Here is a 57,671-nt window from a genome sequence, read left to right as displayed (position 1 = left end):
CGCGCGGGGCCTAGTGGAGCGCGCCGATACAACCGCCGAGCTGGCCGCCGCCCTGCGCCGCTACGCCCAGCACAAGCCCGCCGACCTCTACCTACGGGCTACTTATTACAACGCGACGCTCGGCACCGCCGATGAAGGCCGCAGCCAGATTCGCACGGCGGCATTACTAAATAAGTGGCTGAACAAATCCGCCGCAACCAGCTGATATTCGATTACTTTTGAATCAATGCCAGCTATTACAACCGCACCTGCCTTGCCCCCGCTCAACGCCGCCCCAGTCACGGCCGGGATGCGGCTGGCCTATGTGTTGCAGCATTTCCGGCTGGCATATCCTGATGCGCCGAACGTGGATATCGGCTACGCGGCCAGCCACCCGGCCATCACCATTATAGCTGGTACGGGCAATTTTTTCCAGCAAAATACGCCCTACCCTGCTGCGCCCAACTACCGTGACTGGGCCGGGCAGCGCATCCCTTTTTTCTTCGATAGTCAGCCCGAAGTCCCGTTGCTGAGCCTGAGCCCGGGCCGGGCCGAGATTGGAGCCGATATCATTTCAGCCGCCTTCTATCTGCTCAGCGGGTGGCAGGAATATTTCTCCGATGCCCGCGACCGGCACGGGCGTTTTCCCTACGCGGCCAGCGTGCAAAAGCAGTACGGTTTCGTGGATTTGCCGGTGGCAAACTACTACTTCGACGTACTGAAAACGGCCGTGGAGCATGTCACTAGCCAGCCGCTGCGGCCCCGCCGCTGGGCCGGTGGCGCGCCGTTCGCCGCCTTCATCACCCACGACATCGACAATCTGCGCAGCAGTTGGAAAGCGCCGGCTAAAGCGGCACTACAACACGGCCAACTTCTGAATTTTGGGCAACTGGCGTGGCAGCACTTCACCCAACCCGATGCCTGGGACAACCTGGAAGCCGTGGCCGCCGCCACGGCAGCGCACGGGGCGAAGTCCAGCTTTTTCATTTTGCCCGAGTCCCGGCCAGGGGCCAATGGCACCCCCAATGCAGACTACGCGGTTTCCCCGGCGCTGCTCCAGCGCCTGGAGGCACTAAAGGCGCAAGGCTGCGAAATCAGTCTGCACGGCAGTATCGGAACGGCTACTGATGCGCCGCACCTGGTGCGGGAGGTGGAGCGCCTGCAGCATGGCGCCGCGGGGCTACGCTTTCACTACCTGCGATGGGAGCCGCGCCAGACCCCGGCCCTTGTAGACGCGGCCAACTGGTTTCCATACGACTCCACCCTGGGTTTTGCCGAACACTTTGGCTTTCGCAATTCCTACTGTCACCCATTTTACCCGTTCAATTTTGCGACGGGCTCTGAACACGGCTTTCTGGAAATTCCGCTCAACGTGATGGATGCCACACTGCACCATCCCAATTACTTACAGCTGCGGGCGGAGGAAATACTGCCCGCACTCCGCCCCATGCTGGCCGAAATTGAGCGGTTTGGCGGCGTGGCCACCTTGCTCTGGCACAACGACCATTTCGACCCGGCCAACCAAGTAACCGGCCCGCACCAATTTGACGAAATCATGGGCTATTTACAGCAGCGCGGCACAGCTTTTCTCACCGGAAGCGAGATTGTGGCCGAACTTTGAGCCCGCCAGCCCCCGCCGAAGCCGGAATTACTCATTTACTCATTTACTCATTTACCGTTTGGGCATCGTTCAGCGCCAGGGCATTCGCAACACCCTGATTTCCTACGTGGGCCTCGCCATTGGCTTTGCCAACACCATTCTGGTGCTGCCGCGCCTGCTTTCGCCGTCCCAGATTGGCCTCACAGCCAGCGTATTGCTACCACTGGCTACCATCGGGGCGCAGGTAGCTTCCTTCGGATTTGCCAATATGGGCATTCGGTATTTCCCGTTTTTCCGGAACCAGGGGCGCAACCACGCGGGCTTCTTTCCGCTGCTGCTGGGGCCACCGCTACTCGGCTTTGTGGTGGTGGCACTGGCCATGCTGGTGGGCAAGCCATTGCTGCTGCAGTGGTACGCCAAGGGCGATGCGGCATTGCTTTCGCCGCACTACCTGGCGGCCATTGCGCTGGCAGGCTGCATCATGCTGGGCTCCTTGCAGGACGCTTACCTGCGCTCGCTCTATCACACGTCTTTTTCCTCGTTTTGCCAGGAAATCCTATTACGGCTGATGCTGGTGGGAGCCGCCATTGCTTACAGCCAAGGTGTTATCAGCTTTCACGGCTTCGTGCTGGCCTACGTGGGGGCGTATGCGGTGGTGGCGGTACTGCTGGCCGTGTATTTGGCGGCCATTGGCGAGCTACACCTGCGGCCCACGCGTGAGGCGCTGCGCATCAAGCCCTTGCGCGAGATGCTGGGCTTCGGGGCATTTGTGCTGCTGAGCAACATCTCGGGCACGGTGCTGCTCAACATCGACAGCCTGATGGTGGGCACCAAAGTCAGTCTGGCAGCCGCCGGTATCTATCTCATTGCCACCAATGTAAGCACGGCCCTGGTCCTGCCCTTTCGGGCGCTCTACAAAACGGCCTTTTCGCTCATCGCCGAATACTGGAAGGAAGGCAATATGGCCAAGATGGCCGACTTTTACCGCCGCAGCACCCGTATTAACACGCTACTGGGCTGCTATTTAGCTTTAGGCATCGGCCTGAATCTTGACTTTATCTATGGCCTCATTCACCGGCCCGAGTACGCGGTGGGCACCACAGCGGTGCTCCTGCTGTTGGGCGGCCGGCTGTTCGATGGCATCACCGGCGTCAATGGCATCATCGTGGCCACGTCGCCGCGCTACCGGTTCGATTTGGTGTTCAACGTCTCGCTGGCCGCCGCCGTGGTCGTGCTCAACTGGATACTCATCCCGCGCCTGGCGCTGGCCGGCGCGGCCCTGGCGTACTGCATCGCGCTGGTCAGCATCAACACCGTGCGGACGTGGTTTGTGTGGCGCAACTATGGCATGCAGCCCTTCGATGGCAAGATTGGGCGCATCCTGGTGGTGGCGGCCGGGGCCGGTTTTGCAGCCTGGGTGCTGCCTGATACCGGCAACGCTTTCCTCACGCTGCTGATGCGCGGCAGCGTGCTCACGGTGCTATATGGCGCGGGGGTGCTGCTGACGGGCACTGCCCCGGAGGCCGCCGGCTTGCTAGCTGGCCTTCGGGCCCGGCTGACTCGCTAACAACCAAAAAGGAAAGGGTGAGCCATACGGCCCACCCTTTCCTTTTTAGCAAAAAAACCGAAACTCCCTAGCAGCAGCTGCCGCTCACGGCCTCGCCGGAGGCCACTGCTAACGGCGACGGACCGCAGTCGAACAGGCCGAAGTGCTGGCTGGTATCGCCCATTACCTTGAAGTGGGAGCCGTAGCGGGTATCAGCCACCATGGCGGCAGTGTTGCCACACACCAGCATGGGACGGCCGGTTTCGAAGGTGTGATGGTCGTCGAGCACGAACTTGTTGGGCTGGCCGGGAATGGTGCCCAGGTAAGTAGCCACCTGGCCGTGGTCTTCGCACTTGTCTTCGATGTCGAGCTTGAAGGCCCGCACGGTGAGCGAGTAGAAGCCGATATTGCCTACTTTTTCCTCGATTTCAGCATTGTTGATGGTGAGGCGGCGGCTGCTGAGCACGCGGTAGTCGTTGATGCCCAAGCGGAGCAACAGGCGGCGGAAATCCTCGGTGTACATGGCGCCGCTCAGGCATTCGCCGTAGAGAATGGGGTCCTGGCGCAGGATTTCGGGCACGCGGCGGTCGGCAAACACGTCGGCGATGAACAGCTCACCGCCGGGCTTCAGCACCCGGAAAATTTCGCGGTAGGTGGCCTCTTTGTCGGTGCTCAGGTTGAGCACGCAGTTGCTCACCACCAAGTCCACGCTGTTGTCGGGGATGTTGGCCGATTTCAGGTCTTCGATGTAGCCGTGGCGGAACTCCACGTTAGGCTTCGAGTAGCCAAAGGTGACGGTATGGGCATCAATGTGACGGCGGGCCACATCGAGCTGCTCCTCGGTCATGTCCACGCCGATAACGTGGCCATGCTCGCCCACCAGCTTGGAAAGCAAATAAGCGTCGCGGCCCGAACCGGAGCCCAGGTCAAGTACCGTGATGCCTTCAATGGCATCGGGAATGCACACGCCGCAGCCATAATATTTCTCCAGTACCTCTGACTCCATTTGGGCCAGAATACGCCGGTGCGCAAGCGGAATATCATCGGTGCAGCAGGCATTGGTGAGCAGGTCCTGACTGGTTTGCAATTGGGTGCCGTAGTAGTCCTGCACCTGAGCGCGGGTTTCGGAAGAGGCCATAATTATGAAATTCGATGATGGAGGCAAAAAATACGTTGCGCCGGGAATAACTGGTTTGCCCAGCTAAAGTTCTTTCGCTGCAAATTACGGCCTACGCCCCCACCAACACCGGCCGCTCCTTCCGCTGGCGCTTGGGAGCCGTGCCATTCTGGTTCATCTCACAGTAGAAGAAGGCGAAGATGAGCGGGAAAATCAGCAGGGGAAGTACCGTGGCCGTCACCAGCCCACTAATCACCACAATGGCCAGCGGCTTCTGCGTTTCGGAGCCGATGCCGGTGCTGAGGGCCGCCGGAAACAGGCCAATCATGGCCATGAGGGCCGTCATCACCACGGGGCGCACGCGCGAGGCCACGCCCAGGCGCAGGATTTCGCTCAGGCTCAGCTTCTTGCGCAGGCTTTCCTTGAACACGATGATGAGCACGATGCCGTTCTGAATACATATCCCCAGCAGCGCAATGAAGCCGATGCCGGCCGAAATCGAGAAGTTGACGCCCGTGAGGTGTAGCGCCGCGATGCCGCCGATGAGGGCAAACGGCACGTTGGCCAGTACCAGCGCGGCATCCTTGCCATTTCCGAAGGTGATAAACAGCAGGATAAAGACGATGACCAGCGACACCGGCACCACTTGCCCCAGGTGTTTGGTGGCCCGCACCTGGTTCTCAAACTCGCCGGCCCACTCAATGCGGTAGCCCTTGTCGAGCTTGATGCTTTGGTCCATCTTCTTCTGAGCCTCGGCGATGGTCGAGCTCATGTCACGGTCCCGAATGGAGAACTTCACCGCGATAAAGCGCTGGCCGTTATCGTGGTACACGAAGGCCGGGCCATTGCTGGTGCCAATGTCGGCAATCTCCTTCAGCGCCACCTTGCTGCCCCGGATGGTGGGCACGCGCAACCCGCCGATTTTCTGCTCGGTGTCAAGGTTCTGCTTGGGGTAGCGCACCGTCACGTCGAACTTGCGCTCGCCCTCGTAAATCTGGGTAGCGGCCTTGCCGCCTACCGCCATTTCTACCACGGTCTGAGCATCAGTGGTTTGCACGCCTTAGGCAGCCATGCGGGTCTGGTCGAGGCGCACGCTCATTTCGGGCTGGCCCAAGTTGCGCAGAATGCCCAGGTCCTTCACGCCGCGCACGGTGCCCAGGTCCTTCATCACCTCATTGGACTTGCCGTCGAGCTCCTTGAGGTCATTGCCAAAAATCTTCACGGCCAGCGCCGCGTTGATGCCCGCCACGGCTTCCGCCACGTTGTCGATAATCGGCTGTGAGTAATTGAAAATAATGCCGGGGTACTCCTTCAGCTTTTTGTCCATCTCCTCAATCAGCTGCTCCTTAGTGATGTCGCGCTTCCACTCGTCCTTGGGTTTGAGGTTCACCTGGGCCTGCACGTAGTAAGTACCCAAAGGGTCGGTGCCGTCGTTGGAGCGGCCCATTTGCGAAAGCACCGACGTCACTTCCGGAAACGAGCGCAGGATGCGGCGGTAGTTGGCCGCCATCTTGTTGGTTTCCGTCAGGGAAGACGACATCGGCAGCTTGGTTTCTACCCACAGCGCGCCCTCGTTCAGTTTGGGCAGAAACTCCGAGCCCAGCAATTTAAACGAATACAGGCCGGCCACTACCACCACCATCGTCACGCCGAAGCTCAGCATCTTGTGGCGGTAAGTGAAGCCAGAAGCATTGGTTACAATGGTGTCGAAGAAGGTTACGATGGGGTTGTGCTTCTCCTTCACGTTCTTGTTCAGCAGCAGCGAGCACAGCACGGGCACCAGCGTCAGCGTCAGATCAGGGCAGAGCCCAGCGTGTAGGCCAGCAGGCTGAACATCTTGCCCTCCACTTTCTCGAAGGCAAAAATGGGCAGCAGGCAGGTCAGAATAATCAGCTTCGAGAAGAACACGGCCTTGCCCAGCTCGCCACCAGTCTTCTTAATCATGCCCATCTTGGCCAGCTTGTTGAACTTCTCCATGCCCACCTGCTGGGCCTTGTGGTCGAGCACCACGAAAATGCCCTCCACCATCACCATCACCACCGCCCCGTCGATGATGATGCCGAAATCAATCGCGCCCATGCTCAACAAGTTGGCGCTCATGCCTTCCAGCCGCAAACACACGAAGGTAAACAGCAGCGCCAGCGGCACCACAATGCCCACCGTGAGCGTGGTGCGCCAGTCGGCCATGAAGATGAGCGTGACGAGTACAATGCCCTCCATCAGGTTGTGAATCACGGTGTGCGTGCAGTGGTCCATCAGCACGTCTAGGTCGTATAACACTTTGATATACAAGTTGTTGAGTAGCACCTTTTCGTTGAGCTCAGCACCTCGGCGGGGGTTTCGCCCTTGCGCATTACCACGATGCCTTCCACGACGTCGCTCTGGTCGTCCAGCCCGGCCTGGCCCACGCGGGGGGCGTTGCTTTCCTTCACCTGGGCCACGTTGCGCACCAGCACCGGCACGTTATTAATGTCCTGATGATGTTGCCGATGTCCTCGGGCTTGGTGAGCAGGCCGATACCGCGCACCACGTAGCTCTGCGAGTTCTTCTCAATCACGTCGCCGCCCAACGTTCATGTTCGACTTCTGCACGGCTTCGAACACCTCCAGCGGCGTCATGTCGTACTTGGCCAGCATGGCGGGGTTCACGCTGATTTCGTACACCTTACGCGTGCCGCCGAAAGCCGCGATATCGGCCACGCCGGGCACCGATTTTAGCTGCCGCTCCACCGTCCAGTCCTGAATGGCGAGTAACTCGTTAGTGCTGCGGCCGGTGCGGCTCTGCACCGTGTAGCGGAAAATCTCGCCCGTCGGGCCGTCGGGCGGCTGCACATGTAAGTCGCAGCCGGCGGGTAGATTCACCCCACTCAGCAGGTTGTTCACCTGCTGAGTGGGGTGAAGAAGTCCTCCACGTTGCCCTCGAAGTTTATCTTGAGCACCGACAGGCCAAACATGCTGATGGAGCGCATGTTGCTCTTCATCTGCACCGAGTTCATGGCCACCTCGATGGGCGTACTCACGAAGCGCTCCACCTCCTCGGCCGAGCGGCCGGGCCAGAGACTCACGATAATCATTTGGATATTCGTCACGTCCGGAAACGCCTCGATGGGCGTGTGGACGTAGCTGTAGGTGCCGCCGGCTACGAGCAGCGCCGTCATGAAAAAGATGAAGAAGCGGTTCTTCAGCGAGAAGGCGACGATGCCGGAAATAAACTTGTTCATAGCAGTGCGGGGTGGGAAGCGGCGGCGTAGTGGACTGCGGTAGCATTCGGTTTGAATTTAAACCGAATGAGAAATGAAATTTTAGTGAAAAGTTGATGAGTAAATAATGAGGGTTGAATGAAGTCATGAAGCGGAAATGAAGATGGAAAGCATAAAAAAAATCCCGCTGCCTTATCAGGCAGCGGGATTTTTTTTATGCAGCTGTTTAGAAAGTCCCCGAACGGTCATGCTGCGCTGCGCGCTGCATGACCGTTTGAGTACCTTTTGTGACTTTCTAAATAACTCCTATGTAGTGTAAACTCTGTAAGGCTACGTCGAGTTGGAGCGCGTTTTATTTGGCATCAATGTACTGCCAACGGCTCAACAGAACCTTTCTCGCCGTGCAGCGGCACATACTTGGTGTGCTCGCTCCGATAAAACCGCTCAAATACCAGCGGGAACACGAAGAGCGTGAGGATAGTCCCCGTAATGAGGCCGCCAATTACCACAATAGCCAGTGGCTTGGACGTCTCCGAGCCGATGCCCGTTGAGATGGCGGCCGGCATCAGGCCGATGGTGGCCATAAGGGCCGTCATCACCACGGGGCGCACCCGCGAAATCACGCCTTCGTTGATGCTGTGGTCAAGCGTGTACTTCTTCACCAAGTTCTGCTTGAAAACGGATATCAGAATCACCCCGTTCTGAATACAAATACCGAACAGGGCGATGAAGCCGATGCCGGCCGAAATCGAGAAGTTGGTGTGCGTGAGCAACAGCGCCGCAATGCCGCCGATGATGGCAAACGGCACGTTGAGCAGCACCAGCCCGGCATCTTTCAGGTTGCCGAAGAGAATGAACAGGATGAAGAAGATGAGGCCCAGGGAAATGGGCACCACCTGCGAGAGCCGCTGCTGGGCGCGGCGCTGGTTCTCGAAATCGCCGGTCCATTTCTGCTCATAGCCTTTGGGCAGCACGACGTGGCGGTTCACCTTTTCCTGGGCTTCCTTAATGGTCGAGCCCATGTCGCGGCCCCGGATGGAGAACTTCACGGCAGCGAAGCGGCGGTTGTCGTCGCGGTAAATCAGGCTGGGGCCGGTGACAGAGCCAATGGTAGCAATTTCGGTGAGCGGGATGGTTTTGCCCGACTGCGTGGGCACCATCAGGGCCGAAATTTCGGTAGGCGTCTGGCGGAACTGGGGCTCGTAGCGCACCCGGATGGGGAATTTGCGCTCGCCTTCGTACAGCTGAGTGGCTTCCTTGCCGCCCACTGCCATTTCCAGCACCGAAGCTGCGTCGGTCTTGCTCACGCCGTAGCTGGCCATGCGGCGCTCGTCGAGGTCGACGTGAAACTCGGGCTGGCCGATGTTGCGCAGCACCCCCAGGTCGTCAATACCTTTCACGGTTTTCAGTATTTCGTACACCTCGCGGGCCTTGGATTCGAGCGTGGCTAAATCGGAGCCGTAAATCTTCACCGCAATCGAGCCTTTCACGCCCGAGGCGGCTTCCTCCACGTTGTCGGTGATGGGCTGCGAGAAGTTGAAATCGACGCCCGCAAACTTGTCGAGCTTGGCCTTCATCCGCGCCACCAAGTCCTCGCGGTATACCTTGGATTTCATCTTCTTCTCGACCTCCGGCGTGTGCTTCAGCTGCACCAGAAATTCGTTGTTGTAGAAGCCCGTGGGGTCGGTACCGTCGTTGGGGCGGCCGGTCTGGCTCACCACATCACTCACCTCGGAGAAACTCAGAAAATCGCGCCGCATCTTGTTACACAGCTCATTGCTCGACTCCAGGCTGATGCTCAACGGCAGTTGAGCCCGCACGTAAATCGAGCCTTCGTTCAGCTCCGGCAGAAATTCTGAGCCGAGGAAGGAGAACGAATACAGACCCACGGCCGTCACCACGAAGGCAATAATGAGCGTGGCGGTTTTACGGGCGTAGGTGAAGCGGAAGAAGCGGTTGGCCCCGTTGTTTACGCCGCGCACGAAGAAGTTGTCCTTCTCCTTCACGTTCTTTTTCAGCAGGATACTCACCAGCACCGGCACCAGCGTGAGGGTGAAAATCAGCGCGCCCAGCAGGGCGAAGCCCAGCGTCCAAGCCAGCGGTGAGAACACCTTACCCTCCACTTTCTCGAAAGAGAAAATCGGCAGCAGCGCCGTGATAATAATGGCCTTGGCGAAGAAAATCGACTTGCCCATCTCGCGGCCCGACTTCTTAATCAGCCCCAGCTTGGAGAGCTTATTGAAGCGCTCCATGCCCAGCTCGTGCGCCTTGTGGTCGAGGGCCACAAACAAGCCCTCCACCATCACCACCGCGCCGTCGATGATGATGCCGAAGTCGATGGCCCCCATACTCAGCAAGTTGGCGCTCATGCCGCGCAGCCGCAGACAGATGAAGGCAAACAGCAGCGCCAACGGAATAATCACCGACACAATCACCGTGGTGCGCCAGTCGGCCATGAACAGGAACACGATAAGCGTCACCAGCACAATGCCTTCCAACAGGTTGTGAATCACCGTTTCCGTGGAGAAGTCAATCAGCTGCTGCCGGTCGTAGAAGGTTTTCATCTTCACATCGGGCGGCAGGATTTTCGAGTTCAGCTCATCCACCTTAGCGTGCAGACGGGCAATGACTTCCGAGGGGTTTTCGCCCTTGCGCATCACCACGATTCCTTCCAGCTTGTCGTCCTCGAAGCCCCGGCCTACCTGACCCAGGCGCGGCAGGGCGCTTTCGCTCACGCGGGCCACATCGCGCACCAGAATGGGCACGCCGTTCACGTTCTTAATTACCGTGTTGGTGATATCCGAGATGTTGTTCAGCAGGCCAATACCGCGCACCACGTAGTTCTGCTGGCCCTGGTTTATCACGTCGCCGCCCACGTTGATGTTGGAGCGCTGCACGGCGTTGTACAGGTCGAGCGGCGTGAGGCCGAAATCCTGCAATTTACCGGGGTTCACCGAAATTTCGTAGGCCTTCACCTCGCCGCCGAAGCTGTTCACGTCGGCCACGCCGGGCACGGCTTTCAGGTTGCGCTCAATCACCCAGTCCTGCAGAGTTTTGAGCTCGCGCACGGTTTTATTCTTACTCTCCAGCGTGTAGCGGTAGATTTCGCCGGTGGGGCCGTAGGGCGGCTGCACGTCGGGCGTGATGCCGTCGGGCAGGTCCACCTCGCGCAGCAGGTTGTTCACCTGCGGGCGGGCAAAGGCGTCGTCCACGCCATCGTCAAAAATCACCTTCACCACCGACAGGCCAAAGAGCGTGGTGCTGCGTACCGAGGCCTTTTTCTGCACCGGGTTCAGGGCGATTTCGATGGGCACGGTTACGAACTTTTCCATCTCCTCGGCCGAGCGGCCGGGCCACTGCGTGATGATGGTGATTTCGGTGTTGGTCACGTCCGGAAACGCCTCAATGGGCGTGTTCCGATAGCTCACTACGCCCATCACCACCACCACCAGCGTCATGAGGAAGATGAAGCCCTTGTTTTTAAGCGAAAAGGCGATAATGCCTTGGATGAACTTATTCATGGTGTCATTTAACAATTAACATTTATCATTTAACAACTCATAATCAACCTCTACCACTAACTTTTCTCATCTACTGGAAGCACAAGACGCAGCCAGCCCAGCCTCATAAAGGCTGATTGAAAAATGTTAAATGATAAATGTTAATTGTTAAATGACCTAGTCATTCAGCTCGTCGTACACCAACAGCTGGTCCTTCGCAATCACCACATCGCCCGCTTTGAGGCCGCTGGTGATGTAGCTGTAGTCGCCCACCGTTTTGCTGATGGTCACGGGACGGGTTTCCACGTGGGTGCGGTCCTTGAACACCATCACGAAGTTGCGGTCCTTATCGAAAACGACAGACTTAGCGGGCACGGCCAGGGCCTTCGCCCCTTCCGTATTTACCACCCGCACCTGGGCATACATTTCGGGCTTGAGCAGGTAGCCGGGGTTGTCGAGGCGCACGCGCACCTTCATCACCTTGCTGTCGGGGTCGAGCACGTTGAATACCTTGTCAATCTTGCCCCGGAAATGCTTATCCGGGTAGCTCAGCGTGGTCACGTCAGCCGAGTAGCCTTCCTTCACCTTCGAGATGTCCGACTCAAACACGTTGGCCATAATCCAGACATCATCCAGGTCGCTCACCGTGAATAGGTTGCCCACGTTATCGTTGTTAAATTGCTCGTGGTCGGTGGCATTCTTCTCGGTAATGAAGCCCGATATCGGGGCCCGCAGCTCGTACATGCCGTTCTTGCCGATGCCATACACGCTGAGCTGCTTCACGTTTTTACCCACTGTGCCCCGAGCTTTGGTTACCTCAGCCCGGGCCAGCACCACATCGCGCTCCGAGTTCAGACCGGCTTTAAACATGTCATCGGCCACAGCCAGGTTTTTGCGGGCGATGTCGAGGTCGGAGCTGGCAGCGGTGGTCTGGTTTTGCACATCGGCAATCTCGCCCGACTTGATGACGGCCAGCACCTGGCCTTTGGTCACCTTATCGCCGAGCTGCACTTTCAGCTGCTCTACCACGCCGCCCACCAGGGGGTAAACTTTCACGGTTTTGTCGCCATCGGTGGCGATTTCGCCGGTCAGCACCAGCTCGTCCTGCACCGGGCGCAGGCGCACCGTGTCGAGCACAATCTGCTGCATCATGGTGTCGGACAGGCGGAAGCCCTCCTTCTTCTCTTCTTTAACTTCGGGTTTGGAGCAGCCAACCAGGGTTACGGCGGTCAGCAATGCCAGAAAGGAGCGGTTCATTATAGTTAGCTATTAGCCGTCAGCTTTTAGCTGTTAGCTTTTGATGAATGACAGGGTTTGTATTGGCGTCGGAAGCTAAAAGCTACTAGCTAACAGCTCAATTAGGCTACTCGGCGCGGAACACCGGCTTGCCCACGGCAAAATTCAACTGCTCGAAAGCCCGCACGCGATTGGCCCGCAAGGTATTCAGCTGCACCAGGTTGTTTTTATAGGACTCGAAAAAGTCCAGATATTCCACCACGCTCAGGATACGCTTGGCGTAGCTCTGCTCGATGCCCACCATCAGGCGCGCAAAGGGAGCGGTGTCACGGTCGGTGTTCTGAAACAGCTCGTCATTGCGGGCTGCCAGCTGGTAGGCCTGGTGCACCTCGCTCTGCACCACCAGCTGCTGCTGGTCTACCAGTAGCTGGCTGCCGGCAATCTGCGCTTTGGCCGCCTGAATGTTGCCTTGGTTACGGTTGAAGATGGGCACCGCGATGCCCAGCGTCAACGCACTGTAGTTGTTGATGTAGGAGCCGGCTTTGTCGTAGGTGTAGCCCACGGCCAGGTCGGGAGTGGCCAGTTTCTGTTGCAGCTTCAGGTTCAGATTTTGCTGTTGCAGGCTGGCGCGGCGGGCGTTCAAATCGGTGCGGCGCACCAGGGCGGTATCAATCAACTCCTGCTCCGGGTGGCTGGCCAGGTTCAGCTCGCGGGTCCGGCGCAGGTCTACCAGGGGTACAAACTGGCTGCCGGTCGCGTCGCGCAGCAATACGTGCAAATCGGTTTGGTCCGAAGCCACGTCATTCAGCAGGCTCTGGCGTTCACTTTGCAGCGTAAACAGGAAGGCCCGCAGACGAATCACCTCTTTCAGCGCAATGTTGCCCTTCTCAAACTGCGTCTGGTATAGGGATACGGTACGCGTGAGCGAGGTTATTTCCGTGGCGTAGGTCCTCAGGGTCTGCTGCTTAAAGTATACGTCGTAGAACGTGCTGCGCAGCTGGTAGCGCAGGTTACGCAGCAAATCCTGCAGGTTGTACTGCTCCACTACTGCGTTTTGCTGAGCTACCTGGCCGGCGGCTTTGCGCCGCCCGGCCAGCGAAAACAGCTGCTGCACCGTCACAATGGCCTCGCTGCCTACCGTGCCTTCGGGCACCGTGGGGCGGCCAATCTTGCGGCGCAGCACGTCCTGCTCCACGTATAGCGACGGGTTATCAATCAGGCGGGCCTGCACGGCCTGGGCCTGGGCCACCGTCACATTGTATTGCTGGGCCAGTACGGCCAGGTTATTCTGAGAAAATTGCTGTTCGGCCTGCGGCAGTGCCAGGCGAATGGTATCGGTTGGTGAAGCGTAAATAGCCGTAGCACTTTGGGCGGCGGCGGGCTGAGGGCCCAGGCACCACGCCCCAAAAAGAACCAAGAAAGGGAAACGGGACATAATTGGCGTTGATTTCCTGACAAAGGTGCCGATGCATATATGAGGATAAAATGAATGTTTCATTTACCCCCTGAACGACCTCAAAACCTCGGTGAACGCCCATTTTTAAGGGGGTCAATTCTCTGCGTACGATAGCGCAGCTACGATTAGCGGCGGCCCGGCCCCTCGCCGGCCACCTGCGCCGCCAGCCAATAGCCCTTCACCAGCGGTAGGGAAGTCGCTGACAGCACCGGGGCCAGCAGCTTCGGGCCGCGGGTTGGCCAGGCCCAGTGCGGCTGTAAGCAGCAACATCCAGGAAATAATCCGCCCCTGTCGGTTTCCAGCCTTGGCCGCGCGGATTTCGCCGTTCAGGCCCAGCGTGTTAGCCACCGCTCGCAAGTCGAAGGGCAACAGGGTATTCAGCTGGCTTTTAATGCCGATTAAATTTGCCGTCAGGGTGGCAGCCGACAATCAGTTGTGCTCGGCGTACTGGCCCAGCAGGCCGGGCAGCACCGCTCCCACCAGCATTAGCAGCGTGCTGGCCGTGGTGCGCTTCACCTAGGCGTAGTGGCTCACCGAAACTGCAATGGTTTGCCAGGAATTGCCGAATAACACCAGCAGCAGCGTTTCACCCTGCATAAGGGCGCTGTTGGCGGCAGTGCCACTGCCCAGGATGCCCAGCATCCCGGGCACGCTGCCCAACCCGTACAGCGTTGTTTGATACGCCCGGTTATTGCATTCAAAAATGCAGCTGGGCATCGCAGGTTTGGGCCTGTCGGGCCATACCACCCATCATCACGGGAAGCACGCCGTCGAGGGCACGCTTCATCCCCTTCTCGCCCTCGCCCAGACGCGTAGCCAGGTGGCTAATCAGTCCCCGGGGGAAGGTCCGGGCAATGGTAGTGAACAGTGAGGACATTGTAAAACAGGAAGATGGGGTAGAATCTTTCTCGCGGTAGAAATGCAAAACAGCTTCAGTATTAGCATTACTTAGGCGACAGAGCCACCCTTTTAACCGACCAACATCAATTACCGCCTGCCGAAAGAAATCAACCTGTTGCTTTCCCTTCCAGTAAACCGCAAATACACCGCCGTGGGGCCATTCATCCCCCTACCAACTTCCGGAAAATGGCCCGGCCACTTGCCGGGCCATTTTCGATTGGTTAGTCATCCTCATAGTCAAGACCGAGGCAGCTGTTTAGCGCCTGAAGCAGCTCGCTGGCGGCGTGCTGCTGGCCGGCGGCGCGGGCCACTTTCAGGCCGGTGCGGTACACTTTCTCGGCCTCATCTTTTTTACCAAACTGTTCCAACAACTTGCCGGCGTGGTAGTAAGTCCCCACGTAGTCGGAATGCTCGGTTAATAATTTGTTGTAAAATTCCCAGGCCCGCTCCGGCTCCTGGGCACGGTATTCGGTTGCCAGGGCATATATAGTGAAGGCATCGGTGGGGTCATCGGCATGGAAAGCCAATAACTGTTGCAAACGCGTGGCGGGAGTATTCATTAGGGCAGGAGTTTTGTTTACCTTTGGGGCAAAATTGCGGCTTTTCTGCCGCATATCCCCTGATAAAGATTGGCTGCCGGAAACCGGCAAGCCAGTGTTGGTTGTTATGCATGCAGCCTTTTAAATTCGATTTCGCCACCCTAATCCCGCTTAGATGAAGTTTCTGGTTTGTATTTCCAACGTGCCCGACACGACCACCAAAATCGCCTTCACCCCTGATAACAAGGAGTTCAACAAGGCCGGGGTGCAGTTCGTAATCAACCCCTGGGATGAGTACGCCCTCACCCGCGCCATCGAGCTGAAGGAAGCCGCCGGTAGTGGCACTGTCACCGTCCTCAACGTGGGCGAAGCCGACACCGAGCCCAACATCCGCAAGGCCCTGGCCATTGGGGCTGATGATGCCATCCGGGTGAACGCCGCGCCGCAGGATGCCTACTTCGTGGCCGAGCAAATTGCCGCCATCGCCAAAGAAGGTGCCTACGACGTGATTTTGATGGGCAAGGAAAGCATCGACTACAACGGCTTCCAGGTGCACGGCATGGTGGGCGAGATGCTCGGCATTCCGACCGTGGCCCCGGCCATGAAGCTGGACATGAGCGGCAACACCGCCACGCTGGAGCGCGAAATTGAAGGCGGCAAGGAAATCGTGACCGTGAACACGCCTTTCGTGGCCTCGTGCCAGCAGCCCATGTGCGAGCCCCGCATCCCCAACATGCGCGGCATCATGACGGCCCGCACCAAGCCCCTGAAAGTAGTGCCCGCCATTGGCGAGCCCGCCCGCACCACCGTAGCCGAGTTTGCCTTGCCGCCCAAAAAGCAGGGCGTAAAGCTCATCGATGCTGAGAATGCCGGCGAGCTCATCAAGCTGCTGCGCAACGAAGCGAAAGTCATTTAAAGGGAGTTAAGAGTTAAAAGTTATGAGTTAAGAGTTGGCTATGAGTCAATTCGAGCTCCGACTGGCAACTCTTAACTCATAACTTTTAACTCTTAACTCAAAGACATGTCAGTATTAGTTGTAGTTGAATGCGCCGACGGCGAAGTAAAAAAGTCGTCGCTCGAAGTAGCCTCTTACGGGGCGCAGGTGGCTGCCCAGCTGGGCACCACGGCCACGGCCATTGCCGTAGGCCACGCCAATGAAACCAACCTGGCCAAGCTGGGCGAGCAGGGCATCACGAAAGTGCTGTTCGACGCCGAGCCCCGCCTCAAGGACTTCGTGAACAACGCCTACACCAAGCTCATTGCCACGGCAGCCGAGCAGGAGCAGGCCAAAATCATCGTGCTGGCCAATTCCAACATTGGCGCGGCGGTGGGCTCGCGCCTGTCGGTGCGGCTGAAGGCCAGCCTGGCCACCAACGTGGTAGAGCTGCCAAAAATCGCCGGCGACCAATTCACGGTGAAGCGCGGCGCATTCTCGGGCAAGGCGTTTTCGGACGTGGTGCTGAGCGGCGACCGCAAAATCATCGCCGTGAAAAAGAACTCGACCGAGGCCAAGCACGATGCCGGCAAAACGGCCGAAGTTGTGAGTTTCGCAGCCCAGCTGTCGGACGCTGACTTTGCTGATGCGCCCACGCAGGTTATCATGCAGGACCAGGCCGGTGGCGTGCTCCTGCCCGAAGCCGCGCTCGTAGTATCGGGCGGCCGGGGCATGAAAGGCCCGGAGAACTGGGGCCTCATTGAGGACCTGGCCAAGGCACTGGGCGCGGGCACGGCCTGCTCCAAGCCCGTGTCGGACGTAGACTGGCGCCCTCACCACGAGCACGTGGGCCAGACCGGCATCACCATCTCGCCGAACCTGTACATTGCCTGCGGCATTTCGGGGGCCATCCAGCACCTGGCCGGCGTGAATAGCTCGAAGGTGATTGTGGTCATCAACAAAGACCCGGAAGCTCCTTTCTTTAAGGCGGCCGATTATGGCATCGTGGGCGACGTTTTTGACATATTGCCCAAGCTAACCGCGGCTGTGAAGGCCCTCAACTAAGGTCTACGTGTAGGCATTGGGGACCCGGTCCGGTGGTTTTCGCAAGAAGGCCGCGGCCCGGGTCCCCAATCTTTTTTTAGCATTTCTGGTTTCTACGGCAGATTTTGGCCGCAGATACCCGGACTTTTCTTTATTTGCACGTACATCCTCTCTACCGGCTTCGGCCCGGCCCTTCCCTCCTTTCCGCTTCCAAGACACCCAGTTCCTTATTCCCTTGAAAAAAATCCAGCTTGAAATCCTGGGGCTTTCGTCCAGCCAGTCGCAATCTGGCTCCTTCGCGCTGATTCTGGGCGAGAAGGGCGGCAACCGCCGCTTGCCCATTATCATTGGCATGTTTGAAGCGCAAAGCATTGCTATTCAGATAGAAAAGATTAGCCCCAATCGCCCTCTTACCCACGACCTGTTCAAATCCTTTGCCGAGCATGTGCACGTGGTGATTCTGGAGGTGGTGATTTCCGACCTCAAAGAAGGCGTTTTCTATTCGCGCATTGTGTGCTCCGACGGGGCCACGACGTTCGATATCGACGCCCGGCCTTCCGATGCCATTGCCATTGGCCTGCGCTTCGGCGTGCCTATTTATACCGTGGAAAGCGTGCTGAGCGAAGCCGGCATCATCCTTTCTGACCTCGACGAAGCCGAAAGCGAAGCCGAAGAAGATGAGGATGACGAGGACGACGACACCGATACGAACTCGCCCCGCGCCAGTCGCGCCCAGCCCGAGCCCCGCGACCCCAGTGGCCAGGTTTCGATGGAAGAGTTATCAAAAATGCTGTCTGAAGCCCTCAACCGCGAGGACTACGAAAAGGCCGCCAAAATCCGCGACGAGCTGAACAAGCGCAACGGCTAATACTGCCGATTGAACCGATTTTAGTGAGTTGAACGGGTTCGTTGCAGGTCCGTTCCTTATCAGTGCAAGCGCCACCCCATTTTGGGGTGGTGTTTTTGCTTACTTCGCAGTTATGAGCCCTACTTCCGATGACCTGCTGCGCTACCCCATTGGCCGGCCGCAGCTGCCTGCCGGCCCCCTCGCCCCTACCGAGCGTACGGCCCTGATTCAGCAGCTGGCCGAGCTTCCGGGCCGGCTCACGGCCATGGCGCGCCGGGTGGGCGGCGAAGGCCTGCAACGCCCCTACCGCCCCGGTGGCTGGACCGGCCGCCAGGTAATTCACCACGTGGCCGACTCGCACATGAACTGCTACTTCCGCTACCGCCTGGCCCTGACGGAGGACAACCCCACCATCCGGCCCTACGACGAAGCGGCCTGGGCCAGGCTGCCCGATGTGGCCGCCACGCCCATTACCGTGTCGCTCACGCTGCTGGAGGCCCTGCATTCGCGCTGGGTTACGCTCTTGCAGCACCTCACGGAAGTGCAATGGCAGCGCACCTTCTACCACCCCGGCAACCAGCGCGAATCGACCCTCGACCAGGCCCTGGCCCTGTATGCCTGGCACGGCCAGCACCATCTGGCGCACTTGGAATCACTGATTGCCGCTGATTAACCGTGATTTCGCTGATTATTTTTCAGCTACGGTTTGGTTTGCGCTGAAGATTCCGCTGATTACTATGCAAAAAGGCCGCTCATTGAGCGGCCTTTTTGCATAGTAATCAGCGGAATCACGGTTAATCAGCGGCAATCAGTGATTTCAGATACCGCCGCCGGACTCACTTTCTTCGGCGAAAGCGGCCATGCCGCCTTCGGTTTCGTCGTCGACGCGCTTGGCGGCGCGTACGAGGCTACTGCTGAAGATAAATTCGCGCAGCTCGGGGACTTTGGCGTTCAGAATTTCTTCCTTGGTACCGTCCCAAAGTTTTTTGCCCTGGTGCAGGAAAATGATGTGCTCACCAATCTCAATCACCGAGTTCATATCGTGGGTTACGATGACGGTGGTGATGTCATATTCGTGGGTGATTTCGTAGATGAGATTGTCGATTTTGGTGCTGGTGGCGGGGTCGAGGCCGGAGTTAGGCTCGTCGCAAAACAGGTAGGTACACTGCGGTGCAATGGCGCGGGCAATGCCCACGCGCTTCTTCATGCCGCCCGAAATTTCGGCGGGCATCTTGTTGCCGGCATTTTCCAGGCCCACGCGCTTTAGACAAAACTCGACCCGCTCGCGCCGCTCTTCGGGCGTCATTTCGGGCGTCAGCATCTGCAGCGGAAACTCTACGTTCTGGGCCACCGTCATCGAGTCGAAAAGCGCCGAACCCTGGAACAGCATCCCGATTTTGCGCCGTATTTCCTGGCGGATATCGATTTTACTGTTGGTGTACACCGTGCCATCGAAGGTGATGGAGCCGATATCGGGCTTCATCAGCCCCACAATGCACTGCAGCAGCACGCTTTTGCCCGTGCCCGAGCCGCCCAGCAGCATGTTGCACTTGCCGGTTTCAAACACGCACGAAATGCCTTTCAGCACGGGCGTGCCGTCGAAGGATTTTTCGATGTTGGATACTTCAATCATTTTGAGGGACTTGGGGTCTTGGGGACTTAGAATTTCAGGCAGGTCACAGGACTCCAAGGCATTTGATACGTTGGCATCATCGGCTGGATTAAATTCCAGCCAATTACTTTAAAACCAAGTCCTTAAGACCCTATTTTAGAGCAGCAACGCTGCCAGGGCGAAATCGGCAATGAGGATGGCGATAATGGAATTGGTAACGGCACCGGTGCTGGCCGCGCCTACTTCGAGGGCACCGCCGGTGGTGTAGTAGCCCTTGAAGGCCGAAATGCCCGATACCAAGAAGGCAAACACCACCGCCTTGATAAGGGCGAAGACGATGTTGTAGGGAATAAAATCGGTCCGAATGCCTTCGATATAATCCTGGGCCGTCATCACGCCGGTGAGGGTACCGGCCAGGTAGCCGCCCAAAATGGACAGCAGCATGGCCAGAATAACCAGCAGCGGGAACATAAGCAGCGCCGCCAGAATACGCGGCAGCACAAGGTAGGAAGTAGAATTGATGCCCATTACCTCCAGCGCCGACACCTGTTCGGTGATGCGCATGGTGCCCAGGCCGCCGGCAATGCTGCTGCCCACTTTGCCCGCCAGCACGATGCTGGTGATGGTGGGGGCCAGCTCCAGAATAGTCATTTCGCGCACCATATAGCCGATGGTGGACTGCGGAATGAGCGGATTGGTAAGGTTGTAGGCAATCTGGACGCAGGTAACGGCCCCGATAAAGGCCGACACGATGGACACAATCACAATGGAGTCGACCCCGATGAGGATGGCTTCGTCGATGGTGCGATTCCAGAGGACGCTGAACCGCTCCGTGCGCGTGACCATGCCTCGCAGGAAAAGGACAAACGAGCCGAAAGTTTTAAGCATGAGAATTTGTTGAGGAATAAAAACCGAAGTTTGGGTGCGGCTGTTGCCGCAGACGAAACTTCAGAGGCTTCGCCACCTTACGTAAAATCAGATGAACAAAGCCCAAACGAGCGAAAAATTAATTGTCGTCACCGGCGGCAGCAAAGGTATTGGTCGCGCCGTCGTGGCGCGCTTTCTAAAAGCGGGCTTTCCGGTGGCTACCTGCGCCCGCTCGGCCACCGACCTGGCCGCGCTTACAACCGAGCTGCATGCCGATGTTCCCGGGGCCGTGCTCCACACCCTGCCCGCCGACCTCAGCCAGCAGGCCGACTGCGCCCGCTTCGCGGAATTTGTGCTGGCGCTGGGCCTGCCCGTTGACGTGCTGGTGAACAACGCCGGCGCCTTTATTCCCGGCCGCCTCCAGGACGAGCCCGCCGATGGCTCGCAGCTGCGCCAGATGCTGGCCGTGAATTTATTGAGCGCCTACGACGTGACGCTGCCGCTGCTACCGGGCCTTATTGCGCGGGGCCAGGGGCACATTTTCACCATCTGCTCCACGGCCAGCATCACGGCTTACCCCAATGGCGGCTCCTACGGCATTGCCAAGCACGCGCTGCTGGGCTTCACCAAAAACCTGCGCGAGGAGCTAAAAACCAGCGGTGTGCGCGTCACGGCCGTGCTGCCCGGCCCCACGCTCACGGCCAGCTGGGCCGGCGTAGAGCTGCCCGCCGAGCGGTTTGTGCAGGCCGATGATGTAGCCGAGGCGCTGTTTTCGGCCTACTCCCTGTCGCTCCACGCCGTGGTGGAAGAGCTGCTGATTCGGCCACAGCTGGGCGATTTGGGCTAAGAGGCCATCCTATATTGGTGGGCTGCCGGCGAAAATCCGGCAGCCCGCCCATCCGATAGGCGCTGCGCCACGGGCCTACTCGGCTTTCTTGCTGCCTTTGCCGGTTATTTTAATATCCGTGAACGTGGGGGCTCCGCCGTAGAAAAGGGTGCCATTGCCGGCCACGGTGCCGCCCAGGGCGTCGCTGACTCGCACATGAGCATCGGCGTCGCTGTCGCGGGTCATATTGAAATAGCACCGTTTCAGGCTTAGGCTTTGGGCAAATAGTCGGCCCAAGCCCCCCAGGGTAAAGTTCATCTCATCGGCAGCGCCCTGCACCTTGATATCGCCCAGCTCATACAAATCGAGGAACAGCATTTTGGCTTTCACGTTGAGGTCGTAATCTCCGGCGCCCACTAAGTGAAAAAAAATGGTGTCCTGCGCGAACTGGCCCACGGTGCTGGCATTGCCCTGGCCACGCAAAAACACGTTAAGAATGCGCGGCAGGTGCAGCGTTACTTCGCGGGGCGTATCGTAGCTGCGCGCCCAGTTGCAGGTGCTGGTATTATTGATTTCCAGCGCGTTGCCTTTGCGGGTGAGCACGATGTCGCTGATGAGGTTTTCGCCGGCGCGCACCTCGGCGTAGGTCTGGGTATCCTGCACGATGCGCAGGTCCACGTTGTCGAAGGCCGTGACGGTGACCAGGCCGGCATCTACCTCGCGGCGCTGGGTGACGATGGTGCCCGTACTTTTCAGGCAATCGGTGCCGTGGCCCGGGCCACAGGTGCTCAAACCAGCCATTAGCGCGACGCCGAATCCGAGGCGGCCCAGCCGGCGCAGTATCCCAAACCCTCCCAGGCCGCTAACTTGCGGCCGCAAACTCGTTTTGCGCATAATCCCCTTACTTTTCCCAAAGATAAATGGACCTCAGCGGTAAAGTTGCCATCGTGACCGGCGCAAGCAAAGGAATCGGCCTCGCCACCGTGCAAGCCCTGTTGGCCCGCGGCGCGGCCGTGGCCGGCTGGGCCCGCTCGGCTCCCGACCATTTCACGCACGACCGATTCCAGTTTTTCGAGTGTGATGTGCAGGACGAGCACTCCATCACCGAAGCCTTCACCAACACCCAGCGCGAGCTGGGGCCGGAAATTCATGTTCTGGTAAATAATGCCGGCCTGGGCATCATGGGCGACGTGGACGGTTTCCGGACCGAAGACTGGAAAACGATGTTCGATACTAACGTGCTGGGCACTTTCCTGTGCACCCGCGCCGTGCTGCCCCAGATGAAGCAGCAGCAACAGGGCCACGTTGTGAATGTGGCCTCGCTGGCCGGTACGGCGGGCTCGGCCGGCATGTCGGGCTACTGCGCCACGAAGTTTGCGGTTCGGGGCTTTTCCGATTCGCTGTTCAAGGAAGTGCGGCCGGATGGTATCCGCGTGACCTGCGTAATGCCCGGCTCGGTAGAAACTAACTTCAACGGCAAAGAGCCCGGCCTCACGCCCGACCCGCACAAGATGCAACCGGAGGATATTGCCGCCGCCATTGTGCACGCGGTTGAAGCGCCGGACACGACGATGATTTCGGAGATTCAGCTGCGGCCGGCTAACGTGAAGTAAGTTGAACGTCATGCAGAGCGCAGCGAAGCATCTTTACCTCAATACTAATTAATTACTTGTGCGGTAAAGATGCTTCGCTGCGCTCTGCATGACGTTCTCTCCCCCAACCAAGCACTATCACATGGTAGAAATCGAGCACCTGACCAAAACCTACGGCACCCAAAACGCCGTGGACAACATCAGCTTCACGGCGGGCAAGGGTGAAATTGTGGGCTTCCTCGGGCCGAATGGCGCGGGCAAAAGCACCACCATGAAAATTGCCACCGGCTACCTCCCGCCCACCGCCGGCACGGTGCGGGTGGCTGGCTACGATGTGCTGGTTGACAGCCTGGAAGTGCGCCGGCACGTGGGCTACCTGCCCGAGCACAACCCGCTCTACCTCGACATGTACGTGCACGAATACCTCGAATTCATTGGCTCGGTGCACGGCCTGCGCGGCTCCGGCCTGCGCACCCGCGTGGCCGAGCTAGTTCGCCGCGTGGGCCTGAGCCGCGAACAGAACAAGCAAATCGGCGCGCTCAGCAAGGGCTACCGGCAGCGGGTGGGCCTCGCCCAGGCCCTCATTCACAACCCCGACGTGCTCATTCTCGACGAGCCCACCACCGGCCTCGACCCTAACCAGATTCTGGAAATCCGCCAGCTCATCCGCGAAGTGGGCGAGGATAAAACCGTCATTTTCAGCACTCACATTCTGCCCGAAGTCACGGCCCTGTGCTCCCGCGTGCTCATCATCAGTCGGGGCAAGCTGGTGGCCGACAGCCCGGTAGCTGAGCTAGCCGCCCGTGCCGCTGGCGAAACCGTGGTGCGTGCCGAGTTCGAAGGCCTGGTTGATACTACTAAGCTGGCCCAGCTCCCCGGCGTGCGCCACGTAGAGGCCGCGCCCGATGGCGCCGTCCTGCTCCGCACCGCACCGGGCGTGGACGTACGCGCCGCCGTGTCACGCCTGGCCGGGCAGGAAGGCTGGATTCTGCTGGGGCTGCGGCAGGAGCAGCAGAGCCTGGAGGAGGTGTTTGGAGAATTGACGAAGTAAGAACGAGAAACAGAACGGCTACCAGGAAAGTCATGCTGAGCTTCTCGAAGCATCTCTACCTCAATACTAATTAATTACTCTCGCTGTAGAGATGCTTCGGCTGCGCTCAGCATGACGTTCAGAATACCAGAATGCTCACCATCCTCCAAAAAGAATTCAACGCCTTCCTGAACTCCCCCGTGGCCTACGTGGTGCTGGGGGTTTTCCTGATTGCGACAGGCCTGTTCGTCTGGGTTTTCCCCGATAGCAGCGTCCTCGACTACGGCTACGCCGACCTGCAAACGCTCTTCAATCTGGCCCCGTGGATATTCCTGTTCCTGATTCCGGCCATCACCATGCGCACGTTTGCGGAAGAGAAAAAGGCCGGTACCATTGAGCTGCTGCTGACCCGCCCGCTCACGGACGGGCAGATAATCGGAGGCAAGTATTTGGCCTGCCTGCTGCTGGCGCTGCTGGCGCTGGTGCCCACGCTGCTCTACTACTACTCGGTGTACAAGCTGGGCAGCCCTGAGGGCAATATTGATTCGGCGGCCACGGTCGGTTCCTATTTAGGCTTGGCGTTGCTGGCGGCGGTATTCGCAGCCATTGGCATTCTGGCCTCGGCGCTCACGCGTGACCAGATTATTGCTTTTTTAGTGGCCGTGGTGGGCTGTTTTCTGATTTATTCGGGGTTCGATTCTTTGGCCTCGGTGCTGCAGGGCAGCGCGGCCTATTACGTGAGTCAGCTGGGAATTGCGGCGCACTACCGCGACCTCAGCAAAGGGCTGATTGACTCGCGGGATTTGGTCTATTTTTTCAGCGTAGTTGCGGTGGCTTTACAGGCGACACGACTGGCTTTACGGAGTCGTAACTGGTAATGGAAAATACGTTGACTACTTCCCCGACTCCAGTTCCTACACCGTCCTCCCGCAAGCAGCGCGATTTGCTCACTTTTGCCACCATCATTGGCGGGCTCTTGCTTTTTAATTTCGTGGCCCAGCGCTTCTTTTTTCGGCTCGATTTGACGGAAGAAAAACGCTACACTATGTCGCCGGCCACCAAAACGCTGCTGCGCGACCTCAAGCAGCCGGTCACCGTCACGGTGTACCTCACCGGCGATTTCCCGCCCGCTTTCCGCCGCCTGGAGCAGGGCGTGCGCGAAACCCTGACCGAATTCCAGGTCTACGGCGGGGCCAACCTGAACTACATTTTCATCGACCCCAGCGCCGGTAGCACCGAAGCCGCCCGCAACGCCTTCTACCAAACCCTTTTCAAAAAGGGCCTGAAACCCACCAACCTCGGGGCCACCGAAAACGGCAAGCGGGTCGAGAAAATCATTTTTCCCTACGCCGTGGTGAGTGTGGGCGGGCACGATAAAAGCGTGCTGCTGCTGCGCGGCAACCAGGCCGCCCCAGCCGAGGTGCGCCTCAACCAAAGCATTGAAGGGCTGGAATACGAGCTGGCCAGCACCATCCGCACGCTGGTACCGGCGCTGCGCAAGCGCATCGGCGTGGTGGAAGGCCACGGCGAGCTCACCAACGTGCAGGCCGGCGACATCCTCGGCACCTGGCAGCAGCAGTACGACGTGTTCCGCGTCACGCTGAGCAAGGTGAAGGACCTGAGCGCGCTCGATGCCATCGTGGTGGCCCAGCCCAAAACGCCTTATTCCGAGGACGATAAATTCAAGCTCGACCAGTTCATCACCCAGGGCGGCCGGGCCATGTTCTTCGTCGATGCCCTGCGTGTGGACCTCGACAGCGTGGCCCGCAACGGTGTCGCATTAGCTACCCCCTACGAACTCAATCTCGACGACCTGTTTTTTAAATACGGCCTGCGCCTCAACCAGAACCTGCTCCTCGACCTGAACAGCGGCCAGATTCCACTCGTGACCGGCATGGACGGCAATAAGCCCAAAATCGAGCCCATGCCCTGGCAGCTCTACCCGCTCATCAACAAGTTCAGCCCCCACCCCATCACCCGCAACCTCGACGCGGTGTACCTGAAATTCGTGGGTAACCTCGACACGGTGCAGGCCCGTGGCATCCGCAAAACCGCCCTGATGAGCACCTCGCGCTACACCCGCGTGCTGCCCGCCCCGGTGCCCATCAACTTCAACGACGCCCGCCTCGAACCCAATCCCAAGCTCTACCAAAAGGGTTTCCAGCCGGTGGCCTACCTGCTCGAAGGCCAGTTCACCTCGCTCTTCGCCAACCGCGCCCGGCCCGGCACCCTCCAGTTCCAGCCCGAAAAACCGGCCAACGCCCGGTCCAGCAAAGTCCTGGTTATCTCCGATGGCGACATCATCCGCTCCGACATCGACCCCAAAACCGGCAACCCCTACCGCCTGGGCTTCGACCGCCTCGCCAACACCGAATTCGCCAACCGCGAGCTGGTCCTGAACGCTACCGATTACCTGCTCGACGACACCGGCCTCATCGCCGTACGCGGCAAGCAAATCACCCTCCGCCCCCTCGACAAAGTGAAGCTGGCCGAGCAACGCCGCCGCTGGCAGCTGCTGAACCTAGGCGCGCCGCTGGTGCTATTGGGGTTGTTTGGGGCCGTACGGGCGTGGCGACGCAAGCGGCGCTATGCGGGGTTTACAAATTTATGACATTAGTTGAGCACCCAAATCCCAACTCAGTTACCGAAAAGTACGGAAGCGTTATTTGGAGAGATTCTGGGCCAAGCATTTATAGCCCTGTTTTTTGTTGCCGTCGGATTCGGGTATTTGTACTTGCGCTTCCGTAACCGGGTAAGAGTGAAAGATGTGCTGGCAAAGAAGCATGAAAACAGCTATGCAAATGCTGGTATGGCTGTTGCGCTCAACAGTGTAGCAATCATTGGAAATGCCCTAGTGTTTTTTTGATGATTGTGCCACTGCTCCATTGGCTGAACGGCTACTGGACGGGGCACTGAACCACCCACAATCACATCATGCGCTAGGTGAATAGCACGCCGTGCGGGTTGGCGCAGGTCTGGCGGCTTATCAAATCGTTGATTCGCCAGTCCGAGGCCCGACGCGGGACCGAGGACTGCGCAGTCCTCATCGTCGATAATTCGGTATTGAGAAAGGTGCATACGAATTTCAACAAGCTGATTTGTTAGCACTTGCACCACTGACAGCAGTACTATGTCAAGGAACTGCGCTTCGTCAGCCTACTCTACCAGGCGGGGGCGTAAGCCACGCCCATCGCCGTCGAGTTGGTGCGCCGTGGTAGAGAATATGACCCTGATACGGCCGCGTCTATTTGCGCCGATTAAGAGGCGGTCTACGAAACCAGGCAAGTCTTTACAAACCAAGACAGCAGCCGGGGTATCCTATATCTGGTCAGCAGCGAAACCGACTTAGCCCACACTTAACTCACCACGATTAACCAAAAATGGTGGAAAGCAAAGGAATACCACAAGTCACTCAAACAGAACGCCTCGATGGGCAAATCGCCCATTGAAATTCTGACAACGCAGGCTACTCATTCCTTTGCCGCTGTGCTGGCCCCCACACGAAACTCGAAGTATTCAAACTCAAATGTGTGGTATCAGGCATTTTCGTCTCAAAGCTCAACTGACCGCTGTCGGCTTAGAAACCATATACCATCAATTCCGCCAACTCACTGCGTGACATAAGCTACTAGTACGCCAAAAAAAGATAACTCTTTGTTCAACATGGACGTTACCATGGAGATTAAGTCCACTTTAATCCCGGAATCATGAAAGCTATTGTCTATTACGGCCCCTTGGATGTGAGAGTATCCGACAAGCCCGACCCTAAAATTGAGCAACCCACCGACGTATTAGTCCAGGTTACCACCACCAATATTTGCGGCTCCGACCTGCACATGTACGAAGGCCGTACCAACATGGAAACCGGCCGAATTTTTGGCCACGAGAACCTGGGACGGGTCATTGAGGTCGGTAAGTCGGTAGTACATGTTAAAGTGGGTGATATGGTGTGTATGCCTTTTAATATTGGCTGTGGCCATTGCAAAAATTGCGAGCGCAAACTCACCGCTTTTTGCCTGACGATGAACCCCGGTTTTGCCGGTGCGGCCTATGGCTTTGCCGGCATGGGGCCGTATGAGGGCGGGCAGGCAGAATACCTGCGCGTTCCGTACGGTGATTTTAATTGCCAGATATTGCCGGAGGATGCCAGCGAGAAGGAAAACGATTACGCCATGCTTTCCGACATCTTCCCGACGGGCTACCACGCCACGGAACTGGCGGGGGTGAAACCGGGCGATTCGGTGGTTATTTACGGCGCTGGGCCGGTCGGACTCATGGCCACGCTGTCTGCCCGCATAAAAGGAGCCGACAAAATTATGGTCGTGGACAGCCACCCCGACCGATTAAAACTGGCCAAGGAATTTGGCGGCATACCCATTGATTTTACGAAGGGCTCCGCTGTTGACCAAGTACTGGACTTAACAGACGGGCAGGGTGCTGACCGGGGCTGCGAATGCGTGGGCTACCAATGTTGCAACAAACACGGCAAAGAACAATCGAACGTAACGATGAACGAGCTGGTCCAGGCAGTGAAAGCGACCGGCTCGATTGGCGTAGTGGGGGTTTTTGTGACGGAAGACCCGAAGTCCAAAGAGGAACTGCAGAAAAAAGGCCACATGGACTTCGACTTCGGCAGCTTCTGGATGAAGGGGCAAAGCATCGCAACGGGCCAAGCCAATGTAAAATCATACAACCGGGAGCTTTGCGCGCTGATTTCTTCCGGTAAAGCCAAGCCTGCCGCCATCGTTTCCCACGAGCTCTCCCTGGATGAGGCCCCCGATGCGTACAAGCACTTTAATACCCGCGATGACGGATGGACCAAAGTGGTACTGAAACCCGGCAAAACGAGCCGCAAAAAGGATTAAGCACAAGGCAGGAAACAAAAGCCAAGCCTTAATTAAAATAACGGCCAGTGGAAGGATAGCTCCTTCCACTGGCCGTTATTTTAATTAAGGCTTGGCCTAACACGAACCAGTAACGTGTTGACCTTAACACCGCAACCGCACCAGTTCTTGCCCGATGGGCCACGTTTCGACCCCTACCGCCTGGGCTTCGACCGCCTCGCCAACACCGAATCCGCCAACCGCGAGCTGGTCCTCAACGCCACCGACTACCTGCTCGACGACACTGGCCTCATCGCCGTGCACGGCAAGCAAATCACCCTCCGCCCCCTCGACAAAGTAAAGCTCGCCGAGCAGCGCCGCCGCTGGCAGCTGCTGAACCTCGGCGCGCCGCTGCTGCTGCTGGGGGTTTTCGGGGCCGTGCGGGCCTGGCGGCGCTATGCGGCGCTATGCGGCGCTATGCGGGGTTTACAGGGTAGAAACTTAAAGACTACCCGATTCCGGCCAGTTCGACCAATGGGTATTTGGCTCCAGTGTGGGTTCGTAATAACTGGTATCTCCTGTCGCCAGCACCTTTGCAATTTGCTGCCAAGTTTCGTAGCTGCTGGGGCGGGCAATTTCCCACTCCTCGCGTTCAAACTGTCCCATTCTTTCCTCCTGGGCTCGAATAGTGGCAGTAAAATCTGCCAGGGTTATTCCGGGCAAACTGCCTATCTGTTGGTTCAAGTCGTAGGTTGAAATAATGTCTTCCGCTGACATTATCTTTTGCGGCCTTACGTTGAAATCCTTGTGGTGCCATTCATCAAGCACCAAAATCTTCTTAAGATGCTGAGGAATTGACTTATATAATTCTGCATCATTAGCCCGAAATACTCTCTCATTTCGAGTAATCAATAGTCGGCCAACTTCGTCTATTGTGATTCGGTCAGGTTCGAATTCCACCAGTTGAATTCCAGCGCGTTCGTATTCTAACTTATCATGGCTTAAGTTCAATTGAATCCCTCGAACCAATAAGTTTTGCGCTGTTAGACTTAGAAGCTCATCCGGGGCAGCTTCCTGGAAAGATTCTTCGTCAATTGGGTACACAGCATAGTTATTGACATTCCGATTGTTATACTGCTCCAAGTTGACCAGGCAGTTGCCGTGATAATAGATATTGAGTTCAATCCTTCCCCCCCGAGGATTATAGCCTAGTATTTCGGCTGCTATTGCCCAATCTTCATCTCTGCGATACAGGTTCAGTCGCGTATCAATGAGGCAGGTATACGGATGATTTAATGGCAGAAAATTGCAGTAGTGGCCATCATTCGAATGGTCGAGAGCATCAAGTATGTGTTGTTCAGGAATCATATCTAAAATCGGATGATGTCAACTATTCGGCCTTCTGCTTGAAATGCAGATTAATAATCTGTTTGACCTCATCTACAGTAATTGCTTCTGCTCGTCCACTCACCATAATTTCATCCTCCAATTTCTTCATTTCTTGGAGACAAGTAAACAGCACTTCCTTGTCGAACTCGGCGGGCAATTCAGTAGACTTGTTGCGAAGTGAGTGAAGTGCGGAATTTTCGACAAACTGTACTTAAATTTAGAACATGAACTTTTCCGTAAAAAACCTCACTACTTCGCGTAAATGGCGTGCTGCCACGGGACTCACGGCGGAGCGTTTTGCGCAGCTTTTGGCGCATTTTAAGCAGGCGTATTTTCGGTTAAATGGAACAGATATGATTGAACGTGGGGCTTTTGCGCCGTATGAAGTAGCCCTTAAAACAGAAGAAGAATTACTGCTTTTCACCCTATTCAGCTTCAAAGCAAACTTGACGTATGATTTGTTGGGATTGGTCAGTGGGATGGACGGTTCCAACGCGAAACGCAACCAGGAATTAGGCATTACGGTGCTCCAAGAAGCGCTGGAGCAAACCGGGCATGCGCCAAAGCGGGAATTTGCGACAGTGGCCGAATTTGAAGCCTATTTTCAGGAACACGAGACGTTATTGGTCGATGGAACAGAGCAACGCAAGCAACGACCAGGAAATAAAGAGATGCAAAAAGACTACTATAGCGGTAAAAAAAAATACACGCCGTAAAAGAGATAGTTATTTCAACGACCATTCGCTGGATTGGTTTTATCAGCCGTTGTTACGGCGGAAGACACCACGACTACAGTGTGCTAAAAAGCATTTTACCAGTTGATAAAGAGTGGTTTAAAAAGTTCAAGGTGCGGTTGGACCTGGGGTTTTTGGGCTTCGCGAAAGACTACGTTTGCCGGAAAGTTTTTATTCCTATCAAAAAGCCGAAAGGGAAAGAACTCACCGATGAACAACGAGAAATAAATACAAAACAAGCAAGTGAACGAATTACCGTAGAGCATAGCATTGGCGGATTGAAACGTTATCGAATTTTGGAAGACCGATTACGTTTGCATAATTTGAACCTGTACAATGACGTGCTGGGAGTGTGTGCGGGCTTGTGGAATTTCAGCTTAAATCTGTGATTAATAGCTCGCAACAAGTCTAGTAAAGGCAGACAAAAGTGTAGTCTTCAGCTACTCTACCCTACTAAATTTTAGGGCATAAAAACGGGGCAGCCCGACCTTTGGGGTTCCAACCACCAAAAACCCGTTCTGCCCCGTGAAGCAACACTTCGCCGCTAAAATTACGACGCTTTTGCAACAGGCCCCGTTTGTGGGCCACTTGTCCCGCCAAAAGTTTGTGGGCCAGTTTATTCTTGGCCTGATAAAGAGCCGCAACGTGCAATTCGGCGAGGTGGCCCAGCACCTCAATGACGCGGCCAAGCCCGCCTCGAACGAAACGCGCATTCAGGACTTTTTCCGCGAAGTAGACCTCAATTACGTACTGGTGGCCAGTCTTTTACTGAGTTTGTTGCCTGCGCAGGGCAAGCTGCGCTTATGCCTCGACCGCACGGAGTGGGACTTCGGCCAGTGCCAGGTCAACGTGCTGCTCGTCACCGTCGGCACGGGCGAGGTCCACGTGCCACTTTATTGGCAGCTGCTCGACAACCGCAGCGGCAACTCCAACGCCGCCGACCGCATCGCCGTGCTCGAAAAGTGCGTGGCTTTGCTGGGGAAAGACCGCATCGGCCTGGTCGTGGGCGACCGGGAATTTGTCGGCCATGCGTGGTTCAAGTGGCTCAAAGACAACGGACTGAATTTTGTCATGCGCGTGCCCAAGCACCACTGCCTGACCCACCCCGACGGCCGCCGGCAGGCCGTGGCCGACCTGGGCCTGGTGCCGGGGCAGGTGCGCCGCTTCGCCCACGTACAGGTCGACGGGGTCTGGGGACAGGCCTGGGTCAAGGCCGTGGCGGCGGGCGAGTTCGTCTACCTGTTTGCCACGGCCGGCCTGAACCACCTCGCGCAACGCTACGCCAAGCGGTGGACGATTGAGCAGTGCTTCCAAAACCTGAAAGGCCGGGGTTTCAACCTGGAAGCCACCCACTTGCGCTGCTTGCAAAAGCTGCGCAAACTCGTGGCCCTCGTCAGCCTGGCCTACGCCTTCTGCCTGGGCGTGGGCGCAGCCGCCCACGGCGGCCGCCACCCCATTGCCCGCAAGAAGCACGGCTACCGGGCCGCCAGCCTGGCTCGTCACGGCCTCAACCTCCTCCGCCAACTCACCCGTCCGCTAACCCGGCCCGATGACCCGTTGGCCCGCCTGGTTGAAACGCTGCTAAACTGCACTACGAGACAACTTGCTCGAAATCAACTACTAAAAATAGTAGGGTAGAGTAGTCTTCAGCATGACTCATTGGGCTTTGTTTCGGCCAATGTAAGAAGTTGCTTCGAAAGAAGCTTAAGCTGCTCACCACGCCCCTTCCAAAGCCCAACCCTGCCCCGTATCTTTGCCCTCCCTTATTCCTAGCCCTCCCCTCGCACCATGAAATTCATCGTATCATCCTCCGCGCTGCTCAAGCAGCTGCAAAGCATCAACGGCGTGGTCACGAACAACCCCGTGGTGCCCATTCTGGAGAACTTTCTCTTTGAGATTGAGGCCGGTAAGCTCACCATCACCGCCTCCGACCTGGAGACGAGCATGATTACCGAGCTGCCCGTGGAGGCCCGCGACACCGGCCGCATTGCCGCGCCCGCCCGCATCCTGCTCGACACCCTCAAGAACCTGCCCGACCAGCCCGTCACCTTCACGCTGGACGAGGAAACCTACACCATCGAAATCAGCTCGGCCAATGGCCGCTACAAGTTAGCCGGCGAGAATGCCGCCGATTTCCCCCGCGTGCCGGTGGTGAAAGGCTCTTCGCCAATTGAGATGCCGTCGTCGTCGCTGGCCCGGGCCATCAACAAAACTATCTTCGCGGTGAGCACCGACGAGCTGCGCCCGGCCATGACCGGTATTCTAGTGCAGCTGGCCGACTCGCAGGTGACCTTCGTGGCCACCGACGGGCACCGCCTGCTGCGCTACCGCCGCCAGGACGTGGGCGCCGGCCAGACCGCCAACCTCATCATCCCGCGCAAAGCCTTCAACCTGCTGAAAGGCACGCTGCCCTCCGAGGCCACGCCGGTGAAAATGGAGTTCAATCAGAGCAACGCCTTCTTCTCCTTCAACCAGATGCGCCTCGTGTGCCGCCTGATTGACGAGCGGTACCCGGACTACGAAAACGTGATTCCGGTGAGCAACCCCAACAAACTCATCATCAACCGCGCCGAGTTGCTAAGTTCGGTGAGTCGCATCAGCATCTATTCCAATAAGACTACCCACCAAGTGCGCCTGCGACTGGCTGGCTCCGAGCTGGTAGTTTCGGCCGAAGACCTCGATTTCAGCAACGAAGCCAAGGAAACACTGGCTTGCCAGTACGACGGCGAGGACATGGAAATTGGCTTCAACGCCCGTTTCTTAAAGGAAATGCTCTCGAACATCGACTCCGAGGAAATCACCCTGGAGCTGAGCACGCCCAACCGCGCCGGCCTCCTCATGCCCACCACCCCCGACGACAACGAAAGCATCCTGATGCTGGTGATGCCGGTGATGCTTAATAACTACGTCTAAATCGCTGATTTTCGCTGATTAGCTGTGATTTCGCTAATTGAGGTTGGCGCGGTTCAGCCCATTGCTCTTTTTGCATAAGGCCCGATTCACAAAAGATAAATCAGCGAAATCACGGTTAATCAATTTAAAAATCAGTGATGAAAAAATCAGAAATCCGCTTTAGCATCGCCCTCGACGACAACAAGGTTCCCGAGGCGATTAGCTGGACGGCTACCGATGCGGGGCCGGATATCCACTTCGCCAAAGCCATCAACATTGCGCTGTGGGACCGGGAGCAGGCCGGCACCATGAAAATCGACCTCTGGACCAAGGACATGCCCGTGGACGAGATGAAGCGCTTCGTGGTCGATAACATCGGCTCAATGGCCGAAAACATTGTGACGGCTACCGATGACAAGGAAATGGCCAACAAAATGCGTGCACTCTGCAAGGAGCTGTCCGAATACCTCGACAAGCAGGAACAAACCCAGGAGCGCCTGTAGCACATGCTTTAGCTTGTGCACTCGTTGGATTGAACCATCAAAAAGCCCCGCCGGAAATATCCGACTTGTCCTTACCCAAATCTTTTCCCGACTTCTCCGAGGTAACGCCAAGGCCCCTTTTTGCTGGCTGAATCCGCTTGAAAAGCGGCAAACCTGATAGGCAACCGCGCAAAAACGCCCTTCCAGCCACATGGCCGGAAGGGCGTTTGAGTTTTGGGTAAGGACAAGCCGGAAATATCCGACGGGGCTTTTTACATTCAGGGCGCAAGCGAAAGTATGCGCTACAAGTTACCGGGCGTTGCGGCCCAGGTTACCGGCGGGGCGGTTGGTGGGCTTGGTGCTGGTTGGGGCGATAGAAGCGTCATTGGCGCGGGCCGGCAACGGGTTCTGCACCGAATTGGTGAGGAGGATGGTGGACGACTGACTGGCGAAATCGCGGTCAGTCTTATTATACACGCCACGGGTACCGAAGTAGCTGCTGTACTGGTCGTTGCTGAGGAAAGCCTGGAACTCCTTGTCCCGCTCTTTACACACGCCATTGCACTGCTCGTCAATCAGCTTCTGATTGCCGGCGTTTCGGCGCTCGATGACCGCCATTTTGGAGACTTTGTCGGCATTCACGGCCCGGAGCTTGGTGGCCTGATAGTTATTCAGGTGCAGGTCGCGCACCATCTGCTCACTCAGGCGGTCGGCACGGGCCTGCACGGAGTTGAGGCGGGGGCTGGGCTGGGTTTTGTCCTGCACGGCAACGGTGCTGTTCGGTCCCTGCTGGGCGGTAGCAGAACCGACCAGGAGCGCCAGAAAGAGAGAGGCAAAAGCAGTTTTCATTGTCATCGTCGTAGGGGTTTCAGTTGCACACTTACGCAAGGACCGGGCCAGCCATGGACGGCGCGGTCACCGAATTCAACGCAAAAAGGCGCAGCACGGTTCGGATTTACCGTCCCTACATTACCTTAATGCTATGTCTTACCACTTATTTTTCCACATCATCGACTCCACCGGCTTGTCGGTTTTATTGTTGTATTTGGCGCTCTGCTTATGGTTGTAGAGGGTATCGACGTTGCCCTGCACGGTGAAGTAAATCAGCTGGCCGATGGGCATGTTCCGGTACACCCGCACGGGCATCGACACGCTGATTTCCAGCGTCCAATGATTGCAGAAGCCCACGTCGCCCTTGCCGGCGGTGGCGTGGATATCAATACCGAGGCGGCCCACGCTGCTCTTGCCTTCGAGGAAGGGCACGGTGGCGTGGGTTTCGGTGTATTCCTGCGTCACGCCCAGGTAGAGGCGGCCGGGCTGGAGCACGTAGCCTTCAGCTTCGGGGATTTCAAAGGTGTCGATTTCGTTGTGCTTGCGGGCGTCGAGCACCTCATCGCGGTAGGTGGCGAGGTACTTGCCCAGGTGCACATCGTAGGAGTTGGTGCCCAGGCAGCTGCGGTCGTAGGGCTGGATGACGATGGTGCCTTTTTCGATTTCCGCGAGAATTTGCTGGTCGGTAAGAATCATTGAATGGGGTATTTTTAGGAATGCATAACGTCATAAGGCCGTCATGTAGCGCATAGCGAAGCATCTTTACCGCGCAACGCAATTCAATCGAATGGTTTACTACAGAGGTAAAGATGCTTCGCTGCGCGCTGCATGACGGCCAGTTTATTTAATTAGTCGTCGTCGTGCCGGTAAGGTTCGGCGGGCTGGCCCTCGGCTTCCTCGTCGTCATCGTCTTCGTACCGGTCTTCGCGCAGGCCGGGGCGGCGGGTGGGCCGCAGGCGACTGGCCAGACTGCGGGGTTCGGGTTCGGGCTCCGGGTCGGCCGAGAGGTTATTGATGCGCCGGCTCAGGGTGGGCAGCACATTGGCAATGAGGTGGAAGAGCATGCCGGCACTGGCCAGGCTCAGCAACAGGGTGAAGTAGTCGAGCCAGTCGTGGTGCGGAGCCGGGCCGGCCGGCACCACGGAGGCGCTGGTGAGCGGGGCCTCGTCGGACACGGTGGCGGGGGCGGTTTCCGGCCCCGCGCCGTCGGCGTCGTTGGTGGTGAGAGGGGCCGTTACGGGCGCTTCGGGCTGGGCGTAGCTGTCGGCGGTGGGCACGGTGGGGCCGGCAGCCGCGCCGGAGTCGTTAAACTGGGCACTGGCCTGCTGAATGAGGCGCTGCTCGGCCCGGATGAGCGACACCCGCTCATCGCGCGGCAGGTTGTGGATGAAGAACTCGAAGTTCTTGTCCAGCAATACCGATTTCAGCTGCTTATCGAACTCCGCCAGCGTGAGCGGGCCGTTGCCGAAACGGTTTTTATACCGCTCAGCAATGCCGTTATAGTTCAAAAACAGCTGCTTAAGCCCCGAATTACTGCCAAAGCCATCGAAGGCGCGACGGGCGGCAGCGTTGCGCAGCGTGAGCGGAAACTTGCCCCGGGTGAACGACTTATCATACACCGTTTCCATGGTGCGGAAATTCAGCTCGTCGATGGTTTTATCGAAGAGGCGCTTGTTGGCCTGGGCAGGCGTTTCGGCATGGGCAAATGCCACAAAAAACAAAAACAGGCTTAGCAGACGGAATTTTAGCATCGGGCAAAGGTCGCAGATTTAACGTGCGTTACAAGCTATGCGCCTCTATCAACGACTCGCGGCAGGCAGCCAGGTATTTCTCCACCAGCTCGTCGGTGATGGCCGTAGACACGAACAAGGCCTCGAACTGCGAGGGCGCGAGGTAGATGCCCCGGTTCAGCATGGCGTGGAAATAGCGGCCGAAAGCGGCGGTATCGCACTTTTTGGCATCGTCGAGGTTGTTGACCGGTTCCGAAGTGAAAAACAGGCTGAACATGGAGCCCACGCGGTTCACGGTGTAGTTCAGGCCGAGGTCGGCGGCAATTTGGCGGGTGCCGTCGGCGAGGCGGGTACTGCTGGATTCGAGCGCCGTGTAGAGCTCGGGGTGCTCGTGCAGGTAGCGCAACTGGGCCATGCCGGCGGCGGTGGCCATGGGGTTGCCCGAAAGCGTGCCGGCCTGGTACACTTTGCCGGCCGGAGCCACGCAGTTCATAATGTCTTCGCGGCCGCCGTAAGCGCCCACGGGCAGGCCGCCGCCGATGATTTTACCCAGCGTCACCATGTCGGCCGTGATGCCGTAGAGCTGCTGCGCACCGCCCGGCGCAAGGCGGAAACCGGTCATCACCTCATCAAAAATGAGCACGATGTCGTGATGGTTGCACAACGCACGCAGGCCGGCCAGGAAGCCTTGGGCGGGAATTACCAGGCCCATATTGCCCACCACGGGCTCCAGGATGAGGGCTGCCACCTGGTTGGGGTTGGCAGCAATGAGGGCCGCCACGGCGGGCAGGTCGTTGTAGGGCGCGGTGAGGGTATCCTGGGCCACGCCCCGGGTCACGCCGGCCGAGTCGGGCTCGCCGGCGGTGAGGGCGCCGCTGCCGGCGGCAATCAGAAAAGCATCGCCGTGGCCGTGGTAGCAGCCTTCAAACTTGATGATTTTGTCGCGGCCGGTATAACCCCGGGCGGCGCGGATGGCCGACATGCAGGCCTCAGTGCCGGAGTTTACCAAACGCACCTTCTCAACGCCGGGCACCATTTCCCGAATCAATTCGGCCATTTCCACTTCGCGGTGCGTGGGTGCGCCGAAGCTGAGCGAGTTGGGCAGGGCGGCGCGCACGGCATCGAGCACCACATCGGGCGCGTGGCCAAGAATCATGGGCCCCCAGGAGTTGATGAAATCGACGTAGCGGTTACCGTCCACGTCGGTGAGCCAGGCCCCGTGGGCACTCTGCATGAACACGGGCGAGCCGCCCACCGAGCGGAAAGCGCGCACCGGCGAGTTTACGCCGCCGGGAATAAGGGTTTTGGCCCGTTCGAAAAGGGTAGCGGAAGTGGTGAGATTGAGCATGTAATGTAATTTGGTTGAGTCGGTTCAGAACGTCATGCTGAGCGCAGTCGAAGCATCTCGCTCGCATCGTTGTCACGATTTATTTACTGCTGCACGCGAGATGCTTCGACTGCGCTCAGCATAACTTTTTATCAATTACAAATTGGTTTAGCGCATCACCTGGTACTCCAGGCCGATGAGCTTGACGATGGGCACCACCTGGTTGTCGTGGGCACCGCCGGAGTAGCTTTCGCCCTCGAAAATGGCACCCGTAGCGGGCGGAGCAGTTGATAGACTGGTTTGAAAGTCGGACCCATACTGAGACAGGACGTTGCCAAAATACATTAACAACTCAAAGCCCTGGTTGGCGAAAACCGACGGTGGCAGGTGCTGGCGCTGCAAGTACAGCTGCCGGAACCGGCGGTAGCCCAGCCCCTGCTCATCGTAGTATTTGGGCTGAATGAAGTAGGTGGTGGGGCCATTGAGCTGGCTCACGTCGAGGCGCGGATTATCGAGCCAGGAACCGGGGGCCAGCAGGCCAGGGCGCGTGGCGGCGGGCTGTTGCTGCACAAGCCGCAGGGCGTAGGGCCCGATGCGGCGGTTGTCGGACACGACCACAACGTGGCTGGCGGCGGCCAGCTCCGGCCCGGCAAAGGCGGCCGCAAGGCTCTCGTCCACATCGGGATTGAAGCGGCGCAGGGCGCTGATTTTGCCGCCCTGCTCCTCAAACGTAGCCTTGTAGGCGGTGGCAAAGTCGGCGTCGTCCTTGCTGTCTTCGTACAGCACCAGCCCGGGCTTGCCGGCCCCGAAAGCGTTGAGGGCGAACTGGGCCGCCACCCGTCCCTGCGTGGCCGAGCTGGGCGAAAACAGGTAGTGCCAGGGATTATCGAGCACCAAATCACCGTCCTGCGACAGCGGGTTTACACAGATAATCTGGTGCTCCTGGGCGTAGCGGCTCAGCAGCTTGGCACCCGACTTGTACACCGGGCCGATGAGCATGTCCATACCGGCCAGCTCGGGCAGGGCCAGGGTTTGCTTCAGGGTGAGGGTGTCGGCCCCGGTGTCGTAGGCGAAGAGCTGGATGGGGCGGCCGGCCCGCTGGAGGCTGTCCTGGGCCAGGCGCAGGCCGGCGTAGAGGTCGATTACAAACTGGTTTTTGCGCACGGTCTGCCAGCTGGGGTCGCTCAGCTCGAAGGGCAGCAGCACGGCCACGTTATAGCTGGTTTTCTTCACCGAAACCGGCCGGGGGCGCGGCGTGTAGCGGGTGCGGTCGAGGCTGAATTTGGCAATCAGCTCGTCGAGCTGCGGGCGGTCGGCATCGGTGTAGGCCCCGCCGGCGATGAGGTGGTCGGCGTAGGCGCGGGCCAGGGTGGCATCGTCGGGGTAGCGGCGCAGGTTGCGCTGCCAGGTGTTGCGCTCCTTGATGCGGGGCAGGTAGGTGGCCTTCATGGCCTCGCGCTCGGGGCCCAGCTTATCGGCCGGGAGCTGGGCCAGGGCTTTAAGGGCAGTGTCGAAATCCTCCTGCTCAAACGAAACCTGGCCTTGCAAAAACAGCGCATCGGGCAGGTTGGGGTAGGTTGGGTACTCGGTGCGGAGCAGGTTGAGGAGCTGCTCGGCCTCGGGCCACTGCTTGAGGCGGGCGTTGGCCACGGCGGCCAGGTAGGCCGCATCGGCGGCGCGGGCGAAGCGGGCGGTGGGCTGGGCCAGCGGTTCCAGCTGCGTGAGGGCGGCAGCGTAGTTGCCCTGGTCGAGCTGGATTTTGCCGCTGCGGTAGCGCACGTTGGCTTCGGCCGGGGGCACGGCGGTGGGCTTGGGTTTGGCGGCCTGCGGCTTAGCGGGCTGCGGCTTGACAGGCTGCGGCTTAGCGGGCGGCGGGCTGGCGGCGGGTTGGGGCCGGGCCGGCGTTTGGGCCAGCGCGGGGCTGGTGAGCAGCAGGCCGGCTGCCAGCCACCGGAGCGGCCGCCGCAGCAAAGGAATGAACGTCATTGAACCAGAAAACACGCTTGCCCCTGTGGTAAGCCGTGCAAAATTAGCCATAAATGCCGGGGGCGGGCACGCAGCCCGCCGGGCCATGCGTTGTCGTTCGGGCCGGAACTAGCGTAGCATTGGGGCTATGCTGCACGGCGCTTCGGCCGTAACTTTAACCTTATGCAAGCAACCACCCTCTCCAGCCAGCCCTTCACCCGCGCCCGGCTCACGCTGGTATTTGTGCTGGCCGCTTCCGTGACCCTGAGCATTCTGCTGGTGGCCGGCCGCGTGCTGATGACGGGCCGGCTCACCTTCCTGTTCCTCATCTGGAATCTATTTCTGGCCGTCATTCCCTTCGCAATCAGCACCATGCTTAGCACGGCCAAGGGGCCGCTAAAAGCCCGCATTCTGCTCCCGGTGGGCGCGGCGTGGCTGCTGTTTTTTCCCAACGCGCCCTATATTCTCACCGATTTATTCCACCTCGACACCCGCCCCGGCGTGCCGCTCTGGTACGACCTCGCCCTCATTCTAAGCTGCGCCTGGAACGGCCTGATGCTGGCCTACGCCTCCCTCTCCGACATGCAGCGGCTGGTGCAGCAGCGGCTGGGCTTTGGGGTGGGCTGGGCGTTTGCCACGGTGGCGCTGCTGCTCAGCAGCTTCGGCATCTACCTGGGCCGCTACCTGCGCTTCAATTCCTGGGATATTCTCACCAACCCGCTCACGCTGTTTTTCGATATTGTGAACCGGATTTTGCACCCGTTCTCCTTTCCCGGAACGTGGGGCGTGACGCTGGTTTTTGGGGTGTTTTTGCTAATGGGCTACGGCACGGTGCGGTTGCTGGGGAGGACGCAGGAGCAGGAGCAGTAAGCTGAGCGGTGTAGGGGCGGGGCCTGTCGTCGCCTGTCATTGGGGGGGGGGCACAGCAACGCTTCCGTTCAACGACCGGGCGGGGGCAAGCCCCGCCCCTACTGCAACCAGTCGCGAAATACCTTTTGAATTTATTCTTTCGAGCCCAGGATGCGCAAGGTTTTATCGTCCTGATTCCCGCCATAAAACTTATCCAGCACCTGCTGAAAAACCGAACTACTGCTCACCGACGCAAACAGCGTCATCGAAGACTTGAGTTTCAGGTCATCGGGACTGCCGAAAATGTCGTGGGCATCACTGGAAGCCAGCCTGAGCAGTGCCTGGCAGATTTCCCGCAGCCGGGTACCCAAAACGGGGTGCGCCAGATAATCTTTTGCCTCCTGCGCATCGGCTAACGCATAGAATCTGGCCGTGTCGCTGAGGCCCAGGCCCTGGATTTGGGGGAAGATGAACCACATCCAATGGCTGCGCTTGCGGCCGTTTTTGATTTCGGATAATGCGGTTTGGTAGGACGAGTACTGGGCGTCGATAAACCGTTGCAAATTAGGTTGGCTGGCCATCGTATTCAGCAGTTTGGATGGATAAGAAAGCTGGGGATTTGTACCGGATTTTTCTGGGAAGCTAAATATGACTCCTGCTACCAAGTACGGCAGCGCTGAACAGGCCGTTCGGGCGTTACTTTTTAGTTTGGCCCCCTTGCAGTCCCCCGCCGCGCCGTAGCTTCGTCCCAAGGGCGCGGCGCTACTTCCGCCCCACGGAACCCCGCATGAAAACACGTTTTCTTTTCGGCCTGTTGGCCCTGCTACCCGGCCTGGCCCTGGCCCAACGCCACAAGCCCAAGCCTACTCCCGCCAAAGCAGCCGGCCCCTACTTTCAGCAGGAGGTTAACTATTCCATCGATGTGGTGCTCGATGACAAGACCAACTTCCTCACCGGGCGCGAGGACCTGGCTTACACCAACCATTCGCCGCAGGCCCTCACCTTTATCTGGTTTCACCTGTGGCCCAATGCTTATAAGGACAATTCGACGGCTTTCGCGAAGCAGCAATTGCGCAGCGGCAAGCGCCGGTTTCAGTTTGCCAAAGCCGAAGACCGGGGCTTCATCGATGGGCTTGATTTCAAGGTAAACGGCCAGTCGGCGAAGCTGGAATTCGACCCCAAAAACGCGGACATTGCCAAGCTGGTGCTGCCGCAACCGCTGGCAGCAGGGGCCACAGCCAGCATCAGCACGCCGTTTCGGGTGAAGATTCCGGCGTCGTTTTCGCGGTTTGGGCACGTGGGGCAGAGCTACCAAATTACGCAGTGGTACCCCAAGCCGGCGGTGCTGGACCGGCGCGGCTGGCACCCCATCCCCTACCTCGACCAGGGCGAGTTCTATTCCGAATTCGGTTCGTTCGACGTCACCATTACCCTGCCCACCAACTACACCGTGGGGGCCACCGGCGAGCTACAAAACCCCGACGAGCGCGCCCGCATGGATGCCCTGGCCGCCACTGCCGCCAGCAAAAAAACCGCCGAGGCTTTCGGCACCGACCTGAAATTTCCGGCTTCCGACGCCACTACCAAAACCCTGCGCTACAAGCAGGACCGGGTGCACGATTTCGCCTGGTTTGCCGATAAGCGCTTCAACGTGCTGAAAAGCGGCGTGACGCTGCCCTCGGGCCGCACCGTCACGTCGTGGGTGCTTTTCACTAATAAAGAGGCTCCGAAGTGGATAAAGGGCCTCCAGGACGTGAACGATGCCCTCACCTACTACTCGCGCTGGGTGGGCGAGTACCCCTACTCGGCCGCCACCGCCGTGGATGGCGCCCTGAGCGCGGGCTCCGGCATGGAATACCCGATGGTGACCGTGACCCAGCCCGAGGCCATCGTGCACGAGGTGGGCCACAACTGGTTCTACGGCATCCTGGGCTCGAACGAGCGGGATTTCCCGTGGATGGACGAAGGCGTGAACACCTACGTGGAGCAGCGTGTGAGTGCGCTCGACACCGTGCCGGCCAAAGGGTTTCACGGATTCGATAAGCTGCCGCAGGGCCTGAAGCGCACCTTTGGCCTGGAGAACCTGCCGGCCTCCGCCTTCGACCAGGTGCCCTACCAGGCCATGGCCAGCCGGGGACTCGACCAGCCGGTGCAGGGCCCCACTTCGGCCGATTACACGATGCTGAACTACGGCATCATCGTGTATCAGAAAACGGGCTCGCTGCTGAAATACCTGGCCGGCTACCTGGGCCAGGCCAGGTTCGACGCGGCCATGCACCTCCACTACGAGCGGTGGCAGTTCAAACACCCCTACCCCGAGGATATGCAGGCCGTGTTTGAGGAAAGCACGGGCCAGAAGCTGGGCTGGTTTTTCCAGGGTATGATGACCAATACGCAGCATTACGACGCCGATTTGCAGACCCTGGCCAGCTTCAACGATGTGGTGAAGGTGCTGGTGCGCACCGATTCGCCCACGCCCTGGGCCGTGCCGGTATCGTCGGTCGATGCCAGCGGCCGGGTGCTCGAAACCCTCTGGACGCCGCCCTTCGGCAACACCGACCCCACCGCCGACGAGGAAGCTACCAGCCAGCTCAATTTCAAACGCCCCAACGTGGCCGCCCTCGTGGTCGATGCCAACTACGTCACGCCCGAGCTCAACCGCCGCAACGACCGCCTCACCGTGGCCGACCATCCTTCCGGCTTCACACCCATCCGCCTGCGCCCGCTGGCCAGCGTGGAGCGCTGGGACAAGGCCACCATCAGCTGGCTGCCGGTACTGGGGGCTAATACTTCCGATAAATTCATGCTCGGCGCGGCGTTCTACAACAGCCCGCTGGTAACCAAGCGCCTGCAATACCTGGCCATGCCCATGTACAGCTTCAGCCGAAACGAGCTGAACGGCATCGGCCGCATCCAGCTGAATGTGCTGCCCCAGCACTTCTCGCGGCAGGCCACCATTGCCTTCGGCGTGCAGCGCTTCGAGCGCTACGTTAAGTATGAGCCCAGCGTGAGCCTCGTTTGGCCCCACGCGCCGGGCGTTGGCCCGCAACAGCGCCTCACGCTGGCCAACACCATCGTGGCCGATGAAGACCGCAACCGCACCGGCGTGTTCCAGGCCATAGACTACCACGTAGCCCAGGCCAACGCCCTGCAAGGCTGGAGCGCCGCCGTAGACCTCAACCGTATGATTGCCAGCAACGCCGACGATGCCAACAACCGCCAGGCCGTGCTGCTGCGCGCCAGCGCCAGCTACTTCCGCTTTTACTCGCCCAAAAAGAAGGTGCAGATGCGCCTGTTCGGCGGTCGCTTTTTGCAGCAGCCCAACAACCCCGAGTTCGTGCTCGGCCTGAGCGGCAGCCCCGACTACCGCCGCCAAACCGCCTTCCTCGACCGCCAGCAGATTTCGCACAGCGTCACGGCCCAGCTCCACCAGACCGATGACCGCGACGGTGCCTTCAAAGGATTCCTCCCGGTGGCCGATACCAAATGGCTCAGCACCCTCAATATTCAGGCAGATTTGCCGGTGACCAACCTGGCCGTTTTTGCCGATTTCGGGGCCAGCCATGACCGGTTCTTCACCAGCGAATCGACCTCCCGCCCCGCCCAGCGCCTCTATTACGATGCCGGCCTGGTAGTACCCGTGCTGCGCGATATCCTCAGCTTCTACCTGCCCGTGGCCGGCTCACAATACGCTAACGGCCTGCCCGCCAGCCGCCAGGATTTTACCGACCGCATCCGCTTCGTACTGAACCTGAACACGCTGAATCCCTTCCGGCAGCTTGATGAGCAGCTGGCGCGGTAGCAACCCTTGCCCAAACTGATTTCCCTTTCTACTACATGCTGCTTTCTTCTACCTTTCGGCTAGCCAGGCACTTGCACTGGTGCCTGATACTGCTATGCGCCGCGCTCCAGGCTACTCCTGCCCGGGCTCAAAATGTGCCCGTCAAGCAGTGGGATGTTACCCTCGGCGGAACCGGCGACGACCACCTTTTCATCCTGCGGCCCACGCCTGATGGCGGCTATATTATGGGGGGCATCACCACGTCGGGGCTCTCTGGCGATAAAACCGAGCCCAGCCGGGGCCTACGGGATTACTGGGTGGTAAAAATCGACGCTCAGGGCACAAAGCAATGGGACAAAACGTTCGGCGGCAGCTCCTATGATGAGCTGTATGACATCGTGCCCACCCGCGACGGCGGCTATCTGCTGGGCGGCTCCTCCTCCTCGGGGATTTCGGGCGATAAGTCTGAGCCCAGCAAAGGCTATGACGACTATTGGGTGATAAAAATTGATGCGCTGGGCACCAAGCAGTGGGACCGTACCATTGGGGGTGTTACCACCGATTATTTATACAACGTACTCCAAACTGCCGATGGCGGCTACCTGCTGGGCGGCAACTCCTACTCGGGCGTGGGAGCCGATAAAACCGGGCCCAGCCGTGGAGGGGTCGATTTTTGGGTAGTAAAGCTCAATGCGCAGGGGCAAAAAGTATGGGACAAAACCTACGGCGGCAGCGGCAGTGATTACAACGGCTTTAAAAATATGTCGCTGACCCAGGATGGCGGCTTCCTGATTGGTGGCTTCAGCGACTCGGGGGTTTCGGGCGAAAAGACGCAGCCGTGCTGGGGCGGGTCGGATGGCGATTATTGGGTACTCAAGCTCGACTCGCTGGGCACCCAACAGTGGGACCGCACGGTGGGCGGCACCTTATCCGAACGCCTTGCCACCGTTAGCCAGACCGCCGATGGCGGGTATTTGCTGGCGGGGTCGTCGGCGTCGGGCATCTCCGGCAATAAGACCGAACCTAATCGCGGGCCGCTAAACCCCACGGGCTACACCGGTTTCGACTATTGGGTGGTGAAGCTCGATGCCACCGGAGTCCAGCAATGGGACCGCACCTTTGGCACCTCCAGTGGCGAATACCTGGCCGATGCCAAGCAAACCATCGACGGCGGGTACATTCTGGCTGGTGGCGCTATCTCGGGTACGGGCGGCGACAAAACGGCCCCCGGCCATGGCCTGGAGGATGGCTGGCTGGTGAAGCTTAACGCAAATGGGCTGAAGCAATGGGACGCCGACTTTGGCGCGAGCGGCCCGGAAGTAATTTCGGATGTGCACGAAACCGCCGACGGTGGCTACATTCTGGGCAGTTCGTCCAGCGCCCCGATATCGGGTGATAAATCCCAGCCCAACCGTGGCCAATCCGATTATTGGGTAGTCAAAGTAGGTTCGCCGATGGTGTATATCGACGGAGATAGCCGCTTGTGCAACCGCGGGCAGCTGGTACTCACCGCCAGCTCACCTACGGCGGGTGCTACTTATACCTGGAGTACCGGGGCTACATCGCCATCTATTAGCGTGGCGCAGGCCGGAACCTACGCCGTCACGGCCACCTTCCCGAGCGGCCAGACCAACACCGCCCGGCACACGGTACAGGTGTTCATACCGCCTGTTCCGCTTATTGTGGGCGATACTGTTTTATGCACCGGCCAAACGCTTGCCTTGACGGCCGCTACCGCCGGGCAGCCCACCTACCGCTGGAACACGGGCGCTACTACCGCTACCATTTCCGTCACTCAACCCGGCACCTACACGCTCACGGCCCGCTACGGGTCGGGCTGCGAGGCGACCAGTCAGCGCACGGTCATTCAGCCCGCTATTCGTATTGATGGGAACACGCTGCTTTGCCCTGACCAGAGCAGCCGCACCACGCTCGTGGCCGTGGCCACCGGCGCGCCGGCCACCTACCGCTGGAACAATGGTACGACCTCGGCTACTCTCTCCATCAGCCAGCCCGGCACCTACACGGTTGTGGCCACGTTTGCCGGCGGCTGCACCCTCACAACTACCCAGACCGTGAGCGCGCCCACTGTCACCATTGCGGGCGACTCACTCTTATGTGCAGGCCGCATAGCGGCACTGCGGGCCAGCGGCACCAGCGCTACGGCCTACCGCTGGAGCACCGGAGCTACATCCGCCAACATGGTAGCAAGCCAGCCTGGCACCTATACACTGGTGGCTACTTTTGCCACGGGCTGCACAGCCACCGCTTCGTTCCGCGTTCGGACAGTGCCGGCCCTACCTGCTTTCACCCTGGGGCGCGACACGACTGTGTGCGATGGTACTACGCTGGTCCTTATGGCACCAACGCTGGCGGGTGGCCCGGCAAGCTACCGCTGGTCCGACGGTTCTACCGGAGCTACCCTGCGGATGAGTTCGGCTGGCACCTATACGCTGCTGGTCAATACCCCATGCGAAAGCCGCTCCGCGAGCCGACGGATTGACTACCGCAGCTGCGTCGTTATTCCCAACGTGGTTACCGCCAACGGCGATGGCCGTAACGACTATTTTGCACCGCAGGGCATGCTGGGGGCCTGGGCGCTTACGGTATTTGACCGATGGGGCCGTCAAGTTTATCAGACAGCTACTTACGCCAATGACTGGGGAGCAACGGCTGCGGCGGGCGTTTACTATTATCTGCTGCGCCAACAAGGCACGGGTAGTCAGTACAAAGGAACAGTTGAGGTTATTCGTTAAGGCGCTCAGGGCGCAGGTCACGATAGTCTCATTCTCTCATAACGTTTAAACGGCTATTTCGCATTCATGGCTTCTTCCGAACCAATCATGTCCTGGCCGCGCCTGCTCTCGCAGCGCCGCTTCCCCGACCAGCAGCTGCCTCCAACCAGCGCGGCCCCTGTGCGCGGGGCCTTCGTGGCCGATTATGACCGGGTGGTGTTCAGCTCGGCCTTCCGGCGCCTGCAGCGTAAAACCCAGGTGATGCCCCTGCCCGAAACTGATTTCGTGCACACCCGCCTCACCCACTCGCTCGAAACTGCCGTAGTGGGCCGCTCGCTGGGCCGCCTCGCCGCCCGCCACCTCATGGAAGCCGATGCGGCCCTGGCCGAGCAGCTCCCCAACTTCGACCAGGACTGCGGCGACATTGTGGCCGCCGCCTGCCTGGCCCACGACATCGGCAACCCGCCCTTCGGCCACTCCGGCGAGGATGCCATCAGCAGCTACTTCCTCAGCGCTGCCGCCGCGCCGTTTCTGGAGCAGCTGAGCGCCGCCGAAGTGGCCGATTTGCAGCATTTCGAGGGCAACGCGGCCGGTTTCCGCATCCTCACGCACACCTACGCGGCGCACAGCACCGGCACCGCCGGCCTGGGCCTCACCTATGCCACGCTGGGGGCGTTCACGAAGTATCCCAAGCCGAGTCTGGTGGCGGATGCCGCCCGTACCGGCGGCGCTTCCGAGAAGAAATACGGCCACTTCCAGTCCGAGAGCGCCCGTTTTCAACACGTCGCGGCCGCGCTTGGTTTGCTTGCGAAAGATGCTGCCAATGGCTTCTACCACCGCCACCCGCTGGCCTTCCTGGTTGAAGCAGCCGACGACCTCTGCTACCGCATCATCGACTTCGAAGACGGCCTCAAGCTTGGCCTTATCGCGCCCGAAACCGGCCTGCCGCTGCTCAAGCGCATGCTCAACGACCCGGCGGGCCGCGTGGGCAGCGTGCAGTGGCACGACTGGCGCGAGGAGCTGGGCTACATCCGCGCCCGCCTCATCGGCAAGCTGGTGGCCGAGCTGGCGACGCTATTCGCCCACCACGCCCCCGCCATCCTGCGCGGCCAGTACGACCAGTCGCTCATCAAAGAGCTGAGCTGCTGGGCCGATTTGCAGGAAGTGCAGCGCCTGAGCATCAACCAGCTCTACCGCAGCCGCCCAGTCCTCGAAATTGAAGCGGCCGGCTTCGAAGTCCTCGGCGGCCTGCTCGACGCCTTCCTCACCGCCATTTTCGACGCCAGTCAGGGCCACCGCAGCCGTAAGCTACTCCTGCTGCTGCCGGAGCAGTTCCGCGCCGAAGGGCATCAGGCCGGTGTTTCAGCCTACGAGAAAATCCTGCTGCTGACGGATTTTGTGGCCGGTATGACTGACCAGAACGCGCTGAGCCTATACAAGACAATTAAGGGAATTGAGCTGCCGAAGGGTTTTTGACGGCCTCGTTCAACGGCAACCTCACCCCCTGACCCCCTCTCCAAAAAAGAGGGGGTCAGGGGGTGAGGTTGCCGTTGAACGAAGCTATTTCACTTTCATGCAGCGCCACCAGATTCTCCAGCAGCGTCTCCAGTAGCTTACGCCCCTTCCACACCGATTTCATTTTGGCGCGAATCTGCGCTGCCGTCTGCACGAACTCCTGTTCCTCGGCGTGCTCGTGGCCTTCAAACGCCATCAGTTTCTCCACCATCGGCACCGTCATTTCGGGGTGAAACTGTAGGCCAATGACGCCATCGCCCCACACAAAGCCCTGCGTAGCCGTCGCCGCCGACATGCCTACCCGAATAGCCCCCGGCGGCACCGTAAACGTATCGACATGCCAGTGCAGCACGGCCGCTTTCTCGGGCCAGCCGCGCAGCAACGGGTGCTCCAAGGATTTCGCCGAAAACCGCACCGCCCAGAAACCGACTTCCGGTGCATGGTTGGGCCGCACCTCCCCGCCCAGCGCCTCGGCTACTAGCTGCGCGCCCAGGCAAATGGCAAGTGTAATCTTGCCCGCCCGCAGCGCTTCGCGGATAAAGGCCTTTTCCGCCCGCATCCAAGGCAGGTTTTCCTCGTCGTGCACGCTCATGGCTCCGCCCAGAATCAGCAGGCCATCGAAGTCAGCCAAAGCCGGAAATTCCGGATTTGGCTCGAATAGCTTGGTGTAGGTGAGCGTATGGCCGTGCGCCTCCAGCCAGTCGGCCGCGTGGCCGGGGCCTTCATCGGGCAGGTGTTGCAGGCAGTGGAAGCGCATGGTTACGGTAAATTAGAAATGTAAAAAAGAACGTCATGCTGAGCGTAGCCGAAGCATCTCGCGTGTGGTAGTAAACCCTTTCGATTGGATTACCATGGCACGCGAGATGCTTCGGCTACGCTCAGCATGACGTTTTATTATTCATCGAGCAATTATGCTCTACTCCCACTCGATAGTAGCCGGTGGCTTGCTCGAAATATCATAAACCACGCGGTTAATCCCCCGCACCTGATTGATAATCTTGTTGCTCACCTCCGCCAGGAAATCATAGGGCAAATGTGCCCAGTCGGCGGTCATGCCGTCCACACTGGTTACGGCGCGCAGGGCTACCACCCGCTCGTAGGTGCGCTCGTCGCCCATCACGCCCACGCTTTGCACGGGCAGCAGCATCGCGCCCGCCTGCCACACGTGCTCGTAGAGGCCGTGCTGTTTCAGGAGGTTGATGAACACGCCGTCGGCGCGTTGGAGCAGGTCCACTTTCTCGGGCGTAACGTCGCCGAGAATGCGGATACCCAGGCCGGGGCCGGGGAAGGGGTGGCGGTTGAGAATATCGGCGGGCAGTTCCAGGGCAGCGCCTACTTCGCGCACCTCATCCTTGAAGAGCATGCGCAGCGGCTCCACAATTTTGAGGTTCATCTTCTCCGGCAGGCCGCCCACGTTGTGGTGGCTCTTGATGGTAACAGACGAGCCGTGCACCGACACCGACTCAATTACATCGGGATAAATAGTACCCTGGGCCAGCCAGCGGGCCCCTTCCACCTTCTGCGCCTCGCGGTCGAATACCTCAATGAAGGTGCGGCCAATGGCCTTGCGCTTGCCCTCCGGGTCGCTAATACCAGCCAGGGCGGCGTAGAATTCGGGAGCGGCATTCACGCCGGTCACGTTCAGGCCGAGGCCTTCGTAAGCTTTGAGCACCGTGGCAAACTCGTCCTGCCGCAGCAGGCCATTATCCACAAAAATGCCGTGCAGGCGCGGGCCGATGGCGCGGTGCAGCAGCAGGGCCGCCACGCTACTGTCCACGCCGCCGGAGAGGCCGAGAATCACCTGGTCGTCGGGGCCAATGGTGTTGCGCAGGGCCTCCACAGCCGAGTCCACGAAGTGGTCGGGCGTCCAGCTCTGGGCGCACTGGCAGATGTTCACCACGAAGTTGTGCAGCAACTGCTTGCCCTCGGTAGAGTGCGTCACCTCGGGGTGAAACTGGATGCCATAGGTTTCCTGGCCTTCAATTTTGAAGGCGGCCACCGCCACTTCCGGCGTGCTGGCAATGATGTCGTAGCCCATCGGCAGGCGCTGAATGGTGTCGCCGTGCGACATCCAGACCTGCGACTCAAGATGCATCTCAGCCAGCAGCGGCGAAGCCAGGTTCAGCGAGGATAGCCGGGCACGACCGTATTCGCGGATGGTGGCCGGCGTAACCTCGCCCCCCCCCTGCTGGGCCAGCAGCTGCGCGCCGTAGCACACGCCCAGCACCGGCACCCGGCCCAGCAGGTGGGTCAGGTCGGGGTTGGGAGCATCCGCGTCGCGCACCGAGCAGGGCGAGCCGGAAAGAATAACGCCCCGAATATCGTCGCTGAGAACGAGTTTCGAGGCGTGGGTATAAGGGTGAATTTCGCAGAAAACGTGTAATTCGCGAATGCGCCGGGCTATCAATTGCGTGTACTGCGAGCCGAAATCAAGGATGATAAGTCGTTCCATGGTGCAAAGCTAACCACGGATTAGCACGGATTTAAGCGGATTCCACGGATTTCAGGGACGGCATGGGCAGAAGGGACTTGTCCGTGAAAATTTGCTGGCTGCTCAGTGCAATCATAATCAACCACCTATCCTCCAATTAACAATGGCCTACCCACAAAATGCGTGAAATCCGCTTAAATCCGTGCTAATCCGTGGTCTGTGCATTACCTTTGCATCGGCAAGTCAGAACGACCAGCTCCCGCTGAACTCCCCCAGGACCGGAAGGTAGCAAGGGTAAGTGGTTGTAGCGGTGCGATTTTGGCTTGCTTTTTTTTGCCCTTTCCGGTCGGCCCCGATGCTGCTTCATTCCGCTTTTAGCGTGTAAATGAGTAGCTTTGGGGCCGATTCTTTTTTATTAGCTGTTAGCTGATAGCCGTTAGCTGTCAGTTACTTTTCTGGTGGCCTTTTCGGCTAACAGCTAATAGCTAACTGCTAATAGCTAACAAATGAAATTCTTCATCGACACCGCCAATCTGGCCGAAATCCGCGAAGCCGTGGAGCTGGGCGTCCTCGACGGCGTGACCACCAATCCTTCGCTAATGGCCAAGGAAGGCATCCGCGGCATCGACAACGTGATGGCCCACTACCGCCAGATTTGCGAGCTGGTAGACGGCGACGTGTCGGCCGAAGTCATTTCCACCGACTTCGACGGCATGGTGCGCGAGGGCGAGGAGCTGGCCGAGCTCCACCCCAATATTGTGGTGAAAGTGCCGATGATTAAGGACGGTGTGAAAGCCATCAAATACTTCGCCGACAAAGGCATCAAAACCAACTGCACCCTTATTTTCACCGCCGGCCAGGCCCTGCTGGCCGCTAAAGCGGGCGCCACCTACGTCTCCCCTTTCGTGGGCCGCCTGGATGATATCGGCCACGACGGCTTGCAACTGGTAGAGCAGATTGTGCAGATTTTCAGCAACTATGGCTACCCTACGGAAGTGCTGGCCGCCTCGGTGCGCCACGTACCGCACCTCATTCAGTGTGCCGAAATTGGGGCTGATGTGGTGACCTGCCCGCTCAACGTTATTATGGCGCTGCTAAACCACCCCCTTACCGACAAGGGCCTGGCCACGTTCCTGGCCGACCACAAACGCGTTAATTCGTAATTGAGTTATGAGTTAAATGTCAGGAGTTATGAGTTCGTTGTCAGCTTGCTAATGCGCTCATAATCCCAACTCATAACTCCTAACTTTTAACTCATAACTCGAAGAATGTACATCATCAAAGTAAAAGGCAAGGCTAAAATTCCCGACTATATCCAGCTGCGGGATGAGGCCTTTGTGCTCATTGCCTATTTCCGGGCCGACCGGCCGCTGAAAGACCTGCACCGTTACGGCCTCGAAGGCAAGGAAACAGAGCTGGCGGCGGTGATTTCAGGACTGGAATTCGGCAAATTGCGGCCATTGAATTTGTAACGGTATGACCGAAAACGTTATTGAGCTGCACGATGCCACGATAATGCAGGAGCAGCAGGCCGTGTTGCAGGGCGTGAGCTTTGCGCTGGAGAAAGGCGCATTTGCCTACCTCGTGGGCCGCACCGGCGCGGGCAAATCGTCGCTGCTGAAAACCCTGTATGCCGACCTGCCGCTGCAAAGCGGCATGGGCACCGTGGCGGGGTTTTCGCTGCCCAGGCTGCCGGCCAGCAAGGTGCCTTATCTGCGCCGCAAGCTGGGCATCGTATTTCAGGATTTCCAGCTGCTGAGCGACCGCACGGTGGCCGAAAACCTGATGTTCGTGCTCAACGCGACGGGCTGGAAAGGCAAGTCGCAGAAGCAACAGCGCATTTCCGACGTGCTGGTGCGCGTGGGCCTGAGCAGCGCGGCCAACCGCATGCCGCACCGCCTTTCGGGTGGCGAGCAGCAGCGCGTGGTTATTGCCCGCGCCATGCTCAACGAGCCGGTTTTACTGCTGGCCGATGAGCCCACCGGCAACCTCGACCCAGACGTTTCGGCCAGCATCATGCAGCTGTTTGGCGAAATAAATAACGCGGGCACATCTATTTTGATGGCGACGCACAATTTTCAGTTAATTGAGCAATATCCGCACCGCGTACTGACGTGTAAGGACGGCGAATTACTGGATTCAGCCCGCCGTTTTAGCTGATAAACTTCATATATCAGGCCGCAATATTTCCGAAATGGCAGTAGCCGGTTTATCCGTTTTAATTCCGGTTTATAATTGCGCCGTTGGGGAGTTAATTCATTCGTTGCTCGCGCAGGTTTCCGACTGGCCCGGCGCGGTGGAAATCCGGCTGCTGGACGATTTCTCCACTGATGCCTACCGCCAGTCGAACCGGCCGTTGAACGATTTGCCCGGCGTACACTACCGCGAATTGCCGCGCAACGTGGGCCGCGCCAAAATCCGAAATCAGCTGGCAACCGCCGCGCAACACGAGTGGCTGCTGCTGCTGGACAACGACAGCCTGCTACCCGACCCGAAATTTCTAGCCCGCTACGCCGCCGCCCGGCACCAGGCGGCGGTGCTCATTGGCGGCACCTGCTATGAGGCTGCTCCGCCCGCCGAGGCCGCCTTGTACTTGCGCTGGCTTTATGGCCAGGCCCGCGAAGCTCGGCCGGCCGCCGTGCGCCAAGCGGCCCCTTACGGGCAGTTAACCATCAATAATATGCTGATTCGAGCGGATATTTTCCATCGGTTTCCGCTCGATGAGCGCCTGACCGGCTATGGCCACGAGGACACCAAATTCGGCGAAGTGCTGGCCGCAACGCAAGTGCCCGTGCTGCATCTCGATAATCCGGTGATTCATGCCGGGCTGGAGCCAGCGGCCATTTTCCTGCAAAAAAGCGAGCAGGCAGTGTGCAACCTGGCGCGGGTGTACCGCGAAGACGGCCTGGGAACTGATTCGCGGCTGCTGCAAACGGCGCTGCGGCTGCGCCGGCTGGGGCTGGCGCCGGCGGCGCGCGTGGCACTGCGGGCAGTGGCACCCGCCTTGCGGCGGCAGCTCCTCTCCGCCACGCCCGGCCTGCGGCATTTCGATTTACTGAAGCTGCACTGGCTATTGCAGCAGCTGGCGTAACGCCAAGCAGTGGCCGGCAGTGGCACAAAAAACCGGCTTTCGGCACGAGGCCAAAAACCGGTTTTGCTATTCGTTACGGATAACGGATTACTTCTTATCGTCTTTGCCGTCAAATACGTCTTTCACGGCGCCGCCTACTTTTTTACCGGCTTTGGCAGCACCCTGGCCGATGTCTTTGCCTACTTCGGCTGCCCCGTGGCCCACGTCCTTACCGGCTTGCTTCACATCAGAAGCGGTATTGCTGATGGCCTGGCCGGCGCGGCTACGCTCATCGGCAGTTTCGTCGCTCACTTCGTCGGCTTTGCCGGCTACGACATCAGCCCCCTGGTTAGCGCGAATTTTCGTTTTATCCCAGGATTTGAAGGCAGAATATTTCAGCTTTTCCTTTTGAATCTCGGCCAGGTCATTCACAGAAATGTTGCCTTTCACCTTGTCGTAGGCCTCATCCATTGCCCGCCATTCGGCGTTGATGTTGCGCCAGTCGTTGATGTCGTATTTCTCCTGGTTGCTCTTCACGTTCTGCACGAATTTTTCATAAGTCGTGCGAGCGTTGGCGGCCGTTAGCTGGGCGGCGGGGCTGGTGGGCTTGTAGTACTGGCCCATGTCGCCCACCTTCATACGATTGTCCCAGGCGCTGGTGCGCTGGTCCAGGGCCGTGGTGTAGCGGGTGTTGAGCTTATCAATTTCCTGCCGGCGGTTGTCGTCGTATTTGTCGACATTTTTGTCGGTAGCAGCTTTTTTGGTGTCGTAATCGGCCTTCATCTCGGTAGTTTCCCGGTCGTAGTCGGCCTGCATTTCGTCGCCCACAGCATCTGCTTTGGCCTCCGTATTATCTACGAAGGTGGCCATGTCGTTGTAGGCCTGGTCGCTTTCGGCCGAAACTTCTTGCTTATCGGCTTGCGAACAGCCGGTATTGGCTACCGCCACGCCACCCATCAGCAAGACAAAGCCCAGGGTACGGAGGAAAGATTGGTTGTTGTTCATAGCAAATTGCGTTGGTAAAGAATCAGCGCGACGGCATTCAACTGGCTGGCGCCTGGGGTAGCTTAACGCAAGCATCCGGCCACAGGTTATCCCTGAATAGTATTGTCCAGCAATTCATTACCGATTTTCAGCATATGCTAAATGCCGCAAAACCCTGGCAAAGACGGCACAAAACCGATTTTACCCTCATCTGAAATTCATTTTATAATTGTCCTTTATTTGCCCTCGCCCGGTGGTCGTCGGCTCATCGGTTTTCATCGGCTTGCCTGTAAATTATGCTGCCCGGAAGTCGTCGCCGGTTTGCTGAACCCGGCCGCCCCGAACCGGCTTCTATCTTTGGGGCCGCTCCTGCTCCTTATTATCCGTGTCCATACTCCCGGCCCCGCCCTCCCCCATTCAATTGCTCGATTTGGCTGCTGAGCACGCGGCGCTGCAACCAGCACTCAGCGAGGCAGTTGCGGAGATAATGACTTCGGCGGCCTTCATTCAGGGGCCGGCCGTGGGGCAGTTCGCAGCCGAGCTGGGCGAATACCTGGGCGGCGCGCACATCACCCCCTGCGCCAACGGCACCGACGCCCTCACCCTGGCCCTCATGAGCCTGCGCCTGCCGGCCGGAGCCGAAATCATCATCCCCGCCTTCACCTACGTGGCCACGCTGGAAGCCGCCGCCCTGCTGGGCCTGAAGCCAGTGCTGGTTGATGCACTCCCCGACACGTTCAACATCGACCCGGCCGCCGTGGATGCAGCCCTTACGCCGCGTACCGGCGCCATCGTAGCCGTGCATTTGTTTGGGCAATGTGCCGATTTGGAAGCACTACGGGCAATTTCTACCCGCCACGGCATTCCGCTAATTGAGGATAACGCCCAGGCGCTGGGCGCCTCATTCACCTTTGCAAATGGCGAAACAGCCTACGCCGGCACCGTAGGCGAAGTGGGCACCACGTCGTTTTTTCCCTCCAAAAACCTCGGCTGCCTCGGCGATGGCGGCGCGCTGATAACGCACGACGCGGCCCGTGCAGCCCTGCTCCACCAGCTGGCCAACCACGGCCAGAGCCGCAAATACCACCACCAGCACATCGGCCTCAACTCCCGCCTCGATACCCTGCAAGCCGCCCTGCTGCGGGTGAAGCTGCGGCAACTGCCCGCCAACACGGCAGCCCGCCAAACCGTGGCCGCCCGCTACGATGCCGCGCTGGCCACTGTGCCCGGCATAAACATTCCGGCCCGCGATGCGCGCAGCAGCCACGTTTTTCATCAGTACACCATTCAGGTAGCGGAAACCGGCCGGCGCGATGAGCTGCAAAACCACCTGCACCGCTGCGGCGTGCCCACCATGATTTACTACCCGCTGCCGGTGCACGCGCAGCCGGCCTATGCCTACCTGGGCTACCAAGCGGGACAGTTTCCGGTGGCCGAACGGCTGTGCGGGGCAGTGTTGTCGCTGCCCATTCATCCGCTGCTGACGGCGGAACAGGTGGATTATGTGGTGCAATATGTCGGCGAGTTCTTCAAGTAATAATTATTTCGCACAGCGGCTTGAAAGAGGGAAAGAAGGTCCACCGAGTGTTTTCCCTCTTGCTTTGCTGACCTCCTTTCCCTCTTTCAAACCGCTGTGCGAGCATTTTCTACCATGCAAATTTCTACGTCGCCTTCCGTTCGTTTCGCCATCTGCGGCGTGGGCCACATTGGTCGCCGCCATGCCGCGCTGGTTTCGCGCCACGAGGGTGCCGTGCTGGCGGCCCTGATTGACACACGCGCCGACCTCCAACCCGGCCTCGCAGCTGAGTTTCCGGGCGTACCGTTCTTCGCTTCGCTCGAAGCATACCTGCAAACCGGGCCGGCGGCCGACGTCCTCACGGTAGCCACGCCCAACGGCCTGCACGCCCCGCAGGCGGTTGCCAGCCTGCGCCACGGCCTGCACGTCGTCATCGAAAAGCCCATTGCGCTGCATAAGGCCGATGCCGAAACCATCGTGCACACGGCGCTGCAAACCGGGCGACTGGTATTTGGGGTGATGCAGAACCGCTACTCGCCCCCGGCCGCCTGGCTGAAACAGGTGTACGACGAGGGCCGGCTGGGCCAGGTGTTTCTGGTGCAGCTGAACTGCTTCTGGAACCGCGATGCCCGTTACTATAAGGCCGACGGCTGGAAGGGCACCCAGGCGCTCGACGGCGGCACATTATTCACCCAGTTCAGTCATTTTATCGATTTGCTGTATTGGGTGTTTGGCGACATCACCAATATTTCGGCCCGATTCCGGGATTTCACCCACGCCGGCCTTACCGAAT

At 58.8% G+C, this 57,671-nt stretch carries 49 protein-coding genes, 1 other RNA gene and 2 pseudogenes (2 of these 52 running past the window's edge); 31 read left to right on the top strand and 21 right to left on the bottom strand.

The window, feature by feature from the left end; all coding sequences use genetic code 11:
* The 3 genes in view from KQ661_RS11655 to KQ661_RS11645 are tightly spaced (at most 58 nt apart) and all read left to right on the top strand, a layout consistent with a single transcriptional unit that may run on beyond the window.
* Positions 1-205 carry the end of a glycosyltransferase family protein gene (locus KQ661_RS11655; protein WP_317196099.1) on the top strand. 1,091 nt of this gene lie to the left of the window's left edge, so 205 of the gene's 1,296 nt are visible here — the last part of the coding sequence; its start codon lies off the left edge, out of view; it ends in the stop codon at positions 203-205.
* Between the two features lie 21 nt (positions 206-226).
* Positions 227-1,600: a DUF7033 domain-containing protein gene (locus KQ661_RS11650; RefSeq protein ID WP_216727116.1), complete on the top strand. Its 1,374-nt coding sequence runs from the start codon at positions 227-229 to the stop codon at positions 1,598-1,600.
* Between the two features lie 58 nt (positions 1,601-1,658).
* A complete protein-coding gene (locus KQ661_RS11645; RefSeq protein ID WP_216727115.1) occupies positions 1,659-3,146 on the top strand; it encodes a lipopolysaccharide biosynthesis protein in 1,488 nt (495 codons plus the stop codon).
* A 67-nt stretch (positions 3,147-3,213) separates the two neighbouring features.
* Here KQ661_RS11645 and KQ661_RS11640 read toward each other — a convergent pair whose 3' ends face one another.
* From KQ661_RS11640 to KQ661_RS11605, 8 genes and pseudogenes are all read right to left on the bottom strand, one after another.
* Entirely contained in the window at positions 3,214-4,263 is a 1,050-nt protein-coding gene (locus KQ661_RS11640) for a methyltransferase domain-containing protein (protein WP_216688515.1), read from the bottom strand.
* Between the two features lie 91 nt (positions 4,264-4,354).
* A pseudogene (locus KQ661_RS11635) lies at positions 4,355-7,462 on the bottom strand (efflux RND transporter permease subunit).
* Positions 7,463-7,803: 341 nt separating this feature from the next.
* A complete protein-coding gene (locus KQ661_RS11630) occupies positions 7,804-10,962 on the bottom strand; it encodes an efflux RND transporter permease subunit (protein ID WP_216727114.1) in 3,159 nt (1,052 codons plus the stop codon).
* Positions 10,963-11,118: 156 nt separating this feature from the next.
* Positions 11,119-12,198, bottom strand: coding sequence for an efflux RND transporter periplasmic adaptor subunit (locus KQ661_RS11625; RefSeq protein WP_216688513.1), 1,080 nt, complete (start codon positions 12,196-12,198; stop codon positions 11,119-11,121).
* 106 nt (positions 12,199-12,304) lie between these two features.
* Entirely contained in the window at positions 12,305-13,612 is a 1,308-nt protein-coding gene (locus KQ661_RS11620) for a TolC family protein (RefSeq protein WP_216688512.1), read from the bottom strand.
* 537 nt (positions 13,613-14,149) lie between these two features.
* Positions 14,150-14,350: a hypothetical protein gene (locus KQ661_RS11615; RefSeq protein WP_216688511.1), complete on the bottom strand. Its 201-nt coding sequence runs from the start codon at positions 14,348-14,350 to the stop codon at positions 14,150-14,152.
* A complete protein-coding gene (locus tag KQ661_RS11610) occupies positions 14,331-14,510 on the bottom strand; it encodes a DUF937 domain-containing protein (protein WP_216727113.1) in 180 nt (59 codons plus the stop codon). The genes KQ661_RS11615 and KQ661_RS11610 overlap by 20 nt, the downstream gene beginning before the upstream one ends.
* A gap of 244 nt (positions 14,511-14,754) precedes the next feature.
* Complete coding sequence (locus tag KQ661_RS11605) at positions 14,755-15,093, bottom strand: tetratricopeptide repeat protein (RefSeq protein ID WP_216688510.1); 339 nt, start codon at positions 15,091-15,093, stop codon at positions 14,755-14,757.
* 154 nt (positions 15,094-15,247) lie between these two features.
* On the opposite strand from KQ661_RS11605, the gene KQ661_RS11600 reads away from it, so the two are divergent.
* The 4 genes from KQ661_RS11600 (at position 15,248) to KQ661_RS11585 (ending at position 18,570) form a co-directional block, all read left to right on the top strand.
* Positions 15,248-15,988: an electron transfer flavoprotein subunit beta/FixA family protein gene (locus tag KQ661_RS11600; RefSeq protein ID WP_168674188.1), complete on the top strand. Its 741-nt coding sequence runs from the start codon at positions 15,248-15,250 to the stop codon at positions 15,986-15,988.
* Between the two features lie 105 nt (positions 15,989-16,093).
* Positions 16,094-17,071 carry an electron transfer flavoprotein subunit alpha/FixB family protein gene (locus KQ661_RS11595; protein WP_216727112.1) on the top strand — a complete coding sequence of 326 codons (978 nt, stop codon included), beginning with the start codon at positions 16,094-16,096 and terminating at the stop codon, positions 17,069-17,071.
* 214 nt (positions 17,072-17,285) lie between these two features.
* Entirely contained in the window at positions 17,286-17,918 is a 633-nt protein-coding gene (locus KQ661_RS11590; RefSeq protein WP_216688508.1) for a bifunctional nuclease family protein, read from the top strand.
* 112 nt (positions 17,919-18,030) lie between these two features.
* Positions 18,031-18,570 (top strand): YfiT family bacillithiol transferase, encoded by a 540-nt coding sequence (locus KQ661_RS11585; RefSeq protein WP_216725947.1) that lies wholly within the window; start codon positions 18,031-18,033, stop codon positions 18,568-18,570.
* Between the two features lie 144 nt (positions 18,571-18,714).
* Here KQ661_RS11585 and KQ661_RS11580 read toward each other — a convergent pair whose 3' ends face one another.
* Complete coding sequence (locus tag KQ661_RS11580) at positions 18,715-19,530, bottom strand: ABC transporter ATP-binding protein (RefSeq protein WP_216688507.1); 816 nt, start codon at positions 19,528-19,530, stop codon at positions 18,715-18,717.
* A gap of 135 nt (positions 19,531-19,665) precedes the next feature.
* Complete coding sequence (locus KQ661_RS11575; RefSeq protein ID WP_168674183.1) at positions 19,666-20,397, bottom strand: MlaE family ABC transporter permease; 732 nt, start codon at positions 20,395-20,397, stop codon at positions 19,666-19,668.
* Between the two features lie 91 nt (positions 20,398-20,488).
* On the opposite strand from KQ661_RS11575, the gene KQ661_RS11570 reads away from it, so the two are divergent.
* Entirely contained in the window at positions 20,489-21,223 is a 735-nt protein-coding gene (locus KQ661_RS11570; RefSeq protein ID WP_216727111.1) for an SDR family oxidoreductase, read from the top strand.
* A gap of 75 nt (positions 21,224-21,298) precedes the next feature.
* Here KQ661_RS11570 and KQ661_RS11565 read toward each other — a convergent pair whose 3' ends face one another.
* Positions 21,299-21,994 (bottom strand): GIN domain-containing protein, encoded by a 696-nt coding sequence (locus KQ661_RS11565; RefSeq protein ID WP_216688505.1) that lies wholly within the window; start codon positions 21,992-21,994, stop codon positions 21,299-21,301.
* A 128-nt stretch (positions 21,995-22,122) separates the two neighbouring features.
* Between KQ661_RS11565 and KQ661_RS11560 the strand changes: the two genes are divergently transcribed.
* The 7 genes and pseudogenes from KQ661_RS11560 to KQ661_RS11535 all read left to right on the top strand — a co-directional run bounded on the left by KQ661_RS11560 (position 22,123) and on the right by KQ661_RS11535 (position 28,689).
* Positions 22,123-22,815: an SDR family oxidoreductase gene (locus tag KQ661_RS11560; protein ID WP_216688504.1), complete on the top strand. Its 693-nt coding sequence runs from the start codon at positions 22,123-22,125 to the stop codon at positions 22,813-22,815.
* Positions 22,816-22,903: 88 nt separating this feature from the next.
* Complete coding sequence (gldA, locus tag KQ661_RS11555; protein WP_226915533.1) at positions 22,904-23,845, top strand: gliding motility-associated ABC transporter ATP-binding subunit GldA; 942 nt, start codon at positions 22,904-22,906, stop codon at positions 23,843-23,845.
* A gap of 131 nt (positions 23,846-23,976) precedes the next feature.
* Positions 23,977-24,702: a gliding motility-associated ABC transporter permease subunit GldF gene (gene gldF, locus KQ661_RS11550; RefSeq protein WP_216688503.1), complete on the top strand. Its 726-nt coding sequence runs from the start codon at positions 23,977-23,979 to the stop codon at positions 24,700-24,702.
* A complete protein-coding gene (gene gldG, locus KQ661_RS11545; RefSeq protein WP_216727110.1) occupies positions 24,702-26,435 on the top strand; it encodes a gliding motility-associated ABC transporter substrate-binding protein GldG in 1,734 nt (577 codons plus the stop codon). Before gldF ends, gldG begins: the two co-directional genes overlap by 1 nt.
* Positions 26,436-26,441: 6 nt before the next feature.
* Positions 26,442-26,690, top strand: coding sequence for a hypothetical protein (locus tag KQ661_RS11540; protein WP_216727109.1), 249 nt, complete (start codon positions 26,442-26,444; stop codon positions 26,688-26,690).
* A 10-nt stretch (positions 26,691-26,700) separates the two neighbouring features.
* Positions 26,701-27,443 (top strand): annotated as a pseudogene (locus KQ661_RS23265) (IS701 family transposase); the annotation flags it as partial.
* An 88-nt stretch (positions 27,444-27,531) separates the two neighbouring features.
* Complete coding sequence (locus KQ661_RS11535; RefSeq protein WP_216727108.1) at positions 27,532-28,689, top strand: glutathione-independent formaldehyde dehydrogenase; 1,158 nt, start codon at positions 27,532-27,534, stop codon at positions 28,687-28,689.
* A gap of 459 nt (positions 28,690-29,148) precedes the next feature.
* Here KQ661_RS11535 and KQ661_RS11530 read toward each other — a convergent pair whose 3' ends face one another.
* Positions 29,149-30,015 carry a DUF7003 family protein gene (locus tag KQ661_RS11530; RefSeq protein ID WP_216727107.1) on the bottom strand — a complete coding sequence of 289 codons (867 nt, stop codon included), beginning with the start codon at positions 30,013-30,015 and terminating at the stop codon, positions 29,149-29,151.
* Between the two features lie 245 nt (positions 30,016-30,260).
* Here KQ661_RS11530 and KQ661_RS11525 point away from each other — a divergent pair, with 245 nt between their 5' ends.
* The 5 genes from KQ661_RS11525 to gldC all read left to right on the top strand — a co-directional run bounded on the left by KQ661_RS11525 (position 30,261) and on the right by gldC (position 34,165).
* Positions 30,261-30,752, top strand: a complete 492-nt coding sequence (locus tag KQ661_RS11525) for a transposase family protein (protein WP_216686216.1) — start codon at positions 30,261-30,263, stop codon at positions 30,750-30,752.
* Positions 30,740-31,159, top strand: a complete 420-nt coding sequence (locus KQ661_RS11520) for a transposase family protein (protein ID WP_216680677.1) — start codon at positions 30,740-30,742, stop codon at positions 31,157-31,159. Before KQ661_RS11525 ends, KQ661_RS11520 begins: the two co-directional genes overlap by 13 nt.
* A gap of 136 nt (positions 31,160-31,295) precedes the next feature.
* On the top strand, positions 31,296-32,408 hold the full coding sequence (locus KQ661_RS11515; RefSeq protein WP_216727106.1) for an IS4 family transposase: 1,113 nt from the start codon (positions 31,296-31,298) through the stop codon (positions 32,406-32,408).
* 150 nt (positions 32,409-32,558) lie between these two features.
* On the top strand, positions 32,559-33,683 hold the full coding sequence (gene dnaN, locus KQ661_RS11510; protein ID WP_216688496.1) for a DNA polymerase III subunit beta: 1,125 nt from the start codon (positions 32,559-32,561) through the stop codon (positions 33,681-33,683).
* A gap of 137 nt (positions 33,684-33,820) precedes the next feature.
* A complete protein-coding gene (gldC, locus tag KQ661_RS11505) occupies positions 33,821-34,165 on the top strand; it encodes a gliding motility protein GldC (protein WP_168674320.1) in 345 nt (114 codons plus the stop codon).
* A gap of 288 nt (positions 34,166-34,453) precedes the next feature.
* Here gldC and KQ661_RS11500 read toward each other — a convergent pair whose 3' ends face one another.
* From KQ661_RS11500 to KQ661_RS11480, 5 genes are all read right to left on the bottom strand, one after another.
* Complete coding sequence (locus KQ661_RS11500) at positions 34,454-34,993, bottom strand: hypothetical protein (protein ID WP_216688495.1); 540 nt, start codon at positions 34,991-34,993, stop codon at positions 34,454-34,456.
* A gap of 138 nt (positions 34,994-35,131) precedes the next feature.
* A complete protein-coding gene (gene dcd, locus KQ661_RS11495; protein WP_216688494.1) occupies positions 35,132-35,671 on the bottom strand; it encodes a dCTP deaminase in 540 nt (179 codons plus the stop codon).
* A 152-nt stretch (positions 35,672-35,823) separates the two neighbouring features.
* A complete protein-coding gene (locus tag KQ661_RS11490) occupies positions 35,824-36,726 on the bottom strand; it encodes a hypothetical protein (protein WP_216727105.1) in 903 nt (300 codons plus the stop codon).
* Between the two features lie 28 nt (positions 36,727-36,754).
* Positions 36,755-38,053: a glutamate-1-semialdehyde 2,1-aminomutase gene (gene hemL / locus KQ661_RS11485; protein WP_216688492.1), complete on the bottom strand. Its 1,299-nt coding sequence runs from the start codon at positions 38,051-38,053 to the stop codon at positions 36,755-36,757.
* Between the two features lie 147 nt (positions 38,054-38,200).
* Positions 38,201-40,018 (bottom strand): ABC transporter substrate-binding protein, encoded by a 1,818-nt coding sequence (locus tag KQ661_RS11480; RefSeq protein ID WP_216727104.1) that lies wholly within the window; start codon positions 40,016-40,018, stop codon positions 38,201-38,203.
* A 162-nt stretch (positions 40,019-40,180) separates the two neighbouring features.
* On the opposite strand from KQ661_RS11480, the gene KQ661_RS11475 reads away from it, so the two are divergent.
* Positions 40,181-40,867: a DUF1361 domain-containing protein gene (locus KQ661_RS11475; protein WP_216725943.1), complete on the top strand. Its 687-nt coding sequence runs from the start codon at positions 40,181-40,183 to the stop codon at positions 40,865-40,867.
* Positions 40,868-40,998: 131 nt separating this feature from the next.
* Here KQ661_RS11475 and KQ661_RS11470 read toward each other — a convergent pair whose 3' ends face one another.
* Positions 40,999-41,598 carry a DUF1810 domain-containing protein gene (locus KQ661_RS11470; protein WP_317196098.1) on the bottom strand — a complete coding sequence of 200 codons (600 nt, stop codon included), beginning with the start codon at positions 41,596-41,598 and terminating at the stop codon, positions 40,999-41,001.
* Positions 41,599-41,633: 35 nt separating this feature from the next.
* Here KQ661_RS11470 and KQ661_RS11465 point away from each other — a divergent pair, with 35 nt between their 5' ends.
* The 3 genes from KQ661_RS11465 to dgt all read left to right on the top strand — a co-directional run bounded on the left by KQ661_RS11465 (position 41,634) and on the right by dgt (position 48,838).
* Positions 41,634-44,648 (top strand): M1 family metallopeptidase, encoded by a 3,015-nt coding sequence (locus tag KQ661_RS11465; RefSeq protein WP_216725942.1) that lies wholly within the window; start codon positions 41,634-41,636, stop codon positions 44,646-44,648.
* 35 nt (positions 44,649-44,683) lie between these two features.
* Positions 44,684-47,383, top strand: coding sequence for a T9SS type B sorting domain-containing protein (locus tag KQ661_RS11460; RefSeq protein WP_216727103.1), 2,700 nt, complete (start codon positions 44,684-44,686; stop codon positions 47,381-47,383).
* Between the two features lie 66 nt (positions 47,384-47,449).
* A complete protein-coding gene (dgt, locus tag KQ661_RS11455; RefSeq protein ID WP_235726966.1) occupies positions 47,450-48,838 on the top strand; it encodes a dGTP triphosphohydrolase in 1,389 nt (462 codons plus the stop codon).
* Between the two features lie 55 nt (positions 48,839-48,893).
* Here dgt and KQ661_RS11450 read toward each other — a convergent pair whose 3' ends face one another.
* Together KQ661_RS11450 and guaA are read right to left on the bottom strand one after the other, a co-directional pair.
* Positions 48,894-49,634 carry a type 1 glutamine amidotransferase gene (locus tag KQ661_RS11450; protein ID WP_216727102.1) on the bottom strand — a complete coding sequence of 247 codons (741 nt, stop codon included), beginning with the start codon at positions 49,632-49,634 and terminating at the stop codon, positions 48,894-48,896.
* A 159-nt stretch (positions 49,635-49,793) separates the two neighbouring features.
* Positions 49,794-51,329: a glutamine-hydrolyzing GMP synthase gene (guaA, locus tag KQ661_RS11445; RefSeq protein ID WP_168675496.1), complete on the bottom strand. Its 1,536-nt coding sequence runs from the start codon at positions 51,327-51,329 to the stop codon at positions 49,794-49,796.
* Between the two features lie 214 nt (positions 51,330-51,543).
* Between guaA and ffs the strand changes: the two genes are divergently transcribed.
* The 5 genes from ffs to KQ661_RS11420 all read left to right on the top strand — a co-directional run bounded on the left by ffs (position 51,544) and on the right by KQ661_RS11420 (position 54,399).
* An RNA gene (gene ffs, locus KQ661_RS11440) (signal recognition particle sRNA small type) lies at positions 51,544-51,641 on the top strand.
* Positions 51,642-51,814: 173 nt separating this feature from the next.
* On the top strand, positions 51,815-52,471 hold the full coding sequence (fsa, locus tag KQ661_RS11435) for a fructose-6-phosphate aldolase (RefSeq protein WP_168675500.1): 657 nt from the start codon (positions 51,815-51,817) through the stop codon (positions 52,469-52,471).
* Between the two features lie 105 nt (positions 52,472-52,576).
* Positions 52,577-52,780: a fructose-6-phosphate aldolase gene (locus tag KQ661_RS11430; protein WP_168675501.1), complete on the top strand. Its 204-nt coding sequence runs from the start codon at positions 52,577-52,579 to the stop codon at positions 52,778-52,780.
* 4 nt (positions 52,781-52,784) lie between these two features.
* Positions 52,785-53,468: a cell division ATP-binding protein FtsE gene (locus tag KQ661_RS11425; protein ID WP_216688483.1), complete on the top strand. Its 684-nt coding sequence runs from the start codon at positions 52,785-52,787 to the stop codon at positions 53,466-53,468.
* A gap of 34 nt (positions 53,469-53,502) precedes the next feature.
* Positions 53,503-54,399, top strand: coding sequence for a glycosyltransferase family 2 protein (locus KQ661_RS11420; protein WP_216688482.1), 897 nt, complete (start codon positions 53,503-53,505; stop codon positions 54,397-54,399).
* An 87-nt stretch (positions 54,400-54,486) separates the two neighbouring features.
* Here KQ661_RS11420 and KQ661_RS11415 read toward each other — a convergent pair whose 3' ends face one another.
* The gene (locus tag KQ661_RS11415; protein ID WP_216727101.1) at positions 54,487-55,383 is read right to left on the bottom strand and encodes a DUF6565 domain-containing protein; all 897 of its coding nucleotides are present in this window, start codon (positions 55,381-55,383) and stop codon (positions 54,487-54,489) included.
* A gap of 364 nt (positions 55,384-55,747) precedes the next feature.
* Between KQ661_RS11415 and KQ661_RS11410 the strand changes: the two genes are divergently transcribed.
* Positions 55,748-56,899: a DegT/DnrJ/EryC1/StrS family aminotransferase gene (locus KQ661_RS11410; protein WP_317196097.1), complete on the top strand. Its 1,152-nt coding sequence runs from the start codon at positions 55,748-55,750 to the stop codon at positions 56,897-56,899.
* A 114-nt stretch (positions 56,900-57,013) separates the two neighbouring features.
* Positions 57,014-57,671, top strand: partial view of a Gfo/Idh/MocA family protein gene (locus tag KQ661_RS11405; RefSeq protein ID WP_216727100.1) — the 5' portion only. Its footprint extends 371 nt past the window's final position; only the first 658 of its 1,029 coding nucleotides appear in the window; it begins with the start codon at positions 57,014-57,016; its stop codon lies beyond the right edge, outside the window.

Origin of the sequence: Hymenobacter siberiensis (assembly GCF_018967845.1) — a bacterium.
Classification (GTDB): domain Bacteria; phylum Bacteroidota; class Bacteroidia; order Cytophagales; family Hymenobacteraceae; genus Hymenobacter; species Hymenobacter siberiensis.
The sequence above is the reverse complement of the archived record's forward strand: the minus strand, read 5'-3'. Positions and strand labels throughout refer to the sequence as shown.

What these genes read in the sequence shown, in the direction of transcription:
- KQ661_RS11650 (WP_216727116.1), top strand. Translation starts at nt 227, where the DNA reads ATGCCAGCTATTACAACCGCACCTGCCTTGCCCCCGCTCAACGCCGCC.
- KQ661_RS11640 (WP_216688515.1), bottom strand. Translation starts at nt 4,263, where the DNA reads ATGGCCTCTTCCGAAACCCGCGCTCAGGTGCAGGACTACTACGGCACC.
- KQ661_RS11630 (WP_216727114.1), bottom strand. Translation starts at nt 10,962, where the DNA reads ATGAATAAGTTCATCCAAGGCATTATCGCCTTTTCGCTTAAAAACAAG.
- KQ661_RS11625 (WP_216688513.1), bottom strand. Translation starts at nt 12,198, where the DNA reads ATGAACCGCTCCTTTCTGGCATTGCTGACCGCCGTAACCCTGGTTGGC.
- KQ661_RS11620 (WP_216688512.1), bottom strand. Translation starts at nt 13,612, where the DNA reads ATGTCCCGTTTCCCTTTCTTGGTTCTTTTTGGGGCGTGGTGCCTGGGC.
- KQ661_RS11615 (WP_216688511.1), bottom strand. Translation starts at nt 14,350, where the DNA reads ATGCCCAGCTGCATTTTTGAATGCAATAACCGGGCGTATCAAACAACG.
- KQ661_RS11610 (WP_216727113.1), bottom strand. Translation starts at nt 14,510, where the DNA reads ATGTCCTCACTGTTCACTACCATTGCCCGGACCTTCCCCCGGGGACTG.
- KQ661_RS11605 (WP_216688510.1), bottom strand. Translation starts at nt 15,093, where the DNA reads ATGAATACTCCCGCCACGCGTTTGCAACAGTTATTGGCTTTCCATGCC.
- KQ661_RS11600 (WP_168674188.1), top strand. Translation starts at nt 15,248, where the DNA reads ATGAAGTTTCTGGTTTGTATTTCCAACGTGCCCGACACGACCACCAAA.
- KQ661_RS11595 (WP_216727112.1), top strand. Translation starts at nt 16,094, where the DNA reads ATGTCAGTATTAGTTGTAGTTGAATGCGCCGACGGCGAAGTAAAAAAG.
- KQ661_RS11585 (WP_216725947.1), top strand. Translation starts at nt 18,031, where the DNA reads ATGAGCCCTACTTCCGATGACCTGCTGCGCTACCCCATTGGCCGGCCG.
- KQ661_RS11580 (WP_216688507.1), bottom strand. Translation starts at nt 19,530, where the DNA reads ATGATTGAAGTATCCAACATCGAAAAATCCTTCGACGGCACGCCCGTG.
- KQ661_RS11575 (WP_168674183.1), bottom strand. Translation starts at nt 20,397, where the DNA reads ATGCTTAAAACTTTCGGCTCGTTTGTCCTTTTCCTGCGAGGCATGGTC.
- KQ661_RS11570 (WP_216727111.1), top strand. Translation starts at nt 20,489, where the DNA reads ATGAACAAAGCCCAAACGAGCGAAAAATTAATTGTCGTCACCGGCGGC.
- KQ661_RS11560 (WP_216688504.1), top strand. Translation starts at nt 22,123, where the DNA reads ATGGACCTCAGCGGTAAAGTTGCCATCGTGACCGGCGCAAGCAAAGGA.
- gldA (WP_226915533.1), top strand. Translation starts at nt 22,904, where the DNA reads ATGACGTTCTCTCCCCCAACCAAGCACTATCACATGGTAGAAATCGAG.
- gldF (WP_216688503.1), top strand. Translation starts at nt 23,977, where the DNA reads ATGCTCACCATCCTCCAAAAAGAATTCAACGCCTTCCTGAACTCCCCC.
- gldG (WP_216727110.1), top strand. Translation starts at nt 24,702, where the DNA reads ATGGAAAATACGTTGACTACTTCCCCGACTCCAGTTCCTACACCGTCC.
- KQ661_RS11535 (WP_216727108.1), top strand. Translation starts at nt 27,532, where the DNA reads ATGAAAGCTATTGTCTATTACGGCCCCTTGGATGTGAGAGTATCCGAC.
- KQ661_RS11530 (WP_216727107.1), bottom strand. Translation starts at nt 30,015, where the DNA reads ATGATTCCTGAACAACACATACTTGATGCTCTCGACCATTCGAATGAT.
- KQ661_RS11525 (WP_216686216.1), top strand. Translation starts at nt 30,261, where the DNA reads ATGAACTTTTCCGTAAAAAACCTCACTACTTCGCGTAAATGGCGTGCT.
- dnaN (WP_216688496.1), top strand. Translation starts at nt 32,559, where the DNA reads ATGAAATTCATCGTATCATCCTCCGCGCTGCTCAAGCAGCTGCAAAGC.
- gldC (WP_168674320.1), top strand. Translation starts at nt 33,821, where the DNA reads ATGAAAAAATCAGAAATCCGCTTTAGCATCGCCCTCGACGACAACAAG.
- KQ661_RS11500 (WP_216688495.1), bottom strand. Translation starts at nt 34,993, where the DNA reads ATGAAAACTGCTTTTGCCTCTCTCTTTCTGGCGCTCCTGGTCGGTTCT.
- dcd (WP_216688494.1), bottom strand. Translation starts at nt 35,671, where the DNA reads ATGATTCTTACCGACCAGCAAATTCTCGCGGAAATCGAAAAAGGCACC.
- KQ661_RS11490 (WP_216727105.1), bottom strand. Translation starts at nt 36,726, where the DNA reads ATGCTAAAATTCCGTCTGCTAAGCCTGTTTTTGTTTTTTGTGGCATTT.
- hemL (WP_216688492.1), bottom strand. Translation starts at nt 38,053, where the DNA reads ATGCTCAATCTCACCACTTCCGCTACCCTTTTCGAACGGGCCAAAACC.
- KQ661_RS11480 (WP_216727104.1), bottom strand. Translation starts at nt 40,018, where the DNA reads ATGACGTTCATTCCTTTGCTGCGGCGGCCGCTCCGGTGGCTGGCAGCC.
- KQ661_RS11475 (WP_216725943.1), top strand. Translation starts at nt 40,181, where the DNA reads ATGCAAGCAACCACCCTCTCCAGCCAGCCCTTCACCCGCGCCCGGCTC.
- KQ661_RS11465 (WP_216725942.1), top strand. Translation starts at nt 41,634, where the DNA reads ATGAAAACACGTTTTCTTTTCGGCCTGTTGGCCCTGCTACCCGGCCTG.
- KQ661_RS11460 (WP_216727103.1), top strand. Translation starts at nt 44,684, where the DNA reads ATGCTGCTTTCTTCTACCTTTCGGCTAGCCAGGCACTTGCACTGGTGC.
- dgt (WP_235726966.1), top strand. Translation starts at nt 47,450, where the DNA reads ATGGCTTCTTCCGAACCAATCATGTCCTGGCCGCGCCTGCTCTCGCAG.
- KQ661_RS11450 (WP_216727102.1), bottom strand. Translation starts at nt 49,634, where the DNA reads ATGCGCTTCCACTGCCTGCAACACCTGCCCGATGAAGGCCCCGGCCAC.
- guaA (WP_168675496.1), bottom strand. Translation starts at nt 51,329, where the DNA reads ATGGAACGACTTATCATCCTTGATTTCGGCTCGCAGTACACGCAATTG.
- fsa (WP_168675500.1), top strand. Translation starts at nt 51,815, where the DNA reads ATGAAATTCTTCATCGACACCGCCAATCTGGCCGAAATCCGCGAAGCC.
- KQ661_RS11430 (WP_168675501.1), top strand. Translation starts at nt 52,577, where the DNA reads ATGTACATCATCAAAGTAAAAGGCAAGGCTAAAATTCCCGACTATATC.
- KQ661_RS11425 (WP_216688483.1), top strand. Translation starts at nt 52,785, where the DNA reads ATGACCGAAAACGTTATTGAGCTGCACGATGCCACGATAATGCAGGAG.
- KQ661_RS11420 (WP_216688482.1), top strand. Translation starts at nt 53,503, where the DNA reads ATGGCAGTAGCCGGTTTATCCGTTTTAATTCCGGTTTATAATTGCGCC.
- KQ661_RS11415 (WP_216727101.1), bottom strand. Translation starts at nt 55,383, where the DNA reads ATGAACAACAACCAATCTTTCCTCCGTACCCTGGGCTTTGTCTTGCTG.